The sequence below is a fragment of the Patiriisocius marinistellae genome, from assembly GCF_009014635.1.
Lineage (GTDB): Bacteria > Bacteroidota > Bacteroidia > Flavobacteriales > Flavobacteriaceae > Patiriisocius > Patiriisocius marinistellae.
The window spans coordinates 1-46,574 of record NZ_BKCF01000008.1; the positions used below are offsets into that span (position 1 = coordinate 1).

Genomic DNA, 46,574 nt, shown 5'->3' on the forward strand with positions numbered 1-46,574 from the left:
TAAAGTTTGCATCTGGAGTAAAAGTGATCACTCCTGCTGCATCAATCGTTACTGTTCCGTTGTCTACTGCAATGGTTTGCGCAGTTCCAGGTGTTAACGCTGTTCCGTTGATAGACTCAATTGTTAACGTATCACCGTCTAAATCTGTATCTAGATCTAAAGGAGTTAATACGACTGAATCATCTTCATCTACGGTATAATCATCATCTACGGCTACCGGAGCATCGTTGATTTCTTTTACTGAGATGGTTTCATTGGCTGTCGCTGTACCACAATCTGAATCAGTTATTACGTAAGGAATCACAACATCTCCATTAAAGTTTGCATCTGGAGTAAAAGTGATCACTCCTGCTGCATCAATGGTTACTATTCCATTATCTACTGCAATGGTTTGCGCAGTTCCAGGGGTTAACGCTGTTCCGTTGATAGATTCAATCGTTAAGGTATCACCGTCAGGATCTGAATCTAAATTAAGTGGCGTAAGTACCACTGAGTCATCTTCATCAACGTCATAATCATCATTAACCGCAATTGGCAAGCCTTTAATTGTCACTGAAGCAATAGAACTATTTGGACATGCTCCTGTCGTTGTATAGGTTATTGAATAGGTTCCAGGTGTTGAAGCACTCACATCAATTGCTCCTGTTGAAGAAGTAATTGATAAGCCTGCACCACTTGTAAATGTTCCACCGGCTAATCCAGTGATGGTTGGCGTTGGATCTGAATCGTCTGTACAATACGCTGCAGCATCATAACTGAAACTTGCATCGTCTAGGGCATTAATTGTAACTGAAGCAATAGAACTATTTGGACATGTTCCTGTCGTTGTATAGGTTATTGAATAGGTTCCAGGTGTTGAAGCGCTCACATCAATTGCTCCTGTTGAAGAAGTGATTGATAAGCCTGCACCACTTGTAAATGTTCCACCTGCTAATCCTGTAATCGTTGGCGTTGGATCTGAATCGTCTACACAATACGCTGCAGCATCATAACTGAAACTTGCATCGTCTAAGGCATTAATTGTTATTGAAGCAGTCGAACTATTTGGACATGTTCCTGCCGTTGTATAGATTACCGAATAGGTCCCAGGTGTTGAAGCGCTCACATCAATTGCTCCTGTTGTAGCATTAATAGATAGTCCCGTAGTACTTGAAAAAGTTCCACCTTCAACTCCTGTTATTGTTGGTGTTGGATCTGTTGCATCTTCACAATACGCTGCAGCATCATAACTGAAACTTGCATCGTCTAGGGCATTAATTGTTATTGAAGCAGTCGAACTATTTGGACATGTCCCTATCGTTGTATAGGTTACTGCATAGGTTCCAGGTGTTGAAGCACTCACATCAATTGCTCCTGTTGAAGAAGTAATTGATAAGCCTGCACCACTTGTAAATGTTCCACCTGCCAATCCAGTGATGGTTGGAGTTGGATCTGAATCGTCTACACAATACGCTGCAGCATCATAACTGAAACTTGCATCGTCTAAGGCATTAATTGTTACAGAAACATTTGAACTAGCTGGACAAACTCCTGAGGTTGTATACGTAACTGAATATGTGTTTGGAGTTGATGCACTCACATCTATCTGACCGGTCGATGCATTTATGGTTAATCCTGCCGGTGCACTACTAAAAGTACCTCCTGCATCTCCAATAATTGTAGGAGTAGGGTCTGAAGCATCTACACAATAAGCAGCTGCATCATAATTAAAACCTGCATCTTCAACATTAACAGTTAAGGTAGCTTCCGCTTCAGCTCCACAAATATTAGCTTCATTCGTAAATAAGACTTTGTAAATATTACCGTCCATTGCCTCGGTCACTCCTGTTAACACAAGAGAAACTGTTGCACCACTCGCTACTGTTCCTGTTTCAGAAGCTAAATCTGAAAAATTTATCCCATCTGTGCTAACCGACCATTGGTATGTTACATTTGTACTTGCTGTAGCAACTGGAGTGTTTGTTGCGACTGGAGTGGCATTAGCTACTGCATCAAATTGTGCTATTTCCGTTTCACATATATCTTCATCTTCAGGTGTCGTTGCAATCACGACATTCATTCCTTCTTCAAATGTATTTAACCCTGCACCTGTAGCCGTTGGCGCTACATATGATGCTGCTACTACTGTACCATCAACAGGATCTACTGCTGGAGTTCCATTTCCGAAGAAACCATTATTATCAAAATCTGTATCACTATTATTATAGGCCTCGTCTGCATCATTACAACCATCTCCATCACTATCTTCATCAAAGATATTTGGTATACCATCCATATCAATATCACAGGCTAAATCTGGATTCGTAAGGAATGGCACTAATTCACTTTCTAAAATTCCTTGATTACCACCCCAAAATTCTGCTCGAATATCAATGAAATCTAAATTTGAAATAACAGCCTCAAATGCTGTTTGTGACACACCAAAATTAGCAGCGGTCAATTGATAACTAACTGGAAAATCTCCAATCGCCTCAGTTGTTAAAAAAGGATCTTGATTCACATCTGAAATTAAGGTAGTTCCTCCAGAGACAAGACGAATGTCGTTATTAATAGCCTGCAAATTATTAAACCAAGATTGCCCTTGATCTTCAATATAAATTCGAAAATTTAAAAAATTACCATCTACACTAGAATAATCATCACCATTTAAATTTAATCTATACCAAGTCAATCCTAAATCTTGATCTAAATATCTTAATCCTGGCTCGTCACTCCCAGGGCCAGCATCTTGAACCAAAGGTGTTCCTGAAGCACCGCCACCAACAACAGTTAAATTACCCGAACTAAGAGAATTAATTATGATATCTGACGAAAGAGATATATTTGGACATTCTACTGTATCTAGAATCCCATCATTATCATCATCAAGGTCACAACCATCCGGCACTAAATCGTTATCATTATCTGCAGTATCATCAAATCCAGGGCAAACATCAGCCGTATCTGGAACTCCATCACCATCACTATCAGTAATATTTTCGATTGAATTTAAAGTAACTGACAACTGTACCGTTTCAATTTCATCAATTGTTGTATTATTACCTCCACCAGCATTATTACCTGGAAAGAAAGTAAAATCTAAATCTGTAGCTGTTGCAGTAAAAACTATTTTATCTGTCTGCCATGTATTTTGACCACTAATAGCAATACTGGTAATAGCTTGCCCCTCTACAAGGTATCTATACGAATCATTAAAATTAGCAGCGTAAGCTATATTATTTCCATTAAAAACCGCTCCATTTCCATTCCCCAAAGCCGTTAAAGTATATACCGTTATCTCATAAGTATCACCTACAATAAGCTCTTCCATAGTTGTACGGACAGTTTCTTCTCCTGCTAAATCCCCTAAATCTCTTAAAGACAACCATGTTTCATGCCCATTAGGAGGGAGAGGCAAAGGACCACTTAGCCAAGTATCACCACCACCACCACCCGCAGCAGCGGTAGAACAATTATTTCTATCCGAAACATCTGGAGAACCACCAGCATCCACCCACCCTGGAGGCGCACAGTTACCACAAATTCCACGTCCATTTGTTGCAGAAATAGTTTGTGAATATGATGAAATACTGAATAAAAAAATTAGAAACAGCGACAAGCAAATATTTCTATTAAGTAATTGAGTAAAATTTTTCATAAGTAGGAAATATCAAATGATATAAATTCTTTAAAAATTAACTTAACAATCAATTGGTCTTAAAAAATGACATTCAATTGGATAGTAAATCAAGATGCGAATATAGTTATTAACAATATCAACACTATTATATACGACAAAACTAGACATATAGTTTCGTTTAAATACATTTTTAATCGTTTATTTACGTAAGGTTTTACTTACTTAACCTAAAAACAACCACTAAACAGTGTTAAACTACACTTAAACCTCTAAATATTTCTTAAAAAAACAATAGAAAATTATCAGTAAATAAGAACTAAAAAAGGGATAAAATTGTTTAAAAGATTAAGAAAAAATTAAAGAAAAATACAAATCACTCTTAAAAAAGGGGTAAAATCTATTTAAAGCGATTTAAGAGACTTTTAAAATTTATGTATACACACATATTTAAGCTTCTCAAAAACGCATAAAAATAGCTACAAATAGATGTTCTGAAATAGTATTTTTATATGTTATTTGGAATTTAGATAGACAAAAACTATTAAATTACTATTTAATGTAAGTTTTCACAAGACAAGCTCACAAAGTGTTTTAGATTTGAAAAAATTAATAATGAGGTAAGCCTATGAGCAAATCTACTCTGTAGAAAATAAAAAACCGAATCTTTCGATTCGGTTTTTTAAAGTACTGAAGACGGGACTTGAACCCGTACGGACATTACTGCCCACTGGATTTTAAGTCCAGCGTGTCTACCAATTCCACCACTTCAGCGATTAAATAGCTACAAAAATGTAACTAGGTAGATACTTGAGCGAAAAACGGGATTTGAACCCGCGACCTCCACCTTGGCAAGGTGGCGCTCTACCAGCTGAGCTATTTTCGCAAATTATACCAATTTAATGGTAAGTATTTAAGAACGTACTTCGCTGTTAAAGCGGTTGCAAATTTAAAATAATTAGTTTAAACTCAAACCCTTTTTTAACTTAAAATAATATTTTTTTTTAATTAAAACACAACACTTTAAATATTAACTCATTATGAAATAAAAACGTTCACAGTAAAAATTTATAAAAATTAAAACTCCAATTTTAAATTTACTGTTCATTGGTTTTACAAAAAATGATTGAAATCAAGGGTTGACAACATGAAAAATTATTTTTTTTTAAATAACATTTAATAAAAAATGGATGTTAGGACATTAACATCAAATTAAAAAAATTAACATAATCCAAATTAAAATTAACACTTTAACGGATTTATTTGTTTTTAAACGTATTTTATTCATATATTTACAATCTCCTCGCAAATAGTTTTAATTAAACTTTAAAGTTATGAGATACATATTTATTTTTTTAGCCCTTAGCAGTACATTATATTCTCAAGTAGGAATAAACACAAGTAATCCACTTGCAACGTTAGACGTCAATGGAAGTTTAATGGTAAGATCTATACCTCTCGAAAACGACGCATCAAATGCAAAGAATTCAATTTTAATCACAAATAATAATGAAATAAAACAAATCCCATTATTAGAAATTTATAAAGAAGAATTTAAAACAGCAGTTAAAGGTAGTTTTGATAGCGCTTCTGCAATTAGTATTTCTTTATTAGGTGGATCAGGCATTGTACCTTTTGATAATGAAGATTTTGACATTAATGATGAGTTTGATACAACTACGCATAAATTTACAGCTAAACAAGATGGAATTTATAGAATTTATGTTCAGGTTAAACAAAACAATCTACATATATCAACTAACTATGGAGTAAGAATCCTAAAGAATAACACTGTGATTCAAAAAAACTCATTTGCTAATTTAAGCGTAGCCTTAGTAAACATAACAACGCCTGTAAGAACTGTACAAACTCTTGTAGAATTAAATGAAAATGATGAAATTAAGTTTGAAATTGAAAGTAGTTTAGTGAGTGTAGCTACAAATCTTGTAGGATCATCTGCTAATAGCTTCTTTACAATAGAGAGAATTCGTTAATTAAAATTAGTATTACTTACTTTTTTTAATTTTTGCACTTCTTAACAACATACGTTTCATTTCGTTTAATTTCATTAGCGCTTCAACAGGAGTTAATGTGTCAATATCCACCTCTAAGATTTCTTCACGTAGCTCCTCTAGCAATGGATCATCAAGATTAAAAAAGCTTAGTTGCATTTCTTCTTCGGAAATTTGCTTCATCTTGTCACTTAATTCTTCGGAAGAATGACTTTTTTCAAGCCGCTTCAAAATTTTATTGGCTCTATTTAAAACGGCTTGCGGCATTCCAGCCATTTTTGCAACGTGAATTCCAAACGAATGATGTGAGCCCCCCGGAACTAATTTCCGAAGAAATAATACATCATCTTTCAACTCTTTTACTGAAACATTATAGTTTTTAATCCTGTTAAACGTTTCGGTCATCTCATTAATTTCATGATAGTGCGTTGCAAATAATGTTTTTGCATGACTGGGATGTTCATGTAAATATTCACTAATAGCCCAAGCAATGGATATACCATCATAAGTGCTGGTTCCTCTACCTATTTCATCTAGAAGCACAAGGCTACGCTCACTAATATTATTTAAAATACTCGCCGTTTCATTCATCTCTACCATGAATGTAGATTCGCCCATAGATATATTATCGCTTGCTCCCACTCTAGTAAAAATCTTATCTACTACACCTAATCGTACCTCGCCAGCAGGGACAAAACTCCCCATTTGAGCAAGCAACACTATTAGTGCTGTTTGACGTAAAATAGCGCTTTTACCACTCATATTAGGCCCGGTAATCATAATGATTTGCTGACGCTCTCTATCAAGAAAAACATCGTTAGCAATAAATGGGGCATCTGGCGGTAACTGTTTTTCTATTACAGGATGACGGCCATCCTTTATATGCAGATCTGTAGTTTCGTCAAAAACTGGTCGTACATATTTAGCTGTTTTTGCATGAGAAGCAAATGAACACAAACAATCAACCTCAGCAATTAAAGACGCATTTTGTTGAACCGGTGCTATAAATTGAAGCATCCACTTAACTAATTTTACAAAAATTCCTTGTTCTAAAACTCCTATCTTTTCCTCAGCACCTAGAATTTTTGATTCATATTCTTTTAGCTCTTCAGTTATATATCGCTCTGCATTTACTAGTGTTTGTTTGCGTATCCACTCCTCTGGAACTTTATCTTTATGGGTATTTCTCACTTCTATGTAATACCCAAACACATTGTTACTAGCAATTTTTAATGATGAAATTCCCGTACGCTCAGTCTCTCTTGCAAGCATTTTATCTAGATATTCTTTTCCTCCAGTTGCAATGGCACGCAACTCATCAAGCTCAACGTGAAAACCAGAAGCAATAGCGTTTCCTTTTAAAATGTTGACAGGCGCTTCTTCATTTAAAGTTTCCTTTATTTTATCACGTAACAATTGACATTCATGTAATTGCTCACCTATTATTTTGAGTGATTCATTATCTGAATTTATCGAAGCAATTTTTACAGGACTAACAGCTTCTAAAGAATTTTTTAACTGTATAACTTCTCTCGGGCTAATCTTTCCTGTTGCTACTTTTGAAATTAGCCTTTCTAAATCACCTATCCTTTTTATATGCGACTGTACATTAGTAAGCACCTTTTCGTTTTCGAGCAAATAACTTACCACCTCATGACGGCGATTAATTTTTTCTAAATCTTTTAACGGCAATGCCATCCATCTTTTCAATTTACGACCACCCATTGGCGAAATCGTTTTATCAATCACATCAAGTAATGTAACAGCATTTTGTTGATTTGAATGATACAGTTCAAGATTACGAATGGTAAATCTATCCATCCACACATACGCATCTTCGGCAATGCGAGACACTCGTGTAATGTGTTCTAATTTATTGTGCTGTGTTTCTCCTAAATAATGAAGCGCAGCACCACTGGCAATAATTCCATTTTCTAAATGGTCGATTCCAAAACCTTTTAAATTTTTTGTGCCAAAATGTTTCTGCAATGTCTCTTTTGAGTAATCCATTTGAAATACCCAATCCTCCAAATGAAAAACATGAAAGTTATCTCCAAAAGTTTCAGAAAACTGTTTCTTTTTTTGTTTACTGAAAAGCACTTCGCTAGGATTAAAGTTTTGCAACAATTTATCCACATACTCAGCATTCCCTTCTGAAGTAAGAAATTCACCTGTCGAAATATCTAAAAAAGAAACTCCTATTTTTCTAGAATCACCAGAACTTTTTGAGGCGCCAAAATGTATCGCGGCTAAAAAATTATTTGACTTTGATTGTAAAATATCATCGTTCAAAGCAACACCTGGCGTTACCAACTCGGTCACACCTCGTTTAACAATATTTTTTGTAAGCTTTGGGTCTTCGAGTTGGTCACAAATAGCAACCCTACATCCTGCCATTACTAACTTAGGCAAGTATGTATTTAAAGAATGATGTGGAAACCCAGCAAGCTCAACAGCATCGCCCCCATTATTTCTTGCAGTTAAAGTAATATTCAAAATACCCGCCGCCCTTACTGCATCTTCCCCAAAAGTTTCATAAAAATCCCCTACTCTAAACAATAATAATGCATCAGGATATTTCGCCTTGATGGTATTGTATTGTTTCATTAAAGGGGTCACTTTTTTGGGCTTGCTCATCTTGTCTCTTCGGAAATTTTAAACATCTCAAAAATACCGAAATATTAAAATTTCCGAAGAAATCATTACCCGTAGTTATGCACTTTTGAAAGCAGGATTGATCGATTTATCAACAAAAACCATTTGGAGTAAAAACTGAAAGCTAAATAAAAGATAAAAAACATTCTAAATTTGAGCTTAAAAATGCTCAATAACACACAAAAAAAACTAGAACAACTCCCCAGCAATGGATCTAATATTATCACTCTTCCCCATTGAATAATAATGTAAAACAGGGACGCCAGCCTCAATAAGCTCTTTGCTTTGAGCAATGCTCCATTCAACACCTACTTGACGGACGGCTTTATTATCATTACATTTTACAATTTCCATAATAAGGTCATCCGGTAACTCACAAGCAAAGCGATGCGGAATTAAATTAAGTTGTTTCTTAGTTGCAATTGGTTTTAACCCTGGAATAATAGGCACTGTAATTCCTTCTTTCCTACATTTATCGACAAATTTAAAGTACTTTTTATTATCATAAAAAAGCTGTGTCACTATGTAAGTAGCGCCACTTGCTATTTTCTTTTTTATAAAATGAATATCGCTATCAAGACTGGGAGCTTCAATATGCTTTTCAGGATAACCTGCAACGCCAATGCAAAAATCTGTTTTTGATTGGTTTTGTATTTCTGCATCTAAATACTCACCATTATTGAGTGCTTGAATTTGACTCACTAACTCGCTGGCATATGTATGTCCTTCCCCTTCGGGTGTAAAATACGTTTCGTTCCTAACGGCATCTCCTCGTAACGCCATCACATTATCAATCCCTAAAAAACCCAAGTCAATCAAAAAGTTTTCTGTATCCTCTTTAGTAAAACCACCGCATAATATATGCGGTATAGCATCTACTTGATATCTATTTTGAATCGCAGCGCAAATACCCACTGTTCCAGGACGCTTACGTACTATTTTCTTTTTTAACAATCCATTTTCTTGTTCTTGATATACATACTCTTCTCTGTGGTATGTTACGTCAATAAACGGCGGTTTAAATTCCATCAAGGGGTCAATATTGTCAAATATTTGTTGAATATTCTGCCCCTTTAAAGGAGGTAAAATCTCAAAACTAAACTGAGTTTTACCGTTGGCTTCTTTTATGTGTTCTGTTACTTTCATATTCAATTATGCTCTAAGGCATGGAGTTTTTTTTCTAGTCAGCAATATTGGGCGCAAGCCATTTTAATGCTTTTCCTTCGGAAATTTGCCTGCGATTAGCAAAATCCTTTACTTGATCTTCTTTTATTTTTCCGAGTCCAAAATAGCGAGCTTCGGGATTTCCAAAATAATATCCACTTACCGATGCCGCTGGCCACATTGCTAATCCCTCTGTCAACTCCACTCCTATTTCCTCTTTCACATTTAAGACCTCCCAAATAGTTAGTTTTTCTAGATGGTCTGGACATGCTGGATATCCTGGCGCAGGGCGAATGCCTTTATAACTTTCTTTAATTAAATCTTCATTTGTTAATGTTTCATTCTCAGCATAGCCCCAATGTTTTGTGCGCACTTGTTTGTGTAAATATTCGGCGAAGGCTTCTGCGAGTCTGTCTGCTATTGCTTTTACCATTATCGAATTATAATCGTCATTTTCTGCTTCATATTTTTTGGCTAATTCTTTAGTTCCAAAGCCTGTGCTCACACAAAAACAACCCACATAATCCTGAATGCCTGTATTTAGTGGTGCGATAAAATCTGCTAATGCAACATTAGGCCTTCCAGTTGCTTTTTTTGATTGTTGCCGAAGAGTGTGAAATATAAATTTATCTGCACCAAGAGAGTTTTCTTCTACGCTGGAACAGACAACATTTTTTAATTCAATATCATCATCATTGATTGTATTTGCTTCAAACAGTCCAAAAATTGCTTTTGCAGTCAACAGCTTTTCTGAAATAATTTTATTGAGAATAACTTGAGCATCATTAAACAACTCAGTAGCTTGCGAGCCCACAACTGTATCTGATAATATCTGCGGAAATTTGCCGTGTAAATCCCAGCTTCTGAAAAATGGACTCCAATCAATGTAATCCCTCAATAACTCTAAATCAAGTTTCTCTATTTTTTGAATTCCTAATGTCCTCGGTTTAAAAATTCCCGAAGTATTCCAATCAATTTTTAATTTATTAGTTCTGGCTTGCTTAACACTCAAGTATTCTTTAGTGCGCTGCCTTCCCAGAAAATTATTTCTAAATACCGCATAATCTGCTTTTAAATCTTTCTTGTAATTATCTTTTTTTTCTTTTTGTAATAAATCTCCAACAACCGTAACTGCTCTTGACGCATCATTAACATGCACAACTGCATGTTTATATTCTGTATCAATTTTTACTGCTGTATGTGCTTTGCTTGTTGTTGCTCCACCAATCATGAGTGGAACTTCAAAATTTTGACGTTGCATTTCTTTTGCTATAAAAACCATCTCATCAAGCGACGGTGTAATCAATCCACTTAACCCAATAATATCTACATTGTGCGCTTTTGCTTCTGCAATAATTTTTTCAGGAGGCACCATTACTCCTAAATCTACAATCTCATAATTATTACAAGCAAGTACTACCGAAACAATGTTCTTCCCTATGTCATGAACGTCTCCTTTTACCGTTGCCATTAATATTTTACCTGCACCTCTTTGCTGTACCTTTGCATCCTTATTCGTTAATAAATCTTGCTTTAGTTGTTTTTGCTTTTCGGCTTCAATAAAAGGCTCTAGATACGCTACAGCTTTTTTCATTACACGAGCACTTTTTACTACTTGAGGAAGAAACATTTTCCCACTCCCAAAGAGGTCTCCCACCACATTCATTCCTGTCATTAAATTGCCTTCGACAACTTCAATTGGAGCGTTCGCTTCTTGCCTTGCTTGTTCTACATCTTCAATAATATATTGGTCTATTCCTTTTACTAATGCACGAGTAATTCGGTTTTGGAGAGGTTCCATTCTCCAACTTAAATCAACAGTGTTTTCTTTTACCTGTCCTACTACGGTTTCGGCAAATTCTAATAGTCTTTCAGTGGCATCATCGCTACGGTCAAAGATGACATCTTCAACGTGTTTTAATAAATTTTTTGGGATGTCATCATAAATCTCAAGCATCGTAGGATTTACAATCCCAATATTCATTCCTGCTTTTATTGCATGGTATAGAAACACTGAGTGCATTGCTTCCCGCACGGTATTGTTCCCACGAAAACTAAATGACACATTACTCACTCCACCACTTACACTACAATACGGTAGATTTTCTTTTACCCACCGAGTAGCTTCTATAAAATCTATAGCATTTTTACGGTGTTCTTCCATTCCTGTTGCCACAGGAAAAATATTTAAATCAAAGATGATATCTTCAGGCTTAATGCCTACCGAGTTTACTAAAATATCATACGAGCGTTTTGAAATTTCACAACGGCGATTAAAATTATCCGCTTGTCCCACCTCATCAAATGCCATTACAATTACGGCTGCTCCATAGCGTTTTATTTTTCTTGCATTTTCAATAAATTCTGTCTCACCTTCTTTTAAGCTAATTGAATTGACAATACATTTACCTTGTACTACTTGAAGTCCAGCTTCAATAATTTCCCACTTAGAGCTATCAATCATTATGGGTACGCGAGCAATATCTGGCTCCGCAACTATCAAGTTTAAAAACCTGACCATCGCAGCCTTACCGTCAATGAGACCATCGTCCATATTGATGTCAATTATCTGTGCACCATTTTCAACTTGATCACGCGCAATTGCAAGTGCTTCTTCAAATTTTTCCTCTTTAATTAAACGTAAAAACTTTCGGGAACCGGCTACGTTTGTTCTTTCGCCAACGTTGATAAAATTACTTTGGGGGGTTATAATTAAAGGTTCTAAACCAGATAATTTTAGCACTCGATTTTGGGTGTTATTCATTTCCGAAGAACATAAAACACTATTTTTTATTTCTGAAATATTAGACATACAAAACAGGGGAATTTAATGGACGAGGTTTGTATTCACTTGCAATTTTTGCGATGGCCTTAATATGTGGTGGTGTTGTACCACAGCATCCTCCAATTATATTAATAAGCTTTTTATCAAGATACTCCCTGATTTGTTCTGCCATTTGCTCTGGAGATTCGTCATATTCACCAAAGGCATTTGGCAATCCTGCGTTGGGGTAAGCGCTTATCGCAATATCAGTGCGATTGCTTACCACCTCTAAATGGGGTGTTAATTGTTTAGCGCCCAAAGCACAATTGAATCCAACGCTCAATAATGGAATATGCGAAATTGAGATCAAAAAAGCCTCAGCCGTTTGACCAGATAGCGTTCGCCCAGAGGCATCTGTAATTGTCCCGCTGACCATTATGGGAATGTCTATTTGACGTTCCTCTTTAATTTCTTCAATTGCAAATAATGCAGCTTTTGCGTTGAGTGTATCAAAAATAGTTTCTATTAAAAGCACATCAACACCGCCGTCAAGTAATGCTTCTGCCTGTTGCTTATATGCAACTCGTAGCTCATTAAAAGAAACGGCTCTAAACCCCGGGTCATTTACATCTGGGCTCATGCTAGCCGTTTTATTTGTTGGCCCAATTGCTCCTGCTACAAATCTGGGTTTATGCGGTTCTTTTTTAGTAAAAACTTTTGCAACTTCTCTCGCTATTTTAGCGCTTTCAAAATTGAGCTCGTATACTAAGTCTTGCATGTCATAATCTGCCATAGCAATTGTTGTCCCTGAAAACGTATTTGTCTCCACAATATCTGCACCAGCTTCAAAATACTTGGCGTGTACTTCTGCAATTGCTTTGGGTTGTGTGATAGAAAGCAAGTCATTATTTCCTTTTACGGATGTATGAAAATCTTTAAATCGCTCACCTCTAAAATCTTCTTCGGTAAAATTATAACGTTGCAACATGGTTCCCATCGCTCCATCGAGTATTAGGATTCTGTCGCGCAATGCTTGATTTAATTTGCTGGTGTTCTTCATTCTCTATATTTAGTTTTTAATCTGTTCACTCAGCCTCAAAATATCTCCAAAAACTCCCCTTGCCGTAACCTCAGCGCCAGCACCAGCTCCTTGAATTACAATTGGGTTTTTATCGTAGTTTTCTGTATAAATTTCAAATATGGTGTCGCTACCTTTTAATTGACCAATGACCGAATCCTTAGCAACTTCAACTAACCTTACGGCAAGATTGGCTCCATCATTTTTGGCTAAATTGCCAGATAATTCGGCTACATAACGCAATACATTCCCTTTTCTACAATTGGTTTTTTTGATTTTATAAGGAACGTCTAAATAAAATAGAGAATTAAGAAACTCTTCTTTTGAGCTATTTCTTAAACTTTTTGGGACTAGATTTTCAACCATTACGTCCTTTAATTCATTGTGCAAATCTAACTCTCGAGCGAGAATTAATAATTTTCTTGCTACATCATTTCCATTTAAATCTTCACGAGGGTCTGGCTCTGTAAAACCTTTTTTAATAGCGCGGCTTAGCACCTCACTAATGGGTAAATTACTATTACCAAAAGTGTTAAAGATGTAGCTTAATGAGCCTGAGAAAACACCTCTAATTTTAGTGATATTTTCACCACTAGCATGCAATAATGAAATGGTATCGATTAAAGGTAATCCTGCGCCTACATTAGTCTCGTACAAATATTTTTTATGATTAACTTGTAGCGTTTTCCTTAAATTTTGATAAAATTGTAACGACTGTGTATTCCCTTTTTTGTTTGATGATACTAAGTGAAAACCTGCATTGATTAAAGTAGTGTATTCATGAACTATGTTATCATCTGCAGTGTTATCAACTGCAATTACATGTTCAAACTCATGTAATTTTACAAAATCAATTATTGTTTGTACTGAGTATCTAGTTCCATATGTATGTTTTTCTAGCTGCCAATTTTTATTAATACCGTCTGGTCTTAAAAGTAATTTAGTAGAGTTTACTACCGCAATAATTTTTACATTTAAATCCCTACGTTTCCATAGTGATAGATGTTTATCTAAAATTTGCTCTATTAATGTACTTCCTACTTTCCCATGACCAAAAACAACTACATTAATATTTGTTTTTTTTAGTGCAACTAAATCAATCTTTTCTCTTTCTACAGTTTCTATACTTGTACTCATAACTTTAATTATTTTTAGTCTAATGCAGCCAGAACTGTTACCACTTTGACTGCATTAAATTCATTTTCTTGTTTGATTTTTTTAAATAGCCTGCACTAATTTTTTTGAAGCAACCCTCTTAAAAGCACTTTCTAAATCTTTAATTAAATCTTCTGCCTCTTCGATACCACAACTCAATCTAATTAATGAATCTTTGATACCCGTTTGCAATCTTTTTTCTCTGGGTACAGATGCGTGTGTCATCTGTGGTGGATGGCATAATAAACTTTTAACTCCGCCTAAACTTTCGGCCAGTTTAAAGTAGTTTGTATTTGTTACAAATACATTTGCAGCAGCAACAGTGTCGTCTTTTAGCGTAAATGAAATAATACCACCAAACAATCCATTTTGTTGTCTTTTTGCAATTTCATGATTTTTATGTGCTGTTAATCCAGGAAAATAAACGTTGTCAACTTGGTCACATTTCAGAAGAAACTCTGCAACTTTTTGTGCATTTTCACATTGCTTTCTGTATCGAATATCAAGTGTTTCAATACCGCGAATAGTTAAAAAACAATCCCATGGTCCAAGGATTCCGCCAGATGCATTTTGAATAAATTTAATTTGCTCGCTAAGCTCTTGCGTTTTAGTCACGACAAGACCAGCGACTAAATCACTGTGACCACCTATGTACTTTGTACCACTGTGAATCACAATATCTGCTCCAAGTGCGAGTGGCTGCTGAGCTATTGGACTTGCAAACGTGTTATCCACTACGAGTAATGCGTTGATGCTTTTTGCAATATTAGCAATCGCTTTAATATCACTCACTTTTAATGTGGGGTTTGTGGGAGACTCAATCCAGATAAATTTGGTTTTACTACTTACGGCATTTGCTACGTTTTCAACAATAGTAGTGTCCACATATTTAATATTTAAACCTAATTTTTCATAAACATGTGTAAATAAACGGTATGCACCACCATAAATATCATCTACCGCAACAATCTCATCTCCAGATTTTAAAGTTTTTAAAACTGCATCAATGGCAGCAAGTCCTGTTGCAAAAGCAAATGCTGCGTGACCGCCTTCGAGTCCAGCAACTACATCTTCCAATGCTTTACGAGTGGGATTGTTACTACGGGCATAATCGTAGCCTTTGTTTACGCCAGGGGCATCTTGAATAAATGTTGATGTTTGGTACACAGGTACCGAAATTGAACCCGTTAATGGGTCGCTTGGAATGGAATGGATAATTTTTGTTGCACTCATTTTTCTAAAATTTACTTCGATTTCGCTTTTTTATTTTGAGCGAAACCTATTAATAATTGTTTAAGAAAAATGTTATAAGAATTGACAACAATACACTGCTAGCATATTGTGTTGTCGTTATCTATCTTCGATTAAAAAAATCGCTGTAGAATGTAGCACCTTCTTGATATTCTATACTTAGATAAGTAGAATAACAAGGGTTGCTAAGGCTTCAATGGGTCTAATCCCTCCGCCTTTCTTGATAACATTTCAATAAAGTTTTGAACTTTGTGAGGACAAATATTGTGAAATTAATTATTATAAAACAAATAAAATTAGATTTATTTTCTGAAATATTAAAAATTTAAATAATTTAAAAGAAAAATATTCTGTTTTGCTTAATTAAAATCTCAAGTATTCGGTGTATTATATTTCCGACGGAAATAAATTCTATTTTTGTATTATGAAATATCGTAAACTAAAAAATAGTGAGCTTGATCGCATCGATGCCGAAACTTTTAAAGCTCAAGAAAAAACACCTTTAATTATTATTCTTGATAACATAAGAAGTTTAAACAACATAGGTTCGGTCTTTAGAACGGCCGACGCTTTTTTAGTAAAAAAAATATACCTATGCGGAATTACTGCGCAACCTCCTCACAAGGATATTCAAAAAACAGCATTGGGAGCAACTGATAGTGTTGCTTGGGAATACGCTGAAAACACAATAGATGTAGTAAAAAAACTGCAAGCAGAAGGTGTATTTGTTGCAAGTATAGAACAAGCTGAATTATCTATTCCTCTACAGGAATTTTCTACGCAAAAAGCATTGACATACGCCATAGTTTTTGGTCATGAAGTAAAAGGGGTACAGCAAAAAATAGTAACCGAAAGTGATGCTGTTATTGAAATTCCACAATACGGGACCAAGCATTCTTTAAATATTGCGGTAAGCACGGGAGTAGTAGTTTGGGATTTGTTTTGTAAGCTTAATCAAGAATGATACAGAAAGTATTAATTGTTAGGTTGTATTAATAATCTTTCAACACATTAATTTTTATTTTTCAAACAATTAATTTAAAATCTGATTTAAAATAGAGAGATAATCTTCTCTATTTTTAACAAAATCTAAAGCCGAAATATCGATGATTTTGATATTATCATTATGCTGGTTTTTGATAAACTCTAAATAACCATCATTAATTTTTTGAAGGTACTCTGGTGCAATTCCTTTTTCGTAAGACCTTCCTCGTTTTTTAATGTTTTCTAACAAGCGTTCCGTATTTTGATATAGATAAACATACACGTCTGGCTTAGGTAGTTCTTTATGCATTAAATGAAACAACTTTTTATACAAGTTAAACTCTTCTGCTTGCAAAGTTACTTGTGCAAATATTAAAGATTTATACGCGTCGTAATCTGCGATGACGCAATCATTAAATAGATCAAATTGTGTAATATCTTCTAATAACTGTTGGTATCGGTCTGCTAAAAATGACATCTCCAACGGAAATGCATAACGCGCTTGGTCTTCATAAAACTTAGGTAAAAATGGATTATCCTTGAAACGTTCTAATATTAATTTGCCATTAAAGTCTGAAGCCATTAAGTGCGCTAGACTTGTTTTCCCCGCACCTATGTTTCCTTCAATAGCTATATAATTAAGTTTGCTAAAATCAAAATCTTTTTGAGGGTTTCGAAGCCATTTTGATTGCTTTGCAATTATAGTTACATCAATAGTTTCAATTAACAATTGATCAATAGTTTTCTTAAAAATGGGATGTTCTAGTTTACCATTGATCTCAGCAAGTGGTTGTAAAACAAATTTGCGATCAAGCATTCTAGGGTGAGGAATACTCAACGCTTTCTTTTCTATTACTTCATCGTTATAAAGCAATATGTCTATATCAATTGGTCGAGACTCGTATGCCGTGATTTTTTTATCTTCTCTTCCTATCTTCTTTTCAATCTCCAAGATATTTTTATGCAGTTTTGATGTTGAATAATTTGATTGTATTAATAGTACACAATTTAAAAAATCACCTCCTTCAAATCCTATTGCAGGGGTTTCATATACTGAAGAAATTTTAACTACAGAGCCTATTTTTTTAAAAATAGCATCTACAGCAGCTTGTAGGTGTTCAAAACGATTACCCATATTACTGCCTAGCCCTAGATATATATTGTTTAGAGGAATAATTTGTTAAGAGAATTTAAGTTCATTTTAAGAAAAACAAAACTACTCGCAATTATCTTTGTTGGCAAATGAAAATTGAAATCTTAAAGTATTTAACAGTACTTCTCATTAAACATTCTGTGTTCAATATAGGTTTCGACTGCGCCCAACCAGATGACTAGAGTACTTTAAAAATGAGAAAATTATCACTCAAGGAGCATTTATTCGCGCAACGCATCTATTTAATTTTAGCTGCGTTGTTTATTTGTTCTCTAGTAGTTTCTAATTTAATATTTCAGAAATTCTTCTATTGGGATTTTTTTGGGCTTTATACTTTTGAAATTTCAGTGGGGATTTTACCCTATCCCATCACCTTTTTAATAACCGATATTATTAGCGAGGTATATGGCAAAAAGAAAGCAAACCAAGTAGTGACCGCTGGAATTTTTGCGTCATTTTTCTCTTTACTAATCGTCTTTATTGCAGATGCTGTTCCTGCTACTTCTTGGAGTCCTATTGATGACGGTGTTTTTAGTAAAGTTTTTGGGGCAACTGCCATTGCAGTTTTTGCTTCAATGGTGGCATACTTATTGGCGCAATATATTGACATTCAAATATTTCATTTTTGGAAACGAATTACAAAAGGAAAACATTTATGGATAAGAAATAATTTTTCTACTTTTCTTTCTCAACTTGTTGATACAGCAGCAGTATTGCTATTACTTTGTAGTTTTGGAAAAATTGAGTGGCAATTATTTGGTGGACTTCTTTTAAGCGGATTCCTATTTAAAGTATTGATTGCCGCATTAGACACACCATTTTTATATTTGTTTGTTGGATTGCTTCGGAAAAAACTTAACCTCAACATTGGAGAAGAAATTCCAGAATTAGCAAACAACCTAGATACATTAAGTGCTTCACAGTTGAACGGAAGCTAAAACATAAAAAATACTATGAAAAAGTTTTTAAAAATTACCGGTATCGTCGTTTTGATTTTAATCATAGCGCTTGTTGCATCTCCATTTCTCTTCAAAGATTCGCTCGAAAAACTTCTTGTTAAAAACATTAATAAAAATTTAAATGCTACCGTAGCATGGAATGATTTTGACCTTAGTTTATTTAGTAGTTTTCCTGATGCCGCCTTAGTAATATCTGACTTTAGTGTACTCAATAAAGCACCATTTGAAGGCGATACGCTAGCGAGCGGGAAGACACTAAAACTGGATATGGGTATTACGCAACTTTTTAAAAGTAGTGATGATCCTATTAAAATTGATGCACTTGAACTTGATGAGGCACTGGTTAATATTCGTTTAGATTCCCTCGGAAATGCTAACTACGATATAGCGCTTAAAGATGATGCACCTATTGTAGACAAAACAATTTCTACCGAAGAAAGCACTGGTTTTACATTTGATTTACAACAATATGCATTGAAAAACTCTCGTATTAACTATAGCGATGACAGCACTCAAACTTACTTGATGCTTGCAAATGTAAATCATGAAGGTACTGGAGATTTTTCAGCAGCTAAATCAAAACTTGATACTGAGACTACCGCTGTGGTTAGTTTTAAAATGGGTGATGTTGCTTATTTAAGTGAAAATAATTTAACACTTGACGCAGTGTTTGATATGGACTTAGAAAATCAAAAATATACATTCTTAGAAAATGAAGCTAAGATTAATGAGCTGGCTCTAACTTTTGATGGTTTTGTAAAAATTAATGAAAGCAATAATGAGGTAGATTTAAAATTTAAAACACCTTCTTCAAACTTTAAAAATTTTCTTGGAGTAATACCAAAAGCATATGTCAAAGAACTTGACGGTGTTACAACCACTGGTAATTTTACTGTTAATGGAATTTTAAAAGGCATTATTGATGAAACAAAAATCCCTACGATGGATATAAAAGTACGTAGTGATAATGCGTCTTTTAAGTACCCTTCATTGCCTAAGGCTGTGCAAAACATTTCGATAAATGCAGATTTAATTAATACAACTGGGTTATTACAAGACACGTATTTAAATATAGGAGGATTAACTTTTAAAATTGATGATGAAATTTTTAACGTGAACGGAAGTATTAAAAATTTTACCGATAATATGCTCGTAGATTTAGCATTAAAAGGAACGATAAATCTTGCCAATATTGAAAAAGTATTTCCCGTAGAACTTGACCAAGACTTGTCCGGAGTTTTTAAAGCAGATGTTACCACTAATTTTGACATGAATAGTGTTGAAAAGGAACAATACCAAAATATTAAAACAAATGGAACAGCAAGTATTACAGACTTTAATTACGCAGATCCTGCGTTCCCTAATCCAATTAAAATAGAAAATGCAAACATTACCATGGCGACTGGAAATATTGTTCTTAATGATATGAATGCAACCTCTGGACAGACAGATTTAAATGCAAAAGGGAGCATTCAAAATTTAATCCCTTGGGTGATGGCAAAGCAAGACTTGAAAGGTAATTTTAATGTGACTTCAAATACGTTTAATGTAAATGATTTTATGATTGCTGAAACTAAAACAGCAACTAAAAATAGCAATGCAAGTAAAATTTCAGCAGAAGAAATGGGTATCAAAATTCCAGATTTTCTTGATGCAACTTTAAATTTTAATGCAAAGAAAGTTATCTATGATGATTTAACGCTTGATAATGCCAAAGGAACCGTTTCAATCAAAAATGAAACAGCACAATTAAGCAATGTCACGTCTTCAATTTTTGGCGGTAATATTGCTCTTAATGGAAATGTTACTACAAAAAGCGATGTACCTACATTTACTATGGATTTAGATTTATCAAAAATTGATATTGATCAGTCGTTTTCTAAAATGCCTATGCTAAAGTTTTTAGCTCCCATTGCAAAAGCACTGCAAGGAAATATGAACACTACTTTTAAGCTCAACGGAAATTTAACTAAAGATTTAACTCCCGTTCTTGAAAGTCTAGGCGGCTCAGCCTATGCTCAAATTATAACAGCACAAGTTGATGGAAATCAAACTCCTTTACTAAATGCTCTAGGGAGTCAATTATCATTTTTAAATTTGGATAAGCTTGAATTGAGAGACATTGACACAAATCTTTCTTTTGACAATGGAAACATTGTTGTAAAACCATTTGATTTTGATGTAAAAGGAATTAAAATTACCGCTGCAGGCTCGCATAGTCTTAGTAACAGCATTAATTATAACTTAAAAATGGATGTTCCAGCAAAATATTTGGGTAGCGATGTCACAAAGATACTTACAAAGCTGGACCCAACAGAAGCAGATAAAATGACAGTAGCATTACCCGTAGGTCTTACAGGCAGTTTCACTAATCCTAAAGTAAACCTCAACACAAAAGCTGCAGTAACAGAACTTACACAGCGGATTGTCGCAAAACAGAAAGACAATTTGATTGAAAAAGGAACTGGAATCCTTGGTGATTTGCTAGGTGGAAATTCTAATAGCAATAATGCTGGAAACTCAACAAACGGAAATACAAATACAGGTACAACAACTACTCCGCCCAAAGACGAAAAACCTAAAGAAATTATTAAAGACGTATTAGGAGGTCTCTTTGGTGGTGGAAAGAAAAAAAAGAAAGACAGTATTAATTAACCAAATGATGAGCATTATTGCTCACAAAAAAAATAATGAGCGATTCAGTACTATTAATTCTTTTTGCCGGTTGCGGATTTTTAATATCTGCACTAGGAGCACTACCTGCTAGTTCATCAAATGTTGCGATGGTGACTACTACACTAGAAAACTCTTTTAAGAAAGCAGTAAATATTGCCTATGGAGCAGGACTAGGTAGCACACTTATAGCATTTATTGCACTGTGGTATAGTAGAGCATTTACAGACTATTTTGAAAATAATCTTTGGATTCAGATTTCGTTTCTTGTTTTATTTTTCATCATTGGTTTACTTATTGTTTTAAGAAATTACTTTGATTTTGGCATCGAAAATCCATTAGCAAAAGAATGGAATGTAGGAAGTTTTTATAAAGGATTGTTGTTAGCTATTTTAAATCCTCCAGCATTACTCTTTTGGATTTTCATATTATCGCTTGCTAATCAATTTTTATTTTCAATAACAAAATTTAGCCCCATATTTGTGCTAATTAGCTTTTTTACAGGTGTTTTTGTAGGAAAATTTAGCGTATTATATATGTATGGAAAGTTAAGCAAGAAAATAAATACAAAAGACTCAAAAAACAAAAAAAGAGTACACACCATAATTGGGTATTTGCTTGTTATAGGGAGTTTAGTTCAAGGAGTAAGAATGATATTTGACGCTTACGCTTAGTAATAAATACTCTATGTATTAGTTATTAGTGCCATTATAAATTGATTTAAGCAGTAATTGTTTGCATTCTGCCCACTCTGTTTTTATTATACTTAAAATAATACTATCTCTCCTTTTATTTGCTATTGCAAAATTTTGACGCAACACCCCTTCCTCTTTACACCCTATACTTTTCATTGCACGAATACTACGTAGATTATTTACATCTGCTCTAAACTCAACACGTTCCATTTGTAGTATTTCAAATGCATATTCTAAAAGTAACAGCTTTACATTTTTATTTAATCCAGTACCTTGAAATTCTTTGCCATACCAAGTATACCCTAACATAAGAGTTTTATGAACATCATCAATATTATAAAAACGTGTGCAGCCTGCGTATTGTTTTTTTAGTTTATCAAACACGGTAAATGCATAAGTACTCCCTAGCTTTTTAAGTCTAAGTGCTTCGGAAATATAATCGTTTAAATCACTCGTCGTTTGAAGTTGCCTTAGAGAATATGTCCAAATTTCGGATTCTTCTTTTACAAATCCTAGAAGAGCGGAAGCGTCTTTTGCAACCAAAGGTCTCAACAGTACTCTGGCATTTTCAAGCTGTACCGTTTCCGAAGTTATCATTGTTGGATTTATTTTTTTTGTAATTAGACCTTTTTAATATAAAATAAGATTTTGGTTTTAATCACTCTATAATCTTCTAAAACATTTAAAATAGATACTTAAACTAAACATTTATTGTCACAACAAAACCCTCGTTACTTCGTACATTAAACACGGTATTATCCTCAAAAATAAAGTACTGTCCTTTTATTCCTTTAAGCACGCCTTCAAAATCTGGCGTCTTTGTGAGGTTAAGTGTTTTTAGTTTTTTAGGGTATTGTAAAACTGGGAATTCTAGATTTGTTTCGGTATTATTTTCTATAAAATATTGTTGCGCTTCTTCTGGGATGTATTGTTTTAATTTGTCACGCCACTCCACTAGATTTTCATCTTGTACTTCATTTTTAAGCATGGTGCGCCAGTTTGTTTTATCTCCTACGTAGTCTTTTAATGCAACCTCAGTAATACCCGCTAAATAGCGATTAGGCACCTCTACAATTTCAATAGCTTCATGGGCACCCTGATCAATCCAGCGTGTAGGCACTTGGGTTTTTCTGGTCACACCTACTTTTACATTACTGCTATTTGCAAGATAAACAATGTGAGGTTTTAACTGTACGCGCTGTTCGTATTCTAAATCTCTTTCTTCAATGCCTAAATGCGCTTTGCTCAGTTCTGGTTTCATTACCCAATCTGCCGCTTGTGGAATTTCAAAAAAACAGTCGTAGCAAAAACCTTGTCTATAAATTTTTTTCTCTTTTTTACAATTAAGACATTGATAGCCAACAAAATTAATACTCATTTTTTTATCTAGTAACTGATTGACATTCAGAAAATCATTTTCAAAGACAAGATAGTACTGGATGGGTGAGCCTATTTCGGTTTGCATTTTTGTAAGAACCCCTTGGTATTGCATAGAAATTTAATGTATTTTTAAAGTCTAAAGATAGGTCAAAATATGCCAATCCCCATTGTAAATTCGATTGCTTCGTGGTTTTTAAAGAAACGCTTCCATCAAATAGAGTTGTTTCTTAAATACCCAATTGACGTACAAAATGAACTTCTTGAATATCTTTTAAATACAGCAAAAAATACTGAAGTTGGGAAAACATACGACTTTGCTTCCATTAAAACCTATAGAGAATTTGCTGATAGGATTCCAATTACAAGTTACGAAGAAAACAGTGCTATGATTGAGCGTTCTCGCCATGGAGAAAGCAATATATTCTGGCCTTCACCTATTAAATGGTTTGCTAAATCTAGCGGAACTACAAATGCAAAAAGCAAGTTTATTCCCGTGAGTAATGAGTCTTTAGTAGATTGCCATTATGCCGCAAGTAAAGATTTACTATGCATGTATCTCAACAATAATGAGGATGCAAAATTATTTGTAGGAAAGAGTTTACGTTTAGGTGGTAGCAAGGAATTGTATAAAGAGAACGGAACTGTTTTTGGAGATTTATCTGCAATTTTAATTGACAATATGCCATTCTGGGCAGAATACAGTAGTACGCCGAGTAACGAAATTTCTTTAATGGGAGATTGGGAAGTGAAGATGCAGGCAATTGTTAATGAAACTATTAACGAGAATGTGACAAGCCTACTAGGAGTACCTTCTTGGATGCTTGTACTACTTAATAACGTAATTAAAACAACAGGCAAAGACAATTTATTTGATGTGTGGCCTAATCTTGAGGTTTATTTTCACGGTGGCGTGAGTTTTGATCCTTATATTGAACAGTACAATAAAATACTACCTAGAGATAATTTTAGATATTACGAAACTTACAATGCTAGTGAAGGCTTTTTTGCAATACAAGACCGTAATGCAAACAAAGAACTTCTACTAATGTTAGATTACGGCATTTTCTATGAATTCATACCGATGGATTCCTACGGAAATGAGGCACAGAAAGTAATACCGTTAAGCGATGTAGAGATTGGAAAAAATTATGCAATTGTTATTACAACAAACGCTGGTTTATGGCGGTATAAAGTAGGCGACACAATTAGATTTACCTCTATTACCCCACACCGCATTAAAGTTACTGGAAGAACTAAGCACCACATAAATGTATTTGGTGAAGAGCTTATTATTGAAAATGCTGAATCTGCCCTAAAAAAAGCTTCAATATTAAGTGACTGCGAAATTGTAGAATACACGGCTGCTCCCATTTTTATGAAAGACAAAGAAAAAGGTGCTCACGAATGGATTATTGAATTTAAAAAACCACCAATAAACTTTGAAGTATTCTCACGAGAGTTAGACAAAGCATTAATGCAAGTTAATAGTGATTATGAGGCAAAGCGTTTTAATAACCTAACTTTAAACGCACCAACAATTCATATAGGCAGGGATAAATTATTTTATGATTGGCTAAAGAAAAGAGACAAACTGGGTGGACAACATAAAGTACCTAGGTTATCTAATAGTCGTGATTTTTTAAACGAATTATTAGACCTCAACAAATAGCAAAATTACTATTCCCGATTAACGACACACTTCTCTCGATTAAAAAAACTCCGTTAACCCCTGTTATTGTTCACTTTACCGAACATTTAAAAATTCTATGTATTTCAACGAATTTAGCTCATCGTTCAACTAAAAGTTTTGGTAGTACTTTTCTTACGAGGTATGTTTGTCTTGTTCAAATGAAGCAATAGAGACATGAAAAAAGTAATTTTTATCTTAGCAGCAGTAATCTTAACAAGCACAATGACATCTTGTGGGACTACTTCTTCAATCCAAAATAACGAGACAGATGTTGCAGGTTATACATTGAAAGATAAAAAACAATTAATGGAACAAAAAATTTTAAACACATCATCAAAAAAGGTAATAGCATTGCCTTAAAAATAAGTAAGTAAGTTAAGTTTAAAAAGCCCTGATATTGAGAGAGTCAGGGCTTTTTGTATTTATTATATTCGGGAATTTTTTTTAAAATAAAAAGCCCGCAGTTCAATGAAAAACTGCGGGCTTGAATATTATATATTTCGGCGTATGCCTATGAAACTGCTTTCAATTTTTTAATAGTTGATTTATTTAATTTCGTTTCAGCATATTCTTTTGTTACTCTAAGGATTTTAGTGTCTGACCCTGGCAGCTCAAACATTCCGTCTGTCAAAATGGCCTCACACAGTGATCTTAGACCTCTAGCTCCTAATTTATAAATAATAGCTTGTTCCACGATAAAATCTAACGCCTCTTCTGTAATTACAAGCTCTATATCATCCATTTCAAACAACTTTACGTATTGTTTGATAATTGCATTTTTAGGCTCTGTTAAAATGGCTCTAAGCGTTCCTTTGTCTAATGGATTCATATATGTTAGAACTGGAAGTCGACCTATAATTTCAGGAATCAATCCAAAATCTTTTAAATCCTTTGGAATAATATATTTAAGCATATGACTGCGTTCTAAATAATCTTCTTTTTTAGAGGCACTAAAACCTACAGCTTGCATATTTAGTCTTTTTGTGATATGGCGTTCAATACCATCAAAAGCACCACCTGCAATGAATAAAATATTTTCTGTATTTACTTCGATAAACTTTTGGTCAGGATGTTTACGACCACCTTTAGGCGGAACATTAACAACAGTTCCTTCAAGCAACTTGAGCAACGCTTGTTGAACACCTTCTCCACTCACATCTCTAGTTATTGATGGATTATCACTCTTGCGGGCAATTTTATCAATTTCATCAATGAATACAATTCCGTTTTGTGCTTTTTCTAAATCATAATCTGCAGCTTGTAATAAACGCGTAAGGATACTTTCAACATCTTCACCTACGTATCCTGCTTCAGTCAAAACAGTTGCATCTACAATTGCTAATGGCACATTTAACATACGCGCTATTGTTTTAGCAACAAGTGTTTTTCCTGTTCCAGTTTGCCCTACTATAATGATATTACTTTTTTGAATATCAATATCATCTTCAGTTTTAGGTTGCAACAATCTTTTATAGTGATTATAAACAGCAACACTCATTACACGCTTGGTGTGGTCTTGCCCTATAACATAGTCATCAAGAAAAGCTTTAATGGTTTTTGGTTTCTTAAGCATTAAATCCTTGCTAATCTCCTCACCTTTATTATGCACTGCTTCTTCAACAACAATACCGTGAGCTTGCTCAATACAACGATCACAGATGTGCGCATCTAAGCCAGCAATTAGCAAACTTGTCTCAGCTTTCTTTCTTCCACAAAAAGAACATTCTAATATTTCTTTAGCCATAGTATTTTCCTATTGTCAATCTATTTTTAGAGAGATTTATTACGGGATAAAATCTCATCAATCATTCCATATTCTAGTGCCTTGTCTGCTTTCATCCAATAGTCTCTATCACTATCTTCATAAACTTTTTCATAAGATTGCCCACTATGCTTTGCGATAATTTTATAAAGCTCTTCTTTGAGTGTCATTATCTCTCTCGCAGTAATTTCAATATCACTTGCTTGTCCTTGTGCCCCACCTAATGGTTGGTGAATCATAACTCGTGAATGTGTTAAACCGCTTCTTTTTCCTTTTGCTCCAGCACATAATAACACAGCTCCCATAGATGCTGCCATACCAGTACAAATTGTCGCCACATCTGGTTTTATAAACTGCATGGTATCATATATACCTAACCCAGCATAAACACTCCCTCCTGGAGAGTTGATATAAATTTGAATATCCTTTGCAGCATCTGTACTTTCTAAGAAAAGTAATTGTGCTTGCACAATATTTGCAACTTGATCATTTATACCAGTTCCTAAAAAGATAATACGATCCATCATAAGCCTTGAAAAAACATCCATTGCTACCGCGTTCATCTGGCGCTCTTCAATAATATTTGGTGTAAGCCCCACTGGAGTCATACTACTAGTTATTTTGTCGTAGTAATTACTATTAATCCCGTGGTCACTAATTGCGTATTTTTTAAACTCTTTTCCGTAGTCCATATATTCTTTTGTCCTTTAATTCTTTGTATTAATCTTTTTCTCTTCTGAAATTTTAATAAATTTAAAAATAGCTATATGTCAAATAAAGTGCCTAAATACTAATGACTGACATATTGTAGGTATGTCAAAAAATAATCTGTCAAATATCTAAAATTTCAGAAATAAATAGGGCGCTCTATCATTGTATAAAGCGCCCTAAAGATAACTAAATTCTTATTGAATTACTCGTAAGCCTCTTTGATGAATTTCTCATAAGTCACTTCCTTAGTTTTCAATTTTGCTTTTTCCTTAAAAAACTGAAGTAATTTATTTGTATTCAGTTGTTCACCCATGCGTTGAACTTCCTCTTGGTTTGACATAATACGAGCTGCAATATTATCAAGCTCTTCATCACTAGGATCCATTTGACCAAACTGCGCCATCTGTGCCTTAATCATCCCACGACTATACTCTTTTAATTCCTCAAAACTAGCCTGTAAATTATTCTCTGCTCTTAACTTTCCTTCGATAAGCTGGTAGCGTAATCCTTTTTCACTTCTTTCATATTCTGCCTTAGCCTCTTCATCTGTCATAGGCTTCTCTGATGATACTTGGATCCAACGCTCTAAAAACTCTTTAGGAAGGTCAAATTTTGTGTTTTCTATTAACGACTCAACTACGTCATTTAGCATTTTTTGATCACTTTGTTGCTCAAATTGCTTTTCTGCATCTTCTTTGATCTTTGATTTTAAATCAGCTTCAGATTTTACAACACCTTCACCAAAAAGCTTATCAAATAACTCTTGGTTCATTTCTGCCATCTCGCGAGTGTTTACTTCTTCTACCTTGAATGTAAGTTCATCAACGTCTTTAGCATCCTCAGGAGTTAATCCTATATGCTTTTGAATTTCGTGATCTTCAGCAAACATCCCTTTTGTTTTCAAAGTAATTACATCTCCCACTTTAGCACCGGTTAAAGCTTTAATTTGAGATTTACCTTTTAACTCATCTAACTCTAAAGTTGTACTTTTTTCAACTCCTTTTTCCTCATTAGAAAATGTTCCTGTAATCTCATCTCCTTTTTCCGCTTTATCTTTACTTGTAAGCTTACCGTATTGCTTACGAATAGTCTTTACTTGATTATCAAGCATTTTATCATCTGCAACTACTTTATAATTTGTAATTGCTTTTTTAGTTACATCTACTTCAAACTTAGGAGACATTCCCAAATCAAACTCAAACGTAAAGTCCTCACTTTTCCAGTCAATTTCGTTTTCATTTTTAGGAAGTGGGTTACCTAAAACATCAAGCTTTTCTTCTGTCAAAAATTTTTGTAATCCTCCTTGTAAAAGCTTATTTACTTCTTCTACTAACACAGCTTGACCGTATTGTTTTTTAACCATTCCCATTGGGATATGACCTTTTCTAAATCCAGGAATATTAGCAGTCTTTCTATAATTGGCTAATACTTTTTTAACCTCTCCTTCATAGTCTTCTTTTTTAATTTCGACTGTTACCACTGCATTTAATGCATCAATATCCTTTTTTGTAATATCCATTCTTTACTATTTTTTTCTTTAGAAATTTTTCTTCGGAAACCGTTGGCAATTACCCCTTGATTTACGAGCGTGCAAAAATACGATTTATTTTATAGCCAAACAAAGAATTTATCTAATGCAATATGAAGTATAATAATTTGATTTTTAATCAAGTGGAAATTTCCGAAGATAAAAAAAGTCCCTATTAGTATTTCACCAATAGGGACTTTATTATTTAAGTTGTTTATACCTTAATTAAGATTATTGTTTAATGAAACAGTACCATAAGTACCAATATTTACGTTAGGTATAGTTGCATTATACACACGATTAATCTCATTAATTATCACGTTTGCAGTATAAGCATATCCTCTAGGAGATGGGTGAACACCATCAAGTGAAAAAGCCCCACCTGTAACATATGTAGAAGTTAATTGACCTCCATCAAAGCCTATTCCTCCAGCAGCAACTTGTGCTAATGCTCCTCTTGCATCAACATACCCAATTCCTTTTGCCGAAGCGAGTGCTTGAATTGTTGAATTATATGCAGCAGATGCAGTTGACACACGGCCTTGCTCAACAGCTGTCAAAACAAATTGATCTCCCAATGGAATAGAAACTCCTACAACACCTTGCGGGTTTGCAGGATCTGGCGTAGAACCTAACACACTAGATGCAGGCAATACAACTAAATCACTATTATTTGCCTGACGCAACTGCCCTAATAGACCAGCAGTAGCTGCAGGTAAACCAAAAGGAGGTCCTTGTAAAATACCAGAAATATCAGTCAAGTCATCATCCATTATAATAGGGAAATTCACACCCGCATTAAAGTTAATCATTCTAGAAGCAGCTTCTTCTGCAGTAATCACACCAGCACCAACTAATCCAGGTAACACCTGTGTATTATATAATGCAAATTGAGCATTTACAGCTCCAGCAGTTGCTGCATCTAATGGAATAGATTGAGCAGGCACAGTTGTGAAATAAGGAATTGAAGTTACATCTGGAATATTAATTAAAACACCACCAGCTCCATTAGCAGTTAATGCATCAACATATCCTGAATATACAGAAGCAAAAACGTTAGGGTCTGTAATATCAGCAGAACCATATGTTAATGGATTTAAGTTACCTGTTTGATCAACACCAGCACCACCAGCAGTAGCGTATCCTAAAATATCATTGTTTCCAATCCAAAGACTGAAAAACGAAGGACTTTGCGCAACCGCATCACCGATTACTGTTGCATTAGGATTTGTAGCCATACGTACATAATATGGATTTGCGCTAGGTGGGTTTGAAGAAAGCCCCGCAATGTTACCGTATCCTTCAGCTCCTAAATGAAAACTCTTAGCACCAGGAACACCCATATTATTGAACGGTCCAGAAATTACATTTGATACTTCAGTAGTACCTTGACCCTCTAATGTAACAGGCCCTGGATTTCCATTATCATCAACCGAAAGAACTAATCTATTACCAAAACCAGGTAATGGAGCTCCACCAATTAATAGTCCACCTAAGTTATCATTCATTAAAGGTTGTGTAAATTCACCTCCACCAGCTAAAGCAAATTGCTGAGCCATAATGTTTGGATATGAATCTTCTTGTCCAGAAATAAATAATGCACTACTTGCATATCCAGCAGTAAGTGAATTACCTACAGCTACATAATTTGAGAAATCAGCATCACCATTTGTATAAAAACCATCTTCAACTGGCGTTTCAAATTCTGGCTCACAGCTTACAAACCCAACGGCAAGTAAACCAATCATTAATTTTATAGTATTTTTCATTTTGTATTTTTTTTGGGATTATAATTTATACGTGATACCTAAACCTGGTGAAAATGCACTAGACTTATAAGTTCCTTCAAAAGGAACTGACTGTCCATTCTCAAAATAGAAATCGTAAGAAGCGTCAACTTCCTTAAAGTGTAAGTATAAAAATGAAGCGTCAATTTCAAAACGACTTCCTAGGTTTAATGTTAAACCTGCAGTATAACCATTACTATCGTTACGAGGTGTTTCAGGAGCAAAATATCCTGATTGTACTGGAGACTCATCAAAGTAATAACCAGCTCTCAATGTAAACGTTTTAGTTGCTTCGTATTGTAACCCAAATCTATAAGAAGAAGAGTTTTTGTAATTACGAGCATTTTGTGAATCTGGCACAGTCTCACTAGCGAAATCAATATTTAGAGATTCATAAACATCCCAAAACTGTCTGTTAAAATCAAATGCAAATAACCACTTATCGCAAAACTCATAAGAAAGACCTACAGTTAATTCTGCTGGTAAAGGTAAACGAGCATCAAAAGTTGTTGTGTCTGGGAAAGGCGTTAAAGGAGAATTTGGCACATTTTCAAATGTAGCATCTCCATCTTCTGCTTCAAGAATAATTTTTGAACGATAATTCATTCCTAAAGTTAATTCTTCGGTTGGATTAAACATCCATCCTGCAGTCCATCCCCATTTTGTAACACCAGTGGCATCAATAGTAACTTCAGAACGTTCACCTTCTAAGTTAGACGTAGTTCTATTTAAATTACGGTTAAAGTTCACATTACCCGTAGCAAAGATAGGTCCACCACCAATACTAAAATACTTGCTCAACTTAATAGATACTGTTGGTTGAATAAAAATTGCTTGAAGGTCAATATTGTTTACTAAATGAGAACCAGCCCAATCATCTTCGTAAGTAACACCACTTCCATAAGGCGTGTATACACCAAGACCTAGTGCTAGCCAATCTGTAGCTTGATATGATATGTACGCATAAAAAGGAGTTGCTACATCACTGTCTGTAACAGCCGCATCTCCAGTTGCAGTATTTTGATAAGCCACATCAGCAAAGACACCATGTGCTCCTAGTGACACGCTTAATCTATCCTCAAGATAAACTAATCCTGCTGGATTAAAAAATACAAGTTCACTGCTGTTGACAACAGCAACACCTGTGTGACCCATCGCCAAGGCTTTGTTTCCTTGAAGACTTACCCTATACCCTCCGGCATAGGTTACTGCTGCAGTAAGAATAAAAACAGCAAGAAGTAAAACTTTTTTCATAATAGTTTTCAGTTAAATTAAAATTAAAGTTTGTTTGTTTTATTGCCTCTAAAATAAGCATTCTATTTGATTATTAACAAATACTATGCATACATAATAAATTGAGACTTGCAATGTTATAAAAAATTCATAACAATTTGGTAATATTCATCAGGATTTTCTGCATGCAGCCAATGACCTGCATTTGAAACTGTTTTTATTTTACTCTTCGGAAATTGTTTTTTGATTCCCCACTCATCTTCGTCTTCAATATATCCAGACTTAGCTCCTCTTACAAATAGTGTATCTCCTTTAAAGACTAAAGTTTCTGACAATGCCTTGCCAACTTCTTCTATTTTTTCTGAAACTACAGGTAAGTTAACCCGTAACGCTAAAACTCCTTTTTCTTTCCAATATAAATTTTTAAGCAAAAATTGTCTTGTACCCACATCTTTAATATAATCACTCAAAACATCATCTGCCGCTCCTCTACTTTTCAATTTAGAAAAATCTAATAGCGACAATGCTTTCAAAATATCTTGATGATGTTGAGGATATGACTTAGGACCAATATCTGCAATTACTAACTTAATTATTCGGTCCGGGTATATTGCAGCAAATTCCATTGCAACCTTTCCCCCCATAGAATGCCCCATTAAATAGATGTGTTCCAACTCATGCTCATCGCAATACCCCAGTAAATCATCAGCCATTAATTGATAGTTCCAATCGTCACTATGAAAACTACGACCATGGTTTCTCTGATCAACAAGGTGAACTTCAAATCCATCATTCGCAAATTGATTTGCCATCGTTTTCCAATTATCGCCCATACCCATAAAACCATGTAAAATAACTAATGGCTTTCCTTCGCCTATAATTTGTGAATGTAGTATCTGCATTATTTCAATAGTTTTAGATATTCTTCAACAGTAGGCTTGAGTCCTTTATATATAGCCTCTGCAATTAATGCATGCCCTATACTTACTTCGGCCAGATGGGGGACGTTTTGTTTAAAAAACTTAATATTATCTAATGATAAATCGTGACCCGCGTTTACTCCTATACCCAACTCATTTGCTTTTTTCGCGCATGCGGCATAAGATGTAATGGCTTTAATATTTCCGAGGGTATACTGCTTTGCAAACTCTTCAGTATATAATTCAATACGATCTGCTCCTGTTTTCTTTGCTCCGTCAATTTGATTAAGAATTGGGTCAACAAAAATGGAAGTACGAATGTTATTTCTTTTAAATTCGGAAATCACTTCTGCTAAGAAATCTTTGTGTTTGATGGTGTCCCAACCCGCATTTGAAGTAATTGCATCAACACTATCTGGCACCAATGTGACTTGAGTAGGCTTGATGGCTAACACCATATCTACAAATTTTTTGATTGGATTTCCTTCTATATTATACTCTGTAGTCACAACGCTCTTTAAATCGTATGCATCTTGATACCGAATATGTCGCTCGTCTGGACGTGGATGAATAGTAACTCCATGTGCACCAAATGCCTGTACATCTTTTGCTACTTGTACCACATTAGGATAATCACCTCCGCGCGCATTGCGAAGTGTAGCTATTTTATTAATATTTACACTAAGTTTTGTCATCATGTATCGCTTTTGTAAATTTTTATTAGATTCAAATTTATATCTATTCTGAGGTAATCTTTTTAGTTGATTGCTTTGAATACGACTTGTTTGAAATTATTTCGTTTTCACCATCAAACAACTTTATTTCAATGTTTAAAATTTCAGAAGTCAATCTCCTTAAAAAACAAAAATACAATCCTTATATACAGTGACGAAGCTATATTTTGAGTAATTTGCATAAAAAATAACGCTTTGAATACATTACACTATATCATTAATGACATCCAGCCTTTTGACAAAACCGCACCTATAAATACGGTTCAAAAAGCATTTAATCAATTAACGTATTCACATATTCCCGTGGTTCACGAAAATGATTTTATAGGAAGTATATCTGAAACCGACGTACATTGTTTTGATGCAGATAAAGTTATAGGTGATTTTCAATACGCACTTGAACCTTTTCATGTTAAAGATAACACTAACTGGCTGGATATTCTAGAAGCATTTGCTCTTCACCAAAGTAACATTATGCCTGTGCTCAACACTCAAAATAAGTACTTGGGGTATTATGAATTGAGTGATATAATGGATCTTTTTAATGACACTCCATTTTTAAGCGAAGCTGGGGGAATTATCGTTGTTGAGAAAGGAATACGTGATTATTCTTTTTCTGAAATGTGCCAAATAATAGAAAGCAATGACGCTAAAGTATTAGGTATTTTCATATCAAAAATGAGCAATGACTTAATGCAAGCGACTATTAAAATAGGGCATACTGGGATGAATGCAATTGTCCAGACATTTAGACGCTACAGTTACAACGTGGTTAGCAATCATGAAGAAGATAAATTTTTAGAAGATTTGAAAATGCGCTCAAATTATTTAGACAAATACCTAAATATGTAATCGATGAAAATAGGGATTTACGGTCAATTTTATCATAAAAACAGTGAACATCATATTCAGTCAATTCTAGATGTTTTGCAAAGCCGAAATGTGACTATTTTAATTGAAGAGAATTTCATGGCACTAATGAATGAACATCAAAAATTTCATTCAGACTTAACGAACATTAAAACATTTACAAAGCTTGATAGCTCTTATGACCTGTTTTTTAGCATAGGCGGCGATGGAACAATATTAAAATCTGTAACATTTGTACGAGATTTCAATATTCCAATTGTAGGCATTAATACAGGTCGATTAGGTTTTCTTGCGACAATACAAAAAGAAAATATAGCCGAAAGTATTTCTGAAATTTTAGAAGGTGATTATTATATTTCAGAAAGAACATTACTTTCGATTGAAACAGACCCAGGACATCAAGAAATTGTACCATTAAATTTTGCTTTAAATGAAGTAGCCGTAAATCGAAAAAACACCACTTCAATGATTAAAGTAGAAACATTTATTGATGACAAGTATTTAACATCATATTGGTCAGACGGTTTAATAGTAGCAACACCCACAGGCTCCACAGGCTACTCACTAAGCTGTGGCGGCCCCATCATTGACCCTACTAATGATTGCATTATTTTAACCCCAATAGCGCCACATAATTTAAGCGCTAGACCTTTAGTTGTTCAAGGCGACAGTAAAATCACCCTTAAAGTCACAGGAAGAGAAAAAGAATATCTATGTTCTCTAGATTCTAGAATACTTGCACTAGATAATGAAACTTCAATTACAATAAAGAAAGCTCCTTTTAAAATTAAACTCGTTCAGCTCACAGAAGAAAGCTTTGTAAAAACACTCAGAAAAAAACTTCTTTGGGGTGAGGACAAAAGAAACTAAACAATAAAACACTTCAAAAAAAGTTAACAAAATAGACTATTCCCCTTATAATGGGGTAAAGCAAAGTTTATTATTATATTTGCAAACTTTTGAAATTTTATGAGGTATATAACACCCCTTATTTTACTTTTTACCTGCTCATTCTTAGCACATTCGCAAACCTACGAAATTGGTGGGTTTGTAGGCGGAGCTAATGTTATAGGAGATGTAGGAAATACCGCCTACATTAATCCAAACGCCCTTGCTGTTGGAGCTATTTTTAAATGGAATCGAAGTGAACGTCATTCCTTTAGATTTTCTGCAACCTATGCTAAAGCTGAAGGTGATGATTTAGATAGTGATGAAGAGCGTAGACAACAACGCGGCTATTCTTTCCAGAACAACATCAAGGAAGCTTCTTTAGGCATGGAATATACTTTTTGGGAGTTTAACTTAAATACTGGGAATCCAGCATCGGCACCTTATTTATATACTGGAATTACTTATTTTCTTTATGAAGCATCTTACATAAGAGCAAATGGCACTTATAGAGACTATGATCAAGCTGGTTCATTTGCAATTCCTATGACACTTGGCTACAAAGCAACAATAAGCACAAAATTAATTGCCGCTATCGAAATAGGTGCGCGTTATACATTTACAGACGATCTTGATGGTAGCTATCCTGTAAAAGGGCTGGCTGACAGCGAAGGCTTTAGATTTGGCAATGTCAATAATAATGATTGGTATGTCTTTACAGGCTTTACTTTATCGTTTACCTTTGGTCGTGAACCATGTTATTGTAATTTCTAAAAAAATGAGTCGTCTCTTAGATCAAATAGATACAAAAAAACTTCCAAAGCACTTGGCTATTATCATGGATGGTAATGGTCGATGGGCAAAACAAAAGGGGTTTTTGAGAGCTATAGGTCATGAAAATGGCACAAAAGCAGTTAGGGAAATTACTGAGGCATGCGCCGAAATAAATATTCCATTTTTAACTTTATATGCTTTTTCTACTGAGAATTGGAACCGTCCTAAAATAGAAGTAGAATTACTAATGAAACTTTTAGTTTCTTCTTTAAAAAAAGAGATTAAAACATTGCAAGAAAATAATATCAAATTAAATACAATTGGTAATATTGAAGCATTGAAACCTAAAGTTAAGAAAGAGTTGCTTGACGTTATTGAAAAGACCAAAAACAATAATAGAATGACCTTAACACTCGCATTAAGTTACGGGTCTAGAGAAGAAATAACAAAAACAATAAAAGAGATTAGTCTTAAAGTTAAAAAAGGACTAATTTCGCCGGGCGATATTGATGAGCAAATAATACAAAATCACTTATATACAAACGATCTACCTGATGTAGATTTATTAATAAGAACAAGTGGTGAACAACGCATTAGTAATTTTCTTTTATGGCAAATTGCATATGCTGAGTTATATTTTACAAATGTACTTTGGCCAGATTATACTAAAGAACATTTATTTGAATCAATATTGAATTATCAAAACAGAGAAAGAAGATTTGGAAAGACAAGTGAGCAACTTTAGGAGAATTCAGTTTTTGAAATTACATACAAAATTATATAGCATTGTACTCTTTACAATGCTATCGGTTTTTTCAGCACAAGCACAAAAAAAAGAGCTTGACTCTGGTGTTAAATATGAAATTAATGACATCAAAGTTATTGGAACACAAAGTTTCAATGAACAAACTGTTATTGCATTTACTGGCTTAAAAGTAGGTGAACGCATCTACATTCCTGGAGAGCGTTTAAGTGAAGTCACTAAAAAATTATGGGAACAAAATCTTTTTAGCGATATTGCTATCTATGTTGCTGCCATGGAGGAAGATATGGTTGATTTAGAAATTTATATTGTTGAACTACCTAAGTTAAATAAAATCACCTTTGAAGGAAAAGGAATGCGCAAAGGGGTTGTTAAAGAAATCAAGAAAGAAACAGATCTTAAATCAGGTCTTAAAATCACTAAAAACTTACTTACGACAACCAAAAACAAAATTAAAAACAAATACGTAGAAAAAGGTTTTTATAATACTGAGGTTATTATAACCACTACACCTGAAATTGACTCCACTGGTACCGAGATTGCTAAAAACATGAGCATACTCGTAGATAAAGGCAAACGTGTTAAAGTAAGTCCACTTGAATTTGAAGGAAACGAAAACCTATCTGATGGTATATTAAGACGTTCCATGAAAAACACAAAACGAAGAAACCCTATACGATTGTGGAAAATGTCTAAATTCACCGAAGCTGGCTATGAAGAAGATAAAGCTTCAATCATAGAAAAGTATAAGTCTAATGGATATAGAGATGCAAGAATAATTAGTGATAGTGTTTTTGAAAAAAACCGAAAAAATTTAGGTATTAATATAGAAATCGAAGAAGGACAAAAATATTATTTTGGGGATATAAAATTCTTAGGAAATAGTGTTTATACAGATGGTCAATTACGTCAAACATTAGGAATCACAAAAGGGGAAGTTTATAATGGTACATTACTAAAAAAACGTATTGAAGACAATACAGATCCAGAAGCTTTTGACTTAACAAACTTGTACCAAAATAATGGTTATTTATTCTCACAAATAAATGCTGTAGAAGTTGCCGTACGTCAAGACACTATTGATTATGAAATAAGAATACGTGAAGGAAAAAAGGCATATTTTGATCATATTACAGTAGTTGGGAATACTAAAACAAACGACCATGTCATTTATCGTGAATTAAGAACACGTCCTGGTCAAGAATATAGTAAGAGAGACGTTGTTCGTACCATTCGCGAATTAAGTCAACTTGGATTTTTTGATCCAGAACAAATTTCACCAAATTTTAAAAACGTAGACCCTAATAACGGTACTTTGGATATGGAATATTCAGTAGTTGAAAAAGGGTCTAGTCAAATTGAATTACAAGGTGGTTATGGTGGTGGTGGATTTGTAGGTACGCTTGGACTTTCATTCAATAATTTTTCATTAAGAAATATCTTAAATAAAGAAGCATACACACCTATACCTATGGGAGATGGCCAAAAACTATCACTTCGCGCACAAGCCAGTAGTTTCTATCAAACATATAGTGTTTCATTGACAGAGCCTTGGCTAGGTGGCAAAAGGCCTGTACAACTAAGTACATCTTTCTCTCATACAGTTCAATATCAGTATGATTTTCAAAATAGAGAAGCAGATCGTGATCAACGATTTTTAATTACAGGTGGATCTATAGGACTTGCTAAGAGACTGACTTGGCCCGACGACAGCTTTACTTTTTCTAATGCAATTAGCTTCCAGCATTATAATCTCAAAAACTATAGTACAAACTTGTTTACATTCCCTAATGGAGAATCAAACAATTTAGCTTACACTATAGGATTAAGTAGAAATAATGTAGGTAACAACCCTATATATCCTAAGTTTGGTGCAGATTTTAGCTTAACAGCAAAGCTCACCCTTCCTTATTCTGCCTTTGATGGTGTTGATTACAGTCAACTTGCTGATGATAGAGCAGTTCAAGAATCAATACTATTAGACAATGATGCTACAGATGGCTCAAGAACAGATGCTGCTATTAGGCTCGGGGAAATTGATCAAAAAAGATTTAAATTATTAGAATACTATAAAATTAAATTTAGTGGTGACTGGTATACAAAACTTTATGGAGATTTAGTATTAAAAACAGGAACTGAATTTGGTTTCTTAGGAGCTTATAATAATGATAGAGGTACTGTTCCGTTTGAAAGATTTTTTGTTGGTGGTGACGGCCTTGGAGCTTATAGTTTAGATGGAAGAGAGGTTATTCAATTACGTGGATACCCTAACCAATCTTTATCTAGTCAAGATGGAAATACCATTTTCAATAAATTTTCGTTAGAAGTTAGGTATCCAATTACATTGAAACAATTAGCATCAATTTATGTTCTTGGTTTTGCAGAAGGTGGAAACTCTTATGATGGATTTAGAGATTATAATCCATTTAGTATTAAGAGGTCCGCTGGAGCAGGATTACGTATATTTATGCCCGCATTTGGATTACTAGGAATTGATTTTGGATACGGATTTGATCCAGTACTCGGTGGAGTTGAGCCTAATGGCTGGGAGACACACTTTATTATAGGACAACAATTTTAATTTGGCACGATATTTTCTTAACCATAACCATCACTATGAAAACTAAACAATTTTTACTTTTAGCGATCACTTTAATGACTGTTACATTTGCAGCACAAGCCCAAAGAGGTGTGCGCATAGGGTATATTGATATGGAATATATTCTTGAAAATGTTCCAGAATACAAAGAAGCATCTACTCAATTAGACGGGAAAGTGCAACGCTGGAAATCAGATATTGAAAAAAAGCAAAAAGAAGTTGATTTAATGAAATTGAATCTTACAAACGAGCGTGTTCTTTTGACTAAAGAACTTATTGAAGAACGTGAAGAGGAAATTAAAATTAAAGACGACGAAATGATTAAATATCAACAAGATCGTTTTGGTCCAGGTGGGGATTTAGTTATTCAAAGAAGACAATTAGTGCAACCTATTCAAGACCAAGTTTTTAATATTGTTCAAGAAGTAGCTGAAGGAAAAAAATACGATTTTATCTTTGACAAATCTGCAGATGTGGTAATGCTTTTTGCTGCAGAAAGAAATGATATAAGCGACATCGTTTTAAGAAGCATTAACAGAGCAGAAAAAAGAAAAGAAGCCGTAAATAAAAGAGAGAAAAGAGAAATACAGCAACGTGATGATCTTTCTATGGAGGAAGATAAAGAAGTTACAAAAAGAGAAGTTGAAAATGAAGCTAAAAAAAGTGCTCGTCAACAAATTATGGACGAACGTAAAAGAGAACGTGATTCTATAAGAGCTGCTAAAAAAGCTGAGTATGACGCAAAGAGAGCTAGACTTTTAGCCAAGAGACAACGTGTAAGAGACTCAATAAAAGCAGTAAGAGCAGGACAACCTTGGCCACCAGAAAGTAATACCAACAGTGAAGGTGGTAATGGAGCGCCAGGCTTACCTGACGGAGAAGGAGGAAATTAAAAAAATAGTAACCTAAATTTTATATAACACTTAATTTAATACAATTACAATGAAAACAATGAAATCATTATTCTTAGCAGTAGTACTTTTTGTAGGAGCTACAAGTTTTATGAACGCTCAGTCAAAGACAGCTCACATCGACACTCAAGCGTTAGTTGAAGCAATGCCAGAAATGAAAGCAGCACAAAATCAATTAGAAAAACTGCAAAAAACATACGACACTTCTATCAAAGACATGGTAAAAGAGTTTGAAGCAAAAGTTAAGCAATACGGTAGCGAAGAAACTACTAAAACAAATGAAGAAAATGCAAAGCGCGTACAAGAAGTACAAGGCATGGAGCGTAACATCGCTGCATACAGACAACAAGCTTTACAAGACCTTCAAAAGAAAGAAGTTGATGTGTATCAGCCTATTCTAGAAAAAGCACGTACAGCAATTCAAAAAGTAGCAAGAGCTAAAGGATATCAGTATGTTCTTGACTCTGCAACTGGTAACGGAGTAATCCTTGCTGATGGTTTTGACTTAATAAATGACGTTAAAAAGGAATTAGGAATTTAATACCCCCTAATCTCATAAAATTAAAATCCCAATTCACTATAAGTGGTTTGGGATTTTTTTATTCTGAAATTTTAAACATTAGAAAAATTTCTAAAGATTTTAAAACCTACGTTCTTAAATAATTTTCACACAAAACAAATACCTAAAACCCGAAACATTATCTTTACAATAATGAATAAAGAGGCTCCCATAGGTATATTTGATTCTGGTGTAGGCGGTACTTCCATCTGGAAAGAGATACATGCCTTACTTCCATTTGAAAACACTATCTATCTAGCAGATAGTAGAAACGCACCTTACGGGTATAAATCTGCCCAAGAAATCCTCCAACTCTCTATTAAAAATACAGAACAGTTATTAAAAATGGGATGTAAAATAATCGTCGTTGCTTGCAACACTGCAACTACAAATGCGATAGATTATCTAAGAAAAAACTACAATGTGCAAATTATAGGTATTGAACCAGCAATTAAACCAGCCGCGTTACAAACAACTACAAAAAGCATAGGTATACTAGCCACAAAAGGCACACTAAGCAGCGCATTGTTTCACAAAACATCACAAGCATTTGCAAAGGATTTAAAAGTTGTAGAGGTCATAGGAGAAGGATTAGTGCCACTCATAGAAAAAGGAGCTCTAAAAAGCCCTCAAATGACAGCGCTTTTACAAAAGCTTTTAGCCCCCATGATAGCTGTAAACATTGACCACCTAGTTTTAGGTTGTAGCCACTATCCATACTTAATTCCGCAACTAGTAAAATTACTCCCTAAAAGTGTGAAAATTATTGATAGTGGTGGCGCTGTAGCTAGACATACACAAAGATTATTAATAGAAAATAAACTTTTAAATACTTCGGAAACGGAACCTTGCCTTGAATTTTTCAGTAATTCGAAAACTGATACCCTAGCATTACTATTAAATTTGTATAAAAACAAGATAAATATTACAAATCTAAATTTTTAGCAGATTAAATGGTTGTCTAATATTTCCGAAGAAATTTTAAAGAATATTTTAACCAAAGAAAGATAACAACTCCTTTTTGCGAGATGGACTTACCATTACTTGCTTTCCGTTAGATAAGACTACGCTCCCTCCTTTTCCCTTTTTATATTCTACAACTGCATTGACATTTACTAGATATGATTTATGAACGCGTGCAAAACCATTTTCTTTTAAAATATCTTCAAAGTATTTGAGTGTTTTGCTAACGAGTTTCTTTTTATCACCAACGTAAATATTTGTATAATTATCATCTGCTTGACAATATAAAATATCGTTTATTTGAAGAACCTCAAATCCGTTTTGGAGGGGTATTGTAATTTTACCGGCTACTTGATTAACTTTAGGTTGTAGAACGACATCCTGTAATTCATTCTCTTTTTGTTTTATTTCGGCAACGTAATCCACCGCTTCTATGAGTTTGTCAATAGAGATGGGTTTAAGCAAATAATATGCAGCATGGGCATTTAGAGCATCAATAGCATAATGATTGTATGCCGTTACAAAAACGGTTTCAAACTGGCGGTCTCCTACTTTGTCTAACAAATCAAAAGCATTTCCGTAGGGCATTTCTACGTCAAGAAAAACTAAATCTAATTCATGGTTACGAATAAGTATGAGTGCTTCTTCTACGTTGCTTGCCTCTCCTTTAATAGTCACCTTTGGGCAATATTTAGCAATATAGTTGCGTAGAATCTCCCTACTTGTTTCCTCATCTTCTACAATTATTGCGTTCAAATTCATACAACTTGTTTAAAAATTAATCTTTTTTTACCATAAGGACTACGCGTGTACCTTCGGTATTTTCTTGAACATCGGTGATAGTTACATCTACTTTATCTTTATACATTTCGTTAAGGATAGAAATTCGTTTTTTTATATTTCCCATCCCTTTTGATTTTTGCTTTTTTTGATTTTCGGTTTTAAAACCTGCAGATTTTGCTCTTCCTATTCCGTCGTCCTCAATAGTAATTTTTACTGTTGAATCATTAACTTTCTTAAAGTCAATAACCAAATGTCCACGCTCTTCTTTATATCGCAATCCATGCCACACAGCATTTTCAACATAGGGTTGCAACAACATAGGGGGTATAACAAAATCATCATGTAATAATTTTTCGTCTACATTTATTGCATAATCAAACTTATCCTTAAAACGGAAATGTTCTAGCTTTGTATAAATTTCAAGCAATTCAATTTCTTTAGTGAGCGGAATAAAATCTTCTTCACTATTCTCTAAAACCGAACGCATCAATTGTGAAAATTCACTCAAATATTTATTTGCTGCTCGTTCATCATTTGTAGCAATAAAACTATTAACCGAATTCAAAGCATTAAAAATAAAATGTGGATTCATTTGCGAACGCAGTGATTTAAGTGCTAATAAATTATTTGCAAACTTTTGCTGCTTGATGTTTTTAAATTGAGTGTATGCTGTAAATAACAACAATAAAGCAATCACTATTAATGAACCAATAATCCATTGTTGGGTACGATTATTTGTCTCAATGAGTTCTTGATTTTCAAATGCTAATTTATATCTACTCTCATTTAATTCGCGTTCGTTTTCAAGACCTGCAATTCTGTTTTGTTTCGTTAAAATTTCGCGAGAAAATCTTGCCGCTTGTGAAATTTCTTGCTCCTTTTTAATGTAAAGCTCATCAACAACTTCAACATAGCGCTCATAACCTTCTGCCGCTTTATCAAACTCACCTATGTCTCTATATACTTCAGACAATTTTCGTCTTGCATCTTTTTCAACATATAAATCTGCTTTTTCATCAGCTTCTTCAATACTTCGCTCTAAGTATGGGATTGCCTCTGCATATTTTTCTTGACCAATAAAAGCATTAGCTATTTTATAATTTTGACGTTGTGGTGAAAGTGCCGGATTGTCTTCAATACTTTCATCATTCTTTGATATATTCTCAACTTCGGTCAATGTTTCTTCTCTAAGCTCAATCTCCTTTTCGTATTCACCATTTAGATTATAAAAATCTGCTACTTTATTTTTCTCTTCGGTAGCACGTTTTGGACTTTCTTTTTTTGACAAGTCCAGTGAATTTCCGAAGTAATTGTTTGCATCTTGTTTATTTCCGCTTTGCGAATATGCGACAGCTATTTTAGAGTTTAAATCTATTACAGAGGGTTTAAAATCATTTTCAGAGGCTATTTTTAATGCTTTTTTAAAATTAGAAATACCGGTGTTTGTTTCGCCTATGGCAGTGTATATATCTCCCAATCCTTCAAACACGGCTATTTTTTGAATTTCTGTAAGCGTTTTTTGTTGTAGAATTTTATAAAGTGAAATTGCTTCTTGGTAGTTTTTATTTTTAGTAAAAGAAACAGCCAATTTTATATTTCTTCTATTTGTTGATTGATTGACAATGCTTCTTTTATAATTTTCACTTGCTAAATCATAAAGTTGCCAAAACATGTAAGTATCTCCAAGGGTTTCAAAAGCTAGACTTTTTTGTAGTGCAGTAGGCGTTTTTCCTGTATCACTTTGTAGTGCTTTTGTTATGTACTCTATACTTTTTTCTGCATCCCGCTTAGAGAAAAACTTTGCTGAATCTAAATAAACAATAAAATTATTTTGACTATTAAATCTCCTCTTATTAGTTTTAGTTAAATGTAATTGGCTTTCAACTAAAATAGTGACATTTTCTTTGGTGTTTACTTCGTAATACACTGTTTTAAACGCATCACTTTTGATAACTAAGTTGTCACCTAAACTTGCATTAATAATAAATGAACCATCTGCAATAGTTGTGGTATAATCACCGCCTTCTATCTCAACATTTACTTTAAAGATAGGTGCATTTGAATCTTTCTCAAGCACTTTACCCTTTAGCCGAAATGTATTTTCTGAATATTTTTTCACCTGTCCATTAACACTAAAGGTGAGTAATGAAAGCATAAAAAAGACTATTACTAATTTATTCATAATAATTTAAAAAGTAAACATACATACATTATAAGAGGATAAAAAATACACTATTCCCTAATCATAAATTTAATCACATCAATTTACCTAGTTTACTCATTTAAAATAACCATTTGCTAACTGAAAGTTCGATCTTACTCAAGAACTGTTTTAAATTAAAAAATATTATTCCATTAAAAAAGCCTCTTTAAAAGAGGCTTTTTAATTAATTTACTGCTGGACAATTACAGTCATATGGTTCAGGTCTATTCCCTAAGAAATCATACCCTAATGTTATTTGATGAAAACCACCGTTTGCAAATTTCACTTCACCAAGTTGTATGCTATACGTATATGCGAATACAAATTGTTTATAATTAACTCCTATCACTGGAGTTATCAATTGTTGCTTTTGTGCGTCAATTTGACCTGTACTTATAAACTCCGCACCATCAAAACTTCTTCTGTATGACAATGCTCCCCATAATTTACCAAAATCCATTTCTCGGTATGCCTTAAAGTTTACATCAAATGCTTGCTCACCCGTTGCTTCAGAAAATTGAAACAAAAATGATGGCTCATAACTCCACGTAGAGCCGTAGCTACCTATAGCATAAGCCGCTGAAATTAAATAACGCCTTTGATTGTTTGACTCATTTCGAGGATCGTATAAGTCTCTATTCTGAAATATTAAATTCTTTACAGTGAAATGAGATGAAAAATTTAAAAAGTTATACGACAAACTTGCATCTATATTAAAGTAAGAACTAGATTGCTCAATTCCACCTAATGAAATAGCTGGATCAAAATTATCATTGTCTGGATAAGAAGTAGCAAATGTAGATTCATCTAATCTATTTTGAGATAACCCTGCACTTAAACCAAAAGACAATTGATTTAAATCTGCATCTGTTCTAGAAAACATTAAATGGTATGCAAAAGTAAGGTACCCACCAGATTGTGAATGAAATCCATTCTTATCACTATAAACGATTCCTCCTAATCCTATTCGTTCTCCCACTCTGGCATTAAAACTCAAGGTTTGTAAATTAGGAGCTTCATCTTGATCGAACCACTGCTGCCTTGCTGTCAATCTCACTTGATTATGACTTGCAGCACCCGCCATGGATGGATGTAATATATATAGATTATCACTAAGATATTCTTGATATAAAGGTATTCCGTCTTGAGAAAACGCAAATTGGCTTAATAGCAGGAATAATACAATGTAGGTCTTTTTAATTTTCATAGTTTTCTTAATCTAATTCTATCTTATCTCTTTAAGGTAAAATGTCCTTTTATTTCTTTTCTTACTTCTTGTTCTGTGTACTCTACTCTAAACCAGTAGTCACTCGATGGTAACATATTACCATTGTACGTACCGTCCCATCCTGGGGTA

36 protein-coding genes, 2 tRNA genes and 1 riboswitch are annotated in these 46,574 nt (G+C 34.1%); of the genes, 15 read left to right on the plus strand and 23 right to left on the minus strand.

The annotated features are described in order from the left end of the window. From GB234_RS14355 to GB234_RS14365, 3 genes are all read right to left on the minus strand, one after another. Window positions 1-3,637 (minus strand): Ig-like domain-containing protein (locus GB234_RS14355; protein WP_172966902.1); only part of this gene is annotated, 3,637 nt, incomplete at its 3' end. 667 nt (window positions 3,638-4,304) lie between these two features. After that, window positions 4,305-4,390 (minus strand) — tRNA-Leu (locus GB234_RS14360). 39 nt (window positions 4,391-4,429) lie between these two features. Further along, a tRNA-Gly gene (locus tag GB234_RS14365) sits at window positions 4,430-4,502 on the minus strand. 448 nt (window positions 4,503-4,950) lie between these two features. Between GB234_RS14365 and GB234_RS14370 the strand changes: the two genes are divergently transcribed. Continuing rightward, entirely contained in the window at window positions 4,951-5,610 is a 660-nt protein-coding gene (locus GB234_RS14370; protein WP_151895277.1) for a C1q-like domain-containing protein, read from the plus strand. Between the two features lie 12 nt (window positions 5,611-5,622). On the opposite strand, the gene mutS is transcribed toward GB234_RS14370, so the two are convergent. From mutS to GB234_RS14400, 6 genes are all read right to left on the minus strand, one after another. Further along, window positions 5,623-8,265: a DNA mismatch repair protein MutS gene (mutS, locus tag GB234_RS14375; protein WP_151895278.1), complete on the minus strand. Its 2,643-nt coding sequence runs from the start codon at window positions 8,263-8,265 to the stop codon at window positions 5,623-5,625. A 207-nt stretch (window positions 8,266-8,472) separates the two neighbouring features. Then, entirely contained in the window at window positions 8,473-9,429 is a 957-nt protein-coding gene (metF, locus tag GB234_RS14380; RefSeq protein ID WP_151895279.1) for a methylenetetrahydrofolate reductase [NAD(P)H], read from the minus strand. A gap of 34 nt (window positions 9,430-9,463) precedes the next feature. Further along, window positions 9,464-12,211 (minus strand): methionine synthase, encoded by a 2,748-nt coding sequence (gene metH, locus GB234_RS14385; protein WP_151895309.1) that lies wholly within the window; start codon window positions 12,209-12,211, stop codon window positions 9,464-9,466. Between the two features lie 40 nt (window positions 12,212-12,251). Beyond that, on the minus strand, window positions 12,252-13,271 hold the full coding sequence (locus GB234_RS14390) for a homocysteine S-methyltransferase family protein (protein ID WP_151895280.1): 1,020 nt from the start codon (window positions 13,269-13,271) through the stop codon (window positions 12,252-12,254). A 9-nt stretch (window positions 13,272-13,280) separates the two neighbouring features. Beyond that, window positions 13,281-14,426, minus strand: a complete 1,146-nt coding sequence (locus GB234_RS14395) for a homoserine dehydrogenase family protein (RefSeq protein ID WP_151895281.1) — start codon at window positions 14,424-14,426, stop codon at window positions 13,281-13,283. A gap of 81 nt (window positions 14,427-14,507) precedes the next feature. Beyond that, a complete protein-coding gene (locus tag GB234_RS14400) occupies window positions 14,508-15,677 on the minus strand; it encodes a trans-sulfuration enzyme family protein (protein WP_151895282.1) in 1,170 nt (389 codons plus the stop codon). Window positions 15,678-15,791: 114 nt separating this feature from the next. Further along, a riboswitch (SAM riboswitch) is annotated at window positions 15,792-15,925 on the minus strand. Window positions 15,926-16,119: 194 nt separating this feature from the next. Here GB234_RS14400 and GB234_RS14405 point away from each other — a divergent pair. Further along, window positions 16,120-16,659, plus strand: coding sequence for an RNA methyltransferase (locus GB234_RS14405; RefSeq protein ID WP_151895283.1), 540 nt, complete (start codon window positions 16,120-16,122; stop codon window positions 16,657-16,659). A gap of 69 nt (window positions 16,660-16,728) precedes the next feature. On the opposite strand, the gene folK is transcribed toward GB234_RS14405, so the two are convergent. Continuing rightward, window positions 16,729-17,856 (minus strand): 2-amino-4-hydroxy-6-hydroxymethyldihydropteridine diphosphokinase, encoded by a 1,128-nt coding sequence (folK, locus tag GB234_RS14410; protein ID WP_151895284.1) that lies wholly within the window; start codon window positions 17,854-17,856, stop codon window positions 16,729-16,731. Window positions 17,857-18,026: 170 nt separating this feature from the next. On the opposite strand from folK, the gene GB234_RS14415 reads away from it, so the two are divergent. The 3 genes from GB234_RS14415 to GB234_RS14425 are packed head-to-tail and all read left to right on the plus strand — an operon-like array spanning window position 18,027 to window position 22,138. After that, entirely contained in the window at window positions 18,027-18,770 is a 744-nt protein-coding gene (locus tag GB234_RS14415; protein WP_151895285.1) for a queuosine precursor transporter, read from the plus strand. A 15-nt stretch (window positions 18,771-18,785) separates the two neighbouring features. Then, on the plus strand, window positions 18,786-21,446 hold the full coding sequence (locus GB234_RS14420; RefSeq protein ID WP_151895286.1) for an AsmA family protein: 2,661 nt from the start codon (window positions 18,786-18,788) through the stop codon (window positions 21,444-21,446). A 35-nt stretch (window positions 21,447-21,481) separates the two neighbouring features. Then, window positions 21,482-22,138: a hypothetical protein gene (locus GB234_RS14425; protein WP_151895287.1), complete on the plus strand. Its 657-nt coding sequence runs from the start codon at window positions 21,482-21,484 to the stop codon at window positions 22,136-22,138. An 18-nt stretch (window positions 22,139-22,156) separates the two neighbouring features. Here GB234_RS14425 and GB234_RS14430 read toward each other — a convergent pair whose 3' ends face one another. Continuing rightward, on the minus strand, window positions 22,157-22,756 hold the full coding sequence (locus GB234_RS14430) for a GNAT family N-acetyltransferase (RefSeq protein ID WP_151895288.1): 600 nt from the start codon (window positions 22,754-22,756) through the stop codon (window positions 22,157-22,159). Between the two features lie 103 nt (window positions 22,757-22,859). After that, complete coding sequence (locus GB234_RS14435; protein ID WP_151895289.1) at window positions 22,860-23,651, minus strand: DUF2797 domain-containing protein; 792 nt, start codon at window positions 23,649-23,651, stop codon at window positions 22,860-22,862. A 42-nt stretch (window positions 23,652-23,693) separates the two neighbouring features. On the opposite strand from GB234_RS14435, the gene GB234_RS14440 reads away from it, so the two are divergent. Both GB234_RS14440 and GB234_RS14445 read left to right on the plus strand, forming a co-directional pair. Then, entirely contained in the window at window positions 23,694-25,208 is a 1,515-nt protein-coding gene (locus GB234_RS14440; RefSeq protein ID WP_151895291.1) for a GH3 auxin-responsive promoter family protein, read from the plus strand. Between the two features lie 195 nt (window positions 25,209-25,403). Beyond that, window positions 25,404-25,589, plus strand: a complete 186-nt coding sequence (locus tag GB234_RS14445) for a hypothetical protein (protein WP_151895292.1) — start codon at window positions 25,404-25,406, stop codon at window positions 25,587-25,589. Window positions 25,590-25,740: 151 nt separating this feature from the next. Here the strand turns inward: GB234_RS14445 and clpX are convergent, their stop codons facing one another. The 7 genes from clpX to GB234_RS14480 form a co-directional block, all read right to left on the minus strand. Beyond that, window positions 25,741-26,973, minus strand: coding sequence for an ATP-dependent Clp protease ATP-binding subunit ClpX (clpX, locus tag GB234_RS14450; protein ID WP_151895293.1), 1,233 nt, complete (start codon window positions 26,971-26,973; stop codon window positions 25,741-25,743). 26 nt (window positions 26,974-26,999) lie between these two features. Further along, window positions 27,000-27,683 carry an ATP-dependent Clp endopeptidase proteolytic subunit ClpP gene (clpP, locus tag GB234_RS14455; RefSeq protein WP_151895294.1) on the minus strand — a complete coding sequence of 228 codons (684 nt, stop codon included), beginning with the start codon at window positions 27,681-27,683 and terminating at the stop codon, window positions 27,000-27,002. Window positions 27,684-27,904: 221 nt separating this feature from the next. Continuing rightward, entirely contained in the window at window positions 27,905-29,221 is a 1,317-nt protein-coding gene (gene tig / locus GB234_RS14460) for a trigger factor (RefSeq protein WP_151895295.1), read from the minus strand. Between the two features lie 230 nt (window positions 29,222-29,451). Beyond that, entirely contained in the window at window positions 29,452-30,999 is a 1,548-nt protein-coding gene (locus GB234_RS14465; RefSeq protein ID WP_151895296.1) for an SGNH/GDSL hydrolase family protein, read from the minus strand. Between the two features lie 18 nt (window positions 31,000-31,017). Further along, the gene (locus tag GB234_RS14470) at window positions 31,018-32,271 is read right to left on the minus strand and encodes an OmpP1/FadL family transporter (RefSeq protein ID WP_151895297.1); all 1,254 of its coding nucleotides are present in this window, start codon (window positions 32,269-32,271) and stop codon (window positions 31,018-31,020) included. Window positions 32,272-32,387: 116 nt separating this feature from the next. After that, entirely contained in the window at window positions 32,388-33,152 is a 765-nt protein-coding gene (locus tag GB234_RS14475; RefSeq protein ID WP_172966903.1) for an alpha/beta fold hydrolase, read from the minus strand. Then, window positions 33,152-33,865, minus strand: coding sequence for a pyridoxine 5'-phosphate synthase (locus GB234_RS14480; RefSeq protein ID WP_151895310.1), 714 nt, complete (start codon window positions 33,863-33,865; stop codon window positions 33,152-33,154). Before GB234_RS14480 ends, GB234_RS14475 begins: the two co-directional genes overlap by 1 nt. Window positions 33,866-34,099: 234 nt before the next feature. Between GB234_RS14480 and GB234_RS14485 the strand changes: the two genes are divergently transcribed. The 8 genes from GB234_RS14485 to murI all read left to right on the plus strand — a co-directional run bounded on the left by GB234_RS14485 (window position 34,100) and on the right by murI (window position 42,213). Next, window positions 34,100-34,756 carry a CBS domain-containing protein gene (locus GB234_RS14485; protein WP_151895298.1) on the plus strand — a complete coding sequence of 219 codons (657 nt, stop codon included), beginning with the start codon at window positions 34,100-34,102 and terminating at the stop codon, window positions 34,754-34,756. 3 nt (window positions 34,757-34,759) lie between these two features. Then, on the plus strand, window positions 34,760-35,644 hold the full coding sequence (locus GB234_RS14490; RefSeq protein WP_151895299.1) for an NAD kinase: 885 nt from the start codon (window positions 34,760-34,762) through the stop codon (window positions 35,642-35,644). 99 nt (window positions 35,645-35,743) lie between these two features. Beyond that, window positions 35,744-36,436: a type IX secretion system protein PorG gene (porG, locus tag GB234_RS14495; RefSeq protein WP_151895300.1), complete on the plus strand. Its 693-nt coding sequence runs from the start codon at window positions 35,744-35,746 to the stop codon at window positions 36,434-36,436. Window positions 36,437-36,440: 4 nt separating this feature from the next. Further along, window positions 36,441-37,181: an undecaprenyl pyrophosphate synthase gene (uppS, locus tag GB234_RS14500; protein WP_151895301.1), complete on the plus strand. Its 741-nt coding sequence runs from the start codon at window positions 36,441-36,443 to the stop codon at window positions 37,179-37,181. 55 nt (window positions 37,182-37,236) lie between these two features. Next, window positions 37,237-39,780, plus strand: coding sequence for a BamA/OMP85 family outer membrane protein (locus GB234_RS14505; RefSeq protein ID WP_172966904.1), 2,544 nt, complete (start codon window positions 37,237-37,239; stop codon window positions 39,778-39,780). Window positions 39,781-39,815: 35 nt separating this feature from the next. Next, on the plus strand, window positions 39,816-40,691 hold the full coding sequence (locus GB234_RS14510; protein WP_151895303.1) for an OmpH family outer membrane protein: 876 nt from the start codon (window positions 39,816-39,818) through the stop codon (window positions 40,689-40,691). Window positions 40,692-40,740: 49 nt separating this feature from the next. Further along, window positions 40,741-41,250 carry an OmpH/Skp family outer membrane protein gene (locus GB234_RS14515; RefSeq protein WP_151895304.1) on the plus strand — a complete coding sequence of 170 codons (510 nt, stop codon included), beginning with the start codon at window positions 40,741-40,743 and terminating at the stop codon, window positions 41,248-41,250. Between the two features lie 171 nt (window positions 41,251-41,421). Beyond that, window positions 41,422-42,213, plus strand: coding sequence for a glutamate racemase (murI, locus tag GB234_RS14520; RefSeq protein ID WP_151895305.1), 792 nt, complete (start codon window positions 41,422-41,424; stop codon window positions 42,211-42,213). A 48-nt stretch (window positions 42,214-42,261) separates the two neighbouring features. Here the strand turns inward: murI and GB234_RS14525 are convergent, their stop codons facing one another. The 4 genes from GB234_RS14525 to GB234_RS14540 form a co-directional block, all read right to left on the minus strand. Beyond that, the gene (locus GB234_RS14525) at window positions 42,262-42,993 is read right to left on the minus strand and encodes a LytR/AlgR family response regulator transcription factor (RefSeq protein ID WP_151895306.1); all 732 of its coding nucleotides are present in this window, start codon (window positions 42,991-42,993) and stop codon (window positions 42,262-42,264) included. A gap of 16 nt (window positions 42,994-43,009) precedes the next feature. Further along, window positions 43,010-45,196 (minus strand): histidine kinase, encoded by a 2,187-nt coding sequence (locus GB234_RS14530; protein ID WP_151895307.1) that lies wholly within the window; start codon window positions 45,194-45,196, stop codon window positions 43,010-43,012. 205 nt (window positions 45,197-45,401) lie between these two features. Further along, a complete protein-coding gene (locus GB234_RS14535) occupies window positions 45,402-46,424 on the minus strand; it encodes a PorP/SprF family type IX secretion system membrane protein (protein WP_151895308.1) in 1,023 nt (340 codons plus the stop codon). Between the two features lie 23 nt (window positions 46,425-46,447). Further along, on the minus strand, window positions 46,448-46,574 hold a 127-nt coding region (locus tag GB234_RS14540; RefSeq protein ID WP_151895171.1), incomplete at its 5' end, for a T9SS type B sorting domain-containing protein.

What these genes read in the sequence shown, in the direction of transcription:
- GB234_RS14370 (WP_151895277.1), top strand. Translation starts at nt 4,951, where the DNA reads ATGAGATACATATTTATTTTTTTAGCCCTTAGCAGTACATTATATTCT.
- mutS (WP_151895278.1), bottom strand. Translation starts at nt 8,265, where the DNA reads ATGAGCAAGCCCAAAAAAGTGACCCCTTTAATGAAACAATACAATACC.
- metF (WP_151895279.1), bottom strand. Translation starts at nt 9,429, where the DNA reads ATGAAAGTAACAGAACACATAAAAGAAGCCAACGGTAAAACTCAGTTT.
- metH (WP_151895309.1), bottom strand. Translation starts at nt 12,211, where the DNA reads ATGAATAACACCCAAAATCGAGTGCTAAAATTATCTGGTTTAGAACCT.
- GB234_RS14390 (WP_151895280.1), bottom strand. Translation starts at nt 13,271, where the DNA reads ATGAAGAACACCAGCAAATTAAATCAAGCATTGCGCGACAGAATCCTA.
- GB234_RS14395 (WP_151895281.1), bottom strand. Translation starts at nt 14,426, where the DNA reads ATGAGTACAAGTATAGAAACTGTAGAAAGAGAAAAGATTGATTTAGTT.
- GB234_RS14400 (WP_151895282.1), bottom strand. Translation starts at nt 15,677, where the DNA reads ATGAGTGCAACAAAAATTATCCATTCCATTCCAAGCGACCCATTAACG.
- GB234_RS14405 (WP_151895283.1), top strand. Translation starts at nt 16,120, where the DNA reads ATGAAATATCGTAAACTAAAAAATAGTGAGCTTGATCGCATCGATGCC.
- GB234_RS14415 (WP_151895285.1), top strand. Translation starts at nt 18,027, where the DNA reads ATGAGAAAATTATCACTCAAGGAGCATTTATTCGCGCAACGCATCTAT.
- GB234_RS14420 (WP_151895286.1), top strand. Translation starts at nt 18,786, where the DNA reads ATGAAAAAGTTTTTAAAAATTACCGGTATCGTCGTTTTGATTTTAATC.
- GB234_RS14425 (WP_151895287.1), top strand. Translation starts at nt 21,482, where the DNA reads ATGAGCGATTCAGTACTATTAATTCTTTTTGCCGGTTGCGGATTTTTA.
- GB234_RS14430 (WP_151895288.1), bottom strand. Translation starts at nt 22,756, where the DNA reads ATGATAACTTCGGAAACGGTACAGCTTGAAAATGCCAGAGTACTGTTG.
- GB234_RS14435 (WP_151895289.1), bottom strand. Translation starts at nt 23,651, where the DNA reads ATGCAATACCAAGGGGTTCTTACAAAAATGCAAACCGAAATAGGCTCA.
- GB234_RS14440 (WP_151895291.1), top strand. Translation starts at nt 23,694, where the DNA reads ATGCCAATCCCCATTGTAAATTCGATTGCTTCGTGGTTTTTAAAGAAA.
- GB234_RS14445 (WP_151895292.1), top strand. Translation starts at nt 25,404, where the DNA reads ATGAAAAAAGTAATTTTTATCTTAGCAGCAGTAATCTTAACAAGCACA.
- clpX (WP_151895293.1), bottom strand. Translation starts at nt 26,973, where the DNA reads ATGGCTAAAGAAATATTAGAATGTTCTTTTTGTGGAAGAAAGAAAGCT.
- clpP (WP_151895294.1), bottom strand. Translation starts at nt 27,683, where the DNA reads ATGGACTACGGAAAAGAGTTTAAAAAATACGCAATTAGTGACCACGGG.
- tig (WP_151895295.1), bottom strand. Translation starts at nt 29,221, where the DNA reads ATGGATATTACAAAAAAGGATATTGATGCATTAAATGCAGTGGTAACA.
- GB234_RS14465 (WP_151895296.1), bottom strand. Translation starts at nt 30,999, where the DNA reads ATGAAAAATACTATAAAATTAATGATTGGTTTACTTGCCGTTGGGTTT.
- GB234_RS14470 (WP_151895297.1), bottom strand. Translation starts at nt 32,271, where the DNA reads ATGAAAAAAGTTTTACTTCTTGCTGTTTTTATTCTTACTGCAGCAGTA.
- GB234_RS14475 (WP_172966903.1), bottom strand. Translation starts at nt 33,152, where the DNA reads ATGCAGATACTACATTCACAAATTATAGGCGAAGGAAAGCCATTAGTT.
- GB234_RS14480 (WP_151895310.1), bottom strand. Translation starts at nt 33,865, where the DNA reads ATGACAAAACTTAGTGTAAATATTAATAAAATAGCTACACTTCGCAAT.
- GB234_RS14490 (WP_151895299.1), top strand. Translation starts at nt 34,760, where the DNA reads ATGAAAATAGGGATTTACGGTCAATTTTATCATAAAAACAGTGAACAT.
- porG (WP_151895300.1), top strand. Translation starts at nt 35,744, where the DNA reads ATGAGGTATATAACACCCCTTATTTTACTTTTTACCTGCTCATTCTTA.
- uppS (WP_151895301.1), top strand. Translation starts at nt 36,441, where the DNA reads ATGAGTCGTCTCTTAGATCAAATAGATACAAAAAAACTTCCAAAGCAC.
- GB234_RS14505 (WP_172966904.1), top strand. Translation starts at nt 37,237, where the DNA reads ATGCTATCGGTTTTTTCAGCACAAGCACAAAAAAAAGAGCTTGACTCT.
- GB234_RS14510 (WP_151895303.1), top strand. Translation starts at nt 39,816, where the DNA reads ATGAAAACTAAACAATTTTTACTTTTAGCGATCACTTTAATGACTGTT.
- GB234_RS14515 (WP_151895304.1), top strand. Translation starts at nt 40,741, where the DNA reads ATGAAAACAATGAAATCATTATTCTTAGCAGTAGTACTTTTTGTAGGA.
- murI (WP_151895305.1), top strand. Translation starts at nt 41,422, where the DNA reads ATGAATAAAGAGGCTCCCATAGGTATATTTGATTCTGGTGTAGGCGGT.
- GB234_RS14525 (WP_151895306.1), bottom strand. Translation starts at nt 42,993, where the DNA reads ATGAATTTGAACGCAATAATTGTAGAAGATGAGGAAACAAGTAGGGAG.
- GB234_RS14530 (WP_151895307.1), bottom strand. Translation starts at nt 45,196, where the DNA reads ATGAATAAATTAGTAATAGTCTTTTTTATGCTTTCATTACTCACCTTT.
- GB234_RS14535 (WP_151895308.1), bottom strand. Translation starts at nt 46,424, where the DNA reads ATGAAAATTAAAAAGACCTACATTGTATTATTCCTGCTATTAAGCCAA.